Origin of the sequence: Bradyrhizobium sp. BR 10261 (assembly GCF_019455395.1) — a bacterium.
GTDB lineage: Bacteria > Pseudomonadota > Alphaproteobacteria > Rhizobiales > Xanthobacteraceae > Bradyrhizobium > Bradyrhizobium manausense.
In genome coordinates this window covers 1-56,393 of the sequence record NZ_JACOFQ010000009.1, presented here as the reverse complement: position 1 = coordinate 56,393, position 56,393 = coordinate 1, and the positions used below count along the sequence as shown (strand labels likewise).

Below are 56,393 nucleotides of genomic sequence, written 5' to 3'. Positions count from 1 at the left end.
GTCCGGCCAGCTGGCGCGCCGGACGATCGCGACCGGGCAGTCCGCGCCGTAATGCGGGGTGAGCTCGGCAACGACCTTGTCGAGCAGATGGATCGACAGATGGATGGCGAGCACGGCGCCGGTGGCGGCGAAGGCCGCGAGATTTTCGCTCTCGGGCATCGCGCTGGCGCGGCCCGGCGTGCGCGTCAGCACGACCGACTGGGCGAGACCGGGCAGCGTCAGCTCGGCTTCCAACGCGGCAGCGGCTGCGGAGAAGGACGGAACGCCCGGCGTGACAGTAAAGGGAATGCCGAGCGCGCGCAGGCGGCGCAGCTGCTCGCCCATCGCCGACCAGATCGAGAGATCGCCGGAATGCAGCCGCGCGACATCCTTGCCTGCGGCATGGGCCGCGGCAATCTCGGCGATGATCTCGTCGAGCGACAGCGGCGCCGTGTTGACGATCCGCGCGCCTGGAGGGCAATGCGCCAGCACCCCCTCTGGCACCAGCGAGCCCGCATAGAGGCAAACCGGACAGGCCGCGATCAAATCGCGCCCGCGCAGGGTGAGCAGATCGGGCGCGCCCGGCCCGGCGCCGATGAAGTGCACCGTCATGGGCCGTCTCCCTCGGCGATTGCAGCGGTCGCCGTGCGATCCTGCGAGACCGCGCGCGCTGCGATCAGCCGCGCGCGAGGGCCGGCGGCCGCAAGGGCAGCGGCTTCGGCGACCGAGCCCGTGCCGAACCTTTCGGTGATCCGCTGCGACTGCGTCGGCGTCGCGATGCCCGCCAGCGTCTCGGCGGGTACCGATTTGATCGGAACGCCACACTCGCGCGCGAGCTGCTTCAGCGGCTCCGCATCCGCCTTGTCGCTCACGGTCGCGACCGCAGCCAGCCCTGCGGACCCGCCGGCTGCCAGCAGCGCCTCGCGCAAAGAGGCCAGCGTCACATCCTGTTTGAATCCAAGCCCGGCGACCTTCATCGGACCGTACTCCATTGCACCACCGGCCGCGTCGCCTCCCACGCGTGGTAACGGCCGAGGGGAGCGGCATGCGCGATCTCGACCCGCATCAACTCTCCGCCATGCTGTTGATGCAGCTGGCCGAGCAGCGCTTCCGTCTCCAACGTCACGGCATGGGCGACGAACCGCGTGCCGGGCGCAATCCGCGACCAGACAGCTTCGAACATCGAGATGTCGAAGCCGCCCCCGACGAATACAGCATCCGGCCCGTCCAGCGCGGCGAGCGCGTCGGGCGCGGTGCCCGCAACAACGGTGATCTTATGTTCCACCCCGAACGCTTCCGCATTGCTGCGGATGTTGGCGGCACGATCCTCGCGCGTTTCGACGGCAATCGCTGACCCACCCCCCAATGCCCATTCTACCGAGATCGACCCCGAACCCGCACCGATGTCCCACAACCTCCTGCCAGGGCATGGACCGAGTGCCGAGAGCGCCAAGGCGCGCATCGGCCGCTTGGTGATCTGACCATCGTGAGCAAAGAGAACATCCGGGAGTCCCGAACTGCGAGAGAGACCGTACGCCCCTCTTGCCTCCAGCGCCACAGCAACCAGGCGTCCGGCGGAAACGCGCGTATAGGTCTCCGCGTGATACTTGCCGACCTTTTCATGGGGTCCGCCAAGCGCGGCGAGCGTCCAGAATGGCGAGACACCCCATCCGCGCTCCGTCAGCCATCTCGCGAGATCAACGGCGGCCTTGCCGTCTCGCACGAGACAGATGATCCGCGCGCCATCCGCCAGATGGGGTACAAGCCGTTCAAACGGCGCGGCATGAAGGCCGAGGCAAACGGTGGATTCGAGCCGCCAGCCCAACCGCGCCGCGGCGAGCGAGAAGGTCGATGGCACGGGATGCGCGATCCACTCATTGGCATTGAGCTTCTCGGCGAGGCCAGCGCCAGCGCCGTACCAGAAGGGATCGCCGGATGCCAGCACTGCCGTCGGCCGGCCACGGCAGCTCAGCACGATGTCAGCATCGAACGGTACCGGCCAGGCACGGCCGCGGCTGCCGACGTCGGCAAGCGCAAGATGGCGCTCGCCGCCGAACACGGTTTCGGCCTTGGCCAACGCCTTTCGGCTTGCTTCCGACAGCCCGGCAAGGCCATCTTCGCCGATACCGATGATGGTCAGCCAGGGACTCGCCAAAGGATCAACCATGATGCGCGCCCTTATTCTGGGCGGAATTGCCGATGCGAGCCTGCTCGCCGCCGAGATCGCGCGCGCAGGGATCGATGCGCTGTATTCCTATGGTGGGCGCACCAGAACCCCGGCCGATCAACCGCTGCCGACCCGCATCGGCGGCTTTGGCGGCGTGAGCGGTCTTGCTGATTACATCAGCCGCGAACGTATCACGCATGTGATCGACGCGACGCATCCCTTCGCGGCCGAGATGAGCCGCCATGCCATCGCCGCGTGCGCGGCGACCGGCACGCCGCTGATCGCGCTGGAGCGTGCCCCCTGGGCGAAAGCGCCTGATGATATTTGGATTGAAGTGGTTGACGTCAACGCAGCAGTCGCTGCGCTGCCCGAAGCACGGGCCAACGTGTTCCTGGCCATCGGCCGCCAGCACATCGCGCCGTTCGCGGCGAAGCCGCAGCATGCCTACACGCTGCGGTTCGTCGATCCGCCCGACGTGCCCCTGCCCTTCGCCGCCGATGTGATCGTCTCGCGCGGACCCTTCACGATTGACGGCGAGGCGGAGATGATGCGCACGCGCGGCATCGCCTCGATCGTCGCCCGCAATTCCGGCGGCGCCGGCGCCCGTGCCAAGATCGACGCGGCCCGCATGCTCGGCCTGCCCGTGATCATGATCTCGCGGCCAAACTTGCCCGAGCGCAAGCGGGTCGAGAGCGTCGCGGAAGTGATGCAGTGGCTTGGTCATCGGACTTGCCTCGGCGCATAGACCCAGCGGCCAACGCGGCGCGTCTGCGAGTTGCCGACGATCACCAGCGTGCGCATGTCGGCCATCTCAGGCGTCGCATCATTCAGCGGCACGGTCACGATCGTCTCGTCAGGAGCGCTGATCGCGCGCGCGAAGATCACAAGGCGCTGCCCGCAGCCCGCTTCCTTCAGCACCGCGAGCGCTCGGCCAAACCCGTCCGGCCGGCTTGCGGAGCGCGGATTATACATCGCAATTGAAAAATCCGCCTCTGCTGCGAGCCGCAGCCGTTTCTCGATCATCGCCCATGGCTTGAGATTGTCGGAGAGATTGATCGCACAGAAGTCGTGACCAAGCGGCGCACCGGCGCGTGCGCTAGCTGCCAGCATCGCGGTGATGCCAGGCAGTACGCGGATCGGCAGGTCCTGATATTGCGGCGCCATTTCGAGCGCCTCGAACACGGCCGAGGCCATGGCGAAGACGCCAGGGTCGCCGGAGGAGACGACGACGACCTGCCCGCCTTCAGCCGCCAGCCGCAGCGCCTCGCTCGCGCGCCGGAGCTCTTCACGATTGTCGGATGGATGCACGGTGAGCCCAGGACGCGGGACGACGCGCGCGACATAGGGCGCGTATCCCAAAATATCGGTCGCGGCGGCAAGCGCGGCGGAAACCTCCGGCGTCACCAGCGCTTCACTGCCCGGGCCAAGGCCCGCGATGGTCAGCGTGCCCGTCATTCGGCGGCGTCCGGAAGCCGGCCCTTGCCGTGCACCAGCACGATCGCGAAGTAAGGACACTCGGTGGCGTCGATCTCAACGAGTCGCGCGACGCGCTCCCCCGGCATGGTGCCGCGCTCGACCAGCCAGGCATCATCCAGCCGCCCGGCGGCCGCGAGCGCGCGCCGCACTTTTGCAAGATTGCGGCCGGTCTTCATGATCACAAGTGCATCGGAATCGCGCATACGGCGTTCAAGCTCGCCTTCCGGAAGCGTGCCCATCAGCACCGTCGTCACGTCGTCGCCGAGGGCGATCGGCTGGCCGACGCCGTTCCAGCAGCCGACCATGCCGGGAATGCCGGCGATCACCTCGATCTCGACGCGGCCTTGCAGGCGCGTGTGCAAATGCATGAACGAGCCGTAGAAGTAGGGATCGCCCTCGCAGAGCACGACGACGTCGACGGCACGCGAAAGCCGTGCCAGGCGTTCGGCCCATTCATCGTAGAAGCCGGAGAGCTGCTGCACGTAATCCGGGCTGTCGAAGGCGATCTCGGTGGTGACAGGATATTCCATGGGATATTCGGTGACGTCGGCAGCGAGCATGCCCTCGACGATGCGCCGCGCCTGGCCGGGCCGCCCCTTCTTGCGGAAATAGGCGACATGCTTCGCCGCCCGCACCATGCGGTCGGCGCGCACGCTCATCAGATCAGGATCGCCGGGGCCGAGACCGCAGCAGATGATGCGTCCCATCGCTACTCGCTCCGGCTTGCCAGCGCATTCACGGCGGCGACCGTGATCGCGGAGCCGCCGAGGCGGCCTTCAACCGTAAGCGCCGGCACCGGCGGATCGGCCATCAACGCGGCCTTCGACTCGGCCGCGCCGACGAAGCCGACGGGACAGCCGATGATCGCCGCGGGACGCGGACAGTCGGGATCCTCGAGCATGTTGAGCAGATGGAACAGCGCCGTCGGCGCATTGCCGATCGCGACAATGGCGCCGTTCAGATGCGGCCGCCACAGCTCCAGCGCCGCAGCCGAGCGCGTGTTGTTCATCGACTTGGCCAATGCTGCGACGGTCTCGTCGCCAAGCGTACAGATCACGGCATTTGCCGCAGGCAATCGCGCACGGGTGATGCCCTCGGACACCATGCGCGCATCGCACAGGATCGGCGCGCCCTTCTGCAGGGCCGCGCGCGCAGCCGTCGCCATGTCAGGCGTGAAGCGGATATGCGCCTCTAGTCCCACCATGCCGGCGGCATGGATCATCCGCACCACGACCTGCTCCTCCTCAGGCGTGAAGCGCGCCAGATCGGCCTCGGCCCGGATGGTCGCAAAGGATTGCCGGTAGATCGCCGCGCCGTCGGTCTCGTAGGTGTGCGGCATCAGTGCCCTCCCATCAGGATGGAGGGATCACGAACGATATCGTCACGATCGAGCCCGCGCAGGACGGGCTCGTCGCGGGTCGAGCCGCCGCGCACGAGATCGAATCCCTTTGCCGTCGCGACCAGCGTGATCGCGGCCGCGCCGGAATGGGCGCAGCCCTTGGTGCAGCCAGAGACGTGAAGCTGCGCGGCCCCGCCGATGTTTGGCGCAAGCGCCGCCGCCAGCCCCCGCGTATCGGCATGGGCCTCGCGGCAGCGCGGCGCGCCGCTGCACGCGATGACGCGCAACGCCGGATCATAGGCTTCGGTGATCAGGCCGGACGCGGTCGGCATGGTCCGCTTGCCTTCGCTCAGGACCATCCGCCACGGTGTCATCCGCAACGCATGCCCGCAAGCAGCGAGCTGATTGAGCGTCGTATGCGGCATCTGCCCGAAGGCGATGCCGACCATGGCGCCTTGCGGATAGAGGCCAGGACGCACTGCTGCCATGATCGGCGCAGGCTCGGCCTCGCCGCGGAGCGCCTCAGGCAATTTTGCGCCGGCCGCAAGGTGCGCTGCCATGCGCCCGCGCCCATCCCTGACGCCTGAGGCGACGAACCAGCGCGCAACAGCAATCGCGGTGCTCACAACCTCCCCACGCGCGACGCTGCGGCCGAGCCGGGCGCCGTCCGCGCGTACCACGAGACCACCTGAAACGTCGCGCTCGATTCGTACGTCGGCGGAATCGCCGGCGAGCACGCGCGAGGTGCCGTCGTCGATGGCGAAGCCGAATTTCGTCGGCAGTTCGAGCATCGAGTCCGCCAGCGCCTCTTCGAACTCGGCGGCGAGCGCCTGGGTCTCGTCGCCGTCGCGCCAGAACGGCGTGACCAGGATGTTGCGCCGGGATTCGGTGCCGGCATCGGGGTCGAGCAACGTCAGTTGCGCAAGACCGTCGAGCAGCGACCGATGGCTGCTCTCGCTGACGCCCCTGATCTGGAGATTGGCGCGGCTGGTGACGTCGATCAGCCCATTGCCGTGGCGCTCGGCGAGATGCGCGAGCCCGGCCGTCTGTGCCGCATCGAGCCGGCCGCCGAACGGGCGCACGCGGACCACGAGCCCGTCGCCCGATTGCATCGGCCGCAGCGCGCCGGGACACCAGCCCTTCACTGACGCCGCGCTCATGACGCCTCCTTCAGCGCCGCCGCGATCGAGTTGCGGCGCGTCCGCCACAGCGAGGCCTCGTGCAGGCGCGTGAAGCAGGTCTCCATCGCGGCAAGCGCCGCCGGATTTTCGCGCGCCATGAAGGCGCGGACATCGGCATCGCCCAGCGTCGCGTCGTAATAGAGATCGAACAGGTGCGGCGGCACCGCGCCGGCCAGATGGGCGAAGGCCGCCATGTGCTCCAACGTCGCCGATATCTCGGCTGCCCCGCGAAACCCGTGGCGCATCATGCCGGCGATCCAGGCCGGATTGGCGGCGCGGGCGCGGACGACGCGGGAGATTTCTTCGGTCAGCGTGCGCGCATGCGGCTCGTCGGGCCGCGTCGTGTCGAGGTGATAGAGCGATGGCCCTGATGCGCCGAGATGCGCGGCAGCAGCGGCGATGCCGGCTTCATGCGCGGCATAATCGGCGGCGAGCAGGAGGTCGGTCTCGGGCAGATCCTGGGCATGCACGAACGCATCGGCCGAGGCGAGCCGCTGCTCGATGCCGGCGCGATCGGGCTTGATTGCACCATCGGCAGAGAACGCCCAGGACGAAGCGGACAGCCAGGCCTCGCCGGCGGCATCGCGCGTCTCAGGCGTGAAGGCATCGGGGATGGCCGAGAGGCCGACGCCGTATTGTCCGGGCCGCGGCGCGAACACACGCGAGGCGCGGTGGCGGTAGGGATTTTCGTCGCCCTCCTCGTCGCGGCTGGCGAGCGCCTCGGAGGCCGCCTCGAACAATTGCGCAAGGCCGGCGAAGACATCGCGGAACAGGCCGGACACGCGCAGCGTCACGTCGATGCGAGGACGGCCGAGTTCGGCCGGCGTGATGATGTCGTAGCCGGTGACGCGGCCGGAGGCGTGATCCCAGCGCGGCGCGAGGCCGGCCAGATGCAGCGCCATCGCGAACTCCTCGCCCGCGGTGCGCATCGTCGCCGAGCCCCAGAGATCGACGACGAGGCCCTTCGGCCAGTCGCCGTGATCCTGCAAATGACGACGCAGCAGCTCTTCGGCGAGCTTGATCCCCTGTGCATGCGCCGCCGGCGTCGGCACCGCGCGGGGATCGACAGCGAACAGATTGCGGCCGGTCGGCAGCACGTCCTGACGCCCGCGATAGGGCGAGCCCGACGGACCCGGCGCCACGCGTCGTCCTGCGAGCGCGGCGCGGAGCGCGTCCCGCTCGGCCTCGCCACAGGCGCCACGGCCGAACACATGCAGGCCGTCGCCGAACTGGCTTTCCTTGAGGTCGCAGACGAAACGATCGATGCGCGGAATGGCTTCTGCCGGCGCGGCCGAGGCATTGATCCCGAGATCGTCTTCGAGGCCGGCCGCACGCGCCTCGTCGCGGATCGCGGCGATCAGGCGCTGGCGTCGGGCGGGGTCGAGACCGTCGGCGGTCGAATATTCGTCGAGCAGGCGTTCGAGTCGGCGCAGCCCTTCCGGCACCGCGGATTGCTCGAGCGGCGGCGGCAGATGGCCGATGGTGACGGCGCCAATGCGCCGCTTGGCCTGCGCGGCCTCGCCGGGATCGTTGACGATGAAGGGATAGATGACGGGCAGATCACCGGTCAGCGCTTCCGGCCAGCACGCCGACGACAGCGCCACCGACTTTCCCGGCAACCATTCCAGCGTGCCATGCGCGCCCATGTGCACGACGGCGTCGATCCCTTGCGCGCGAAGCCAGAGATAGAACGCGACATAGCCATGGCGCGGCGTGCGGGCGAGATCGTGGTAGTCGGCATCGCGCGTGGTCGCGTCGCCACGCTCTGGCTGGACCGCGATGACCGATCGGCCGCATGGGATCGCAGCGAAGTGGAACGCGCCGTCGCGGCAGCTCGGGTCGTTTTCCGGCGCGCCCCAGGCCTGCGCGAGATCGTCCTGCAGGATCTGCGGCAGGCGCGCGAGCGCGGCGCGGTAATCGGCGACGCTCCACGTCAATTTCTGCTTCAGCAACGTCTCGCCGAGTGCATGCACCGACGCAACATCGAAGCCGGCCTGCGCGAGATCGGTCACCAGCGCTTCGACCGAAGCGAGTGCATCGAGACCGACCGCATGCGCGATCTGGTGCGGACGGCCGGGATAGTTCGACAGCACGATGGCCAGCCGCTTCTCGGCGACCGGCGTCTCGGCAAGCGTCCGCCACGCCGCGACGCGGGCGATGACCGCATTCACACGCTCCTCATCCGGCTTGTGAGCCAGATGCGAGAATTGCAGATCGGGATCGCGATGCGCAGCCGATTTGAAACTCACCACGCCGGCGAACAGGCGGCCGTCGACCTCGGGCAACACCACATGCATGGCGAGGTCGCCGGGCGACAGCCCGCGCAGCGATTCCGCCCAGTCCTCGCGGCGCGCCGAGGAGAGCGCGACCTGGAAGACCGGACATGGCGCGGCATCGAACGGCGTGGTGCCGTCGTCGCCCATCGCCGAGAACGCGGTCGCATTGACGATGGCCGCCGGCGGATTTTGCGCGAGATGCGCGCGCAGCCAATCCGCGACGCCCGCCGCCTTCAGCGACGCGACGAAAGCCCCATAAGCATCAAAACCCTTTTCGCGCAGTGCTGCGATCAGCGCATCGACAGGCCCGGTGTCCGCAGCGGTGAGATAGGAGCGGTAGAATATCACGAGTGCGAAGGGCTTCCCCTCGCCCGGCGGCTGCGCAATGACGCCGCGCACGGGATCATAAAAGCCCATCTCGGGCACGTTCATCTCGCCGGTAACAGGCCCGGCATAGAGGCCCGAGGCAAGCGCGAGCTGCGCGATCGCGGCTTGCGCCGCGACGGGACCGCCCGTGTCGCACAGCACCTTGAGCCGGCGCAGCGTCGAGACTGGCAGCGTCGAATAGGCATCCAGCCTGATGTCATCACGGCCATCGGCCGGCAGCACCGCGAGCACGATGCCCCGATCCTTTGCCAGTTGCTGAAGCGCCGCAAGCCCGTACGACCAATAGGACTCACCACCGATCAGCCGCACCAGAATGCCGCGCGCCTGCGACAGCGTGCGCTCGATATAGGTGTCGACCGAGAGCGGATGACGGAGCTCCGCAAGGTTCGCCAGCCGCAGCGGCGGCAGGCGGTCGCGGCCACGCCGCCAGCCCGCCGCAAACGCTGCCAGGTCCGAATCCGAGAACGAGAGCACCACGAGATCGGCCGGGTCCTGGCCGATGTCCCTTGGCGTCGCGGTCTCCTCGAGACCACGGCTCTCGCGGAAGACGACGTGCATCAGACTCCCAATCCCGCCCTGATCGCGGCTTCATCAATATCGCCGTGCTCGCCGATCACGACGAGCTTTGACTGCCTGTGGCCCGCGCCCCAGGGCTTGTCGAACTGGTGGCGCACGCGTTCGCCGACCGCCTGCAGCAGCAGCCGCATCGGCTTGCCCGCAACCGCGATATAGCCCTTGGCGCGCAGCACGTTCTGTTCACGCGCCAGCCTCTGCACGGACGCGACCAGCGCATCGACATCGGCGACCTCAGGAAGATCGATCACGACGGAGGCGAAATCATCGTGCTCGTGCTCCTCCTCGCCGTCATGATGCGAGGGGCGCGCGGCAAGATCGTTCTCGGCGGCAGCGCCGAGGCCGAGGATGACGCGCGCATCGATGGCGCCGTCGGTGATCGGCAGCATCGGCACGCGACGCGGCATCTCCGCGGTGATCGCGGCCTTGGCGGCTTCGATGCCGGCAGCGCCCGCAAGATCGGCCTTGGTCAGCAGCACGATATCGGCGCAGGCGATCTGGTCCTCGAACACTTCGGACAGCGGCGTCTCGTGGTCGAGATTTTCGTCCGCCGCGCGCTGCGCCTCGACCGCATCCGGATCCGGCGCGAACCGGCCGGCCGCGACGGCCTCGGCATCGGCGAGCGCAATCACGCCGTCGACCGTGATGCGCGAGCGGATCTCCGGCCAGTCGAACGCCTTCAAGAGCGGCTTTGGCAGCGCCAGCCCCGAGGTCTCGATCAGGATGTGATCGGGCCGTACGGGGCGCGCCAGCAGCTGCTCCATGGTCGGAATGAAATCGTCAGCGACGGTGCAGCAGATGCAGCCATTGGCGAGCTCGACGATGTTCTCTTCCGGGCAATTCGCATCGGCACAGGATTTCAGGATCTCGCCATCCACGCCCTCGCTGCCGAACTCGTTGACGAGCACGGCGAGCTTCTTGCCGCCCGCATTGCTGAGCAAATGCTGGATCAGGGTGGTCTTGCCGGAGCCGAGAAAACCCGTGACCACGGTCACAGGGACTTTTGCAAGCGAGTTCATTCGGCAGCCTCCGGCAACACGGCGATAGGGGGAATGCGGGCAAGCGACTGCTTGCGGAAGATTTCAGGCCGGCTGCGCCAGGGCACGAGACCATCGGGCGCGGCGGCATAGGCCGCGGCGCCGGCGACGACGTCCTGCGCGTTGGCATCCGTCAGGCGGCCATAGACATAGGACCAGCGCCCGGGCGCGCTGAGTGCGACCGAGCAGCCCTGGCTGCATGCCGACAGGCATTCGACGGGAACCACGGTCACACCCTCGGGCACGCCGGCTTCGAGGATCGCGCCATGCAGGCGCTTGCCGGGCGTGACCTCGCCCTCGCGCAGCGTCTGGCCGGCGCGGCAGGTGATGCAGACATGCAGTGTGACAGTCATCGCCTCTTCCAGAAGTATCAGCGGGAGGCGAAGAGGCCCACGGACCATCCTTGCGAAGGCCCGTTTCCCCGTCGCGGAACACCCCGTCCGCCGGTCCACAAATCGTCCGCGCTGGCAGGTCTCCCGGCTTGCGGAGCAGGGTTTCCCCTTCGATCCCCGCCTTCCCGATCCCTTCAGGGGATCAGTGGCTTTGGGCATCTCTCCGGTCACGGTCGCGGGGGCGGCTGCATTTTGGACCCAAATCTTGCCGATTCGGACCCTATCGCATTCCCTCTTCGCCTGTCATAGGACAGGAACCAACGCCGGAGCACCATTTGCCCCCGGCCGCCTCTTGTCAAGCCGAAGGACCGATCCGATGACGAGCGAGCCGGAGACCGAAACGGCAGATGAAACCGACGCCAAGCACGCCGCCAAGATGGCGAAGATCAAGGTCGCCCGCGACAAGATCATGGCGACCAAGAGCGGCGAAAAGGGCCTCATCATCGTCCACACCGGCGCCGGCAAGGGCAAGTCGTCCTCCGCCTTCGGCATGATCGTGCGCTGTGTCGCCCATGGCCTGCCCTGCGCGGTGGTGCAGTTCATCAAGGGCGCCTGGGATACCGGCGAGCGGCGCCTGCTCACCGGCCATTTCGGCGAGCTCTGCCAGTTCCACGCCATGGGCGAAGGTTTCACCTGGGAGACGCAGGACCGCGCCCGCGACATCGCGGCGGCGCGTGCCGGCTGGGAGAAGGCGAAGCAGCTGATCCTCAATGAGAGCCTGCGCATGGTCGTGCTCGACGAGATCAACATCGCGCTGCGCTACGACTATCTCGACATCGCGGAGGTCGTCGATTTCCTCAAGACGTCGAAGCCGCCGATGACGCATGTCGTGCTCACGGGCCGCAATGCCAAGGACGAGCTGATCGAGATCGCCGATCTCGTCACCGAGATGACGCTGGTGAAGCATCCGTTCCGCTCCGGCATCAAGGCCCAGCCCGGCGTCGAGTTCTGAAGTCGATGGCACGCGCACTGATGATCCAGGGAGCCGGCTCGGACGTGGGCAAATCGCTCATCGTCGCCGGCCTCGCGCGCGCCTTCACGCGCCGCGGCTTGCGTGTGCTCCCCTTCAAGCCGCAGAACATGTCGAACAATGCCGCCGTCACCGTCGACGGCGGCGAGATCGGCCGCGCCCAGGCGCTGCAGGCGCTCGCAGCGGGCGTCGAGCCGCATACCGACATGAACCCGGTGCTGCTCAAGCCCGAGACCGATGTCGGTTCGCAGGTGATCGTGCAGGGAAAGCGCATCGCCACCGCACGCGCGCGCGAATATGCGGCGATGAAGCCCTCGCTGATGGGCGCCGTGCTGGAAAGCTTTGAGCGGGTGAAGGCGCGTTCTGATCTGGTGCTGGTTGAAGGTGCCGGCAGCCCGGCCGAAGTGAATTTGCGCAAGGCCGACATTGCCAATATGGGCTTTGCCCGCAAGGCCGACGTGCCGGTGGTTCTGGTCGGCGACATCGACCGCGGCGGCGTCATCGCACAACTCGTCGGCATCAAGGCGGTGATCGACCCTGATGATGCCGCGATGATCCAGGGGTTTGTCATCAACAAGTTCCGCGGCGATCCCACGCTGTTCGACGACGGCTACGGGCTGATCGCGCAAAAGACCGCATGGCGCGGCCTTGGCGTGCTGCCCTGGTTTTCGCGCGCCGGCGAGCTGCCGGCCGAGGATGCGCTGGGCCTGAGCGATGCGCGCAAGCCCGGCCAGACCAAGATCGCCTGCCTCGCCTTGTCGCGGATCGCCAATTTCGACGATCTCGATCCGCTCAAGCTCGAGCCGGGTGTTGATCTCGTGATGGTGCGCCCAGGCGAAGCGATCCCGGGCGACGTGCGCCTCGTCATTATCCCCGGCTCGAAATCCACCCGCGGCGATCTCGCCTTTTTGCGCGCACAGGGCTGGGACATCGATCTGCTCGCGCATCTTCGGCGCGGCGGCCATGTGCTCGGCCTCTGCGGCGGCTATCAGATGCTGGGCCGCAGCGTCGCGGACCCCGAAGGTATCGAAGGCTCCGCGGGCGATACGCCGGGCCTGGGACTGCTGGATGTCGAGACGGTGATGAGCCCGCAAAAGACGCTGACGCGTGTTGCGGCCGTGCATGCGGCCACGGACCAACCGATCGAGGCTTACGAAATCCACATCGGGCGCACCGACGGGCCGGATCGCGTGCGGCCGTTCGCCAAACTCAACGGCGAGCCGGAGGGCGCGATGTCGCGCGATGGCCGTGTCCAAGGCAGCTATCTGCACGGCCTGTTCACGTCGGATGATTTCCGCAAGGCGTATCTGGCAAAGCTCGACATTCCCGCGGGCGACGAGCCGTATCACGCCAGGGTCGAGAGCGCGCTCGAGGCCCTCGCCGATCACATCGAGAAACATCTCGATGTCGAAGGCCTGCTCACGCTAGCGCGCTAGCATCTCGGCGAGGCGCGTCCACTCGGCCTCAGCGCCCGGAAGGCCGAGTCGCAGCCAAGTCGGCTGTTTCGCGAACACCCGCGACCAGATCTGGCCGCGCGCCAGCCTCTCCTGCGCGGCAAGCGCATCCGGCGTCTCGTAGAGACGGAACAATGATGCGCCACCGACGAGCCGCCAGCCCTGCGCCTGCGCCATCGCGTCGAGGCGCGCACAATCCCGCACAAGCCGCGCTGACGTCGCCTTCGCCCAGGCCTCATCGCGCAACGCGCGGCAGCCGATCGCGATCGCGGCGCCCGAGACCGGCCATGGCCCCGATGCCGCCGCGAGCCTGGCGATGTCGGCCGTATGGCCGATTGCAAAGCCGAGCCGCAGACCGGCGAGGCCGTAAAACTTGCCGAACGAGCGCAGGATCAGCAAGCCCGGCCGGCCGGCTTCCGAGGCAAGCGAGAGCTCGGGAACGGCATCGGCAAAGCTCTCGTCGATGACGAGGCGACCGGCGCGCGGCGACAGCGCAAGCAGATCCTTCGGCGCATGACGGCGGCCATCGGGATTGTTGGGATTGACGACGATGGCAAGATCCGCACCCGCCAGCGCATCGAGCTTCCCCACCTGCTCGACCTGCCATCCCGCGGCCGAGAGAACGGGCGCATATTCGTTATAGGTCGGCGCGAGGATGCGGGCCAGGCCATGCGGCGCGAGCTGTGGCAGCAGTTGAATGGCGGCTTGTACGCCGCCCATCGCAACGACAGGCGCTGATGTGCCATAGGCGTGTTGGGCGGCCTGATGCAGCGCCTCGATCTCGGAGCGCGAGGGCAAGGCTTGCCAGTGATGCGCAGATATCTCGCCGACGGGATAAGGCCGCCGGTTGATGCCGGTCGACAGATCGATCCAGTCCTCCGCGCGCCCGCCAAACCGCTGCTGGGCCAGATCGAGATTTCCACCGTGCTCGCGCATGGCCCGTTGTTTCACGCGTACGCCAGGATCGCAAGCACGCCTGCGAACAGCAGCATGGCGCGGCGGTAGATCGCCAGCCCCACATTAATGTCCGCTGCAAGCGGATCGCGCGCGCCTCCGTTGAGCCAGGGCTCGTCGGTGGTTTTGCCGTGATAGATGCGGGGGCCGCTGAGCCGCACGCCCAGGGCGCCCGCCATCGCGGCCTCCGGCCAGCCCGCATTGGGCGAGCGATGGCGGCGCGCATCGCGCGTCATGCAGGACAGCGCCTCCGAGCGCCGCGGTGCGAGCAACACGAACAGGAAACCGGTCAGGCGCGCCGGAATGAAATTGGCGACATCGTCGATACGCGCGGCCGCCCAGCCGAAAGCTTCATGCCGTTCGCTGCGATGGCCGATCATGGAATCCAGCGTGTTGATCGCCTTGTAGCCGAGGATTCCCGGCAAGCCGAGCAGCGCCCCCCAGAACACCGGCGCGACGATGCCGTCAGAGGCATTCTCGGCGAGACTCTCGATCGCAGCGCGGGCGATCCCGGCTTCATCGAGCGCGGCTGGATCACGGCCGACGATGCGCGAGACTGCGTCGCGCGCAGCGGCGATGTCGCCGGTCAGCAAAGGCTTGGCGACGGCGGCGACATGATCATGCAACGAGCGCAGCGCCACCAGCGGCCACGCGAGGATGCCAACCAGCGCGAATCCGATCCAGCCTGAGGGAAGCAAGGACTGCAGCACCCAGCCGAGCACCAGCGCGAGCACGATCACCGCAAGCGCGCCGCCGACGCCAACAGCGCGACGCAGCGCCGGCGGGTCAAACTCGCGATTCCAGCCGGCGTCGACGGCTGCGATTAACCGGCCCAGCCAGGTCACGGGGTGGCCGATCCGCGCAAACAGCCATGACGGCCAGCCCAGGAGGGCATCCACCGCAATCGCCACCACCATCGCACCTGCAAAACCCAAACCCGCCTCCTGTCCCGCCCCTGTTGCGCAAAGCGAGGGGCGAGCGCAAGCCCCTGCCGGGCTGATTTCGGCTTTGTCTTTGGCCGCGTTTGGTGATTAGTCAGGCCCACAGGAGTGCTTTATGGCCGTCATCTTGATCACGGGCGGAGCGCGATCGGGCAAGAGCGCCCGCGCGGAAGCGCTTGCGCGCAGCTTTCCGGACCAGCCGCCGATCTATATTGCTACGGCCGAGGCGCTCGATGCCGAGATGGAGGCGCGCATCGCTGGGCATCGCACGCGACGCGGACCCGGCTGGATCGAGCACGAGGTGCCGCTCGATCTCGTGCCTGCGCTGATCGCAAGCGATGGCAGCGGTGCGAGGCTGGTGGACTGCCTGACGCTGTGGCTCTCGAATCTCATGCATGCGGAGCGCGACTGGGAACGCGAGGTGAGCAAGCTTGCCGCCGCCCTGCCCCGACTTAAGAGCCCCGTCATCTTCGTCACCAATGAGGTCGGACTTGGCATCGTGCCCGACAACGCATTGGCGCGAAGCTATCGCGATGCCGCCGGCATCATGAACCAGATCATTGCGGATGTCGCCGACAAGGTCGAGTTCATGGTCGCCGGCCTGCCGATGAAGCTGAAATGACGCCGCGCGCCGACATTCTGAAAGACGTCGCCGCCGATCTCAGGATCGCCGCGTCCTTCGTCACGATCCTGCCCGTGGCCTCGTCGAAGCCATCAGGCGAAGGCGCTGTCGCGCGCGCGACATGGGCCCTCCCAGTGGCCGGGCTGCTGGTCGGCCTTGCCGGCGCGCTCGTCTACAGGATCGCCATTCGCGTCGGACTGTCGCCTGATATCGCCGCCCTGCTCGCGCTCGCGACGACCACGCTCATCACCGGCGCGCTGCACGAGGACGGGCTTGCCGACACCGCTGACGGCCTCGGCGGCGGGCGGACGCGCGAGCGCAAGCTCGAGATCATGCGCGACAGCCGGATCGGCAGCTATGGTGTCTGCGCGCTCATCCTGTCATTCGGCCTGCGCTGGAGCGCGCTTGCGGCAATCGCTAACCCCTGGACCGTGATGCTCGCGCTGTGCGCAGCTCATGTCGCGGCCCGCGCGGGCTTGCCGGCCTTCATGTCGTTGGTCGCCCCGGCCCGTCCCGATGGTCTTTCAGCGAACGCAGGAGCGCCGCCGGGCCGCAGCGTGGCCACGTCCTTCGCCATAGGAACGCTCGCGCTCGCTCTGGCGTTGGGGCCGGGCAAGGCGCTGGTCGGCCTGGTGCTGCTCTCCCTCGCCGGGCTGATGCTGGCGCGGCTTGCCATCCGCCAGATCGGCGGGCAGACCGGCGACATCCTGGGCGCATTCGAGCAGGTCGGCGAAATCCTGATCCTGCTGGTCGCGGCCGCCTTCCTCCACGGGGGAGGATGAAATCATGGTCGAGTTTGACGACACCTTCCGCCGGCAATTGCGCGAGTTGTTCGTTTGGCGCCGCGACGTGCGCCGCTTTCGCACCACAGCACTGCCCGACGGCGCGATGGAGCGGCTGATCGAGACGGCTTGCCTGTCGCCCTCTGTCGGCCTGAGCCAGCCCTGGCGCTTCGTCATCGTCGATGATCCCGAGCGGCGCCGCGCCGTGATCGACGATTTCAAGACGTGTAACGCCGATGCACTCAACTGCTATTCCGGCGAGCGCGCCGCGCGCTATGCCACGCTCAAGCTCTCGGGCCTCGAACAGGCTCCTTGCCACCTTGCAATCTTCGCCGACAAGGCCAGCGACACCGGCCACGGCCTCGGCCGCGCCACCATGCCGGAAACGACAGAATATTCCGTGGTGGCGGCCATCACCGCGATGTGGCTCGCCGCGCGCGCCGAAGGTATCGGGCTCGGCTGGGTCTCCATCCTCAGCCCGCAGCGTATCCACGGCCTGCTCGACGTGCCCGCTTCCTGGAAGTTCATCGCCTATCTCTGTATCGGCTATCCCGAGGCGGAATGCGACCAGCCCGAGCTCGAGCAGGCGAAGTGGGAGCACCGGCGGGACGCGAGCGAGTTCACGCTGCGGCGGTAGCAGCCCGCTCTATTCACCGGGACCGCTGCGAACGAACATTCACAAGCGCGTTTTTTCATCAATTGTGGTTGCCGCCCTTTCGCGTTATGCAATTCCCCGGGGACAACTCTGGCGAAACATTTCATGAGCGAGCGGCCTGCTCCTGCCCGCGTCATGCCGGCGGTCGCCCGCCGCGATGTCATTCGGCTTGCGGGAGCAACTATCGCAGGTTTGTTTGCGCTCGACGCAACGTCGGATCGCATGCGAATCGTCGCCTCGATCACCGCTCTGGCGCTCGATGACGAGCTGACCCGACGCAACATGAGCGAGAGTTCGAACTCTCGCCTCGGTGCGCTGATCGCGGGCTTGCGACAACGCGGCTGGGTCGAAGGGGTCAATTATCGTCTCGAGGTCCGCTCGACATTCGGCGGGCCCGACAAGTTGCAGACGGCGATCGCGGAGCTCATCGATCTCAAGCCGGATGTCATCCTGACCGGCTCGACTGTCGAGACCGCGGCCGTCCTGGCGGCCACCAAGACGGTCCCGATCGTTTTCGCGACCTCCAACGATCCCGTCGGCAATGGCTTCGTCGAAAGCCTTGCCCATCCCGGCGGCAATGTCACCGGCTTCACCAGCAGCACCCCCGAGATGGGCGGCAAATGGCTTCAGCTGATCAAGGAGGCCGTACCTGACGTCCAGCGCATCGGCGCCCTGTTCAACCCGGCCAGCACCCCTCGCGCCGGCCGCTATTACCTTGATTCGTTCGAGCAGGAAGCCGCGACATCAGGCGTCGCGGTGGAGCTTGCACCCATCGGCGCAGTCGCCGAGATCGATGGCGCGATCGGCCGCTTCGCTGATCCTCCGAAGGCGGCCATGATCTCCCTTGTCGACAGCTTTCTCGTGGTCAACCGGAAAGCGGTGGTCGAGACGGCCGCGAGATATCGCGTGCCGATGATCTATCCGTTCCACTACTTCATGGATTCGGGCGGGCTGATGAGCTACGGGCCGACGCTGGAGGTGCGCTCGGCCGATTATGTCGATCTCATCCTCCGCGGCACCAAGGCCGGCGACCTGCCGGTTCAATCGCCGCGCAAATACGAGCTGCTGATCAACCGCACCGTCGCCAGCGCGCTCGGATTGAAGATTCCCTACACGCTGCTGGCGCGCGCCGACGAGATTCGCGAGTGAATGAACATGTCGACCAGGGACCTTTGCGGACGCCTCCCGGACGGCTGTTCCGCAAATACCTCTACTCGATCGTCGCGCTTGCCTTTGCCGCGCTCGCCATCAACACCAGCTTCGACGTCTGGTTCTCCTATCACGAGCAGAAGCAGCTGCTCGCGGCAACCCAGCGCGAGCAGGCTGCGAGCGCGGCAATCCAGATCGGCCAGTTCATCAGCCAGATCGAGACCCAGGTCAGATGGCTGTCGCACCTGCCCCCGGAGCTTTCGACCAATGAAGACGTGCGTCTGAATGCCATCAGGCTGCTGCGCCTCTCGCCCGCGATTGCGGAATTGACCGAGCTCGATTCGAGCGGCCGCGAACAGGTGCGCGTGTCGCGCCGCATCGCGGACCGGATTGGCAGCAACATCGACCAGTCCTCCTCTGCCGCCTTCCGCGGCGCCAATGAAGGCCGGGCCTATTACGGGCCGGTCTATTTCTTCGGCGACACCGAGCCCTTCATGACGCTCGCCACGCGCGGCAGCGGCGGCTCACCCAACGTGGTCATCGCCGAGGTCAATCTGCGCTTCATTTGGGACCTCGTCGCCGGGATCAGGGTGGGCAACACCGGCAAGGCCTATGTCGTCGATCGGCTGGGTGTGCTGATCGCGCATCCCGATCTGTGGCCGGCGCTTCGCCGCAGCGATCTCTCCAGCCATCCTGACGTGCGCGCCGGGCTCGACGGCGTCGGGCCACCCTCGGGCGGGCTGATCAAGGAGGATTTTGCCGGTCAGCGCGTGCTTTCGACCTATGCGACGGTCCCTTCGCTCGGCTGGCTGGTGTTCGTCGAACTCCCGCTCAGCGAAGCCTACGCGCCGATCTACGCCTCGGTCGGACGGTCGACGTTCCTGCTGATCGTCCTGCTGGCCTCCGCCGCCCTGGTGTCGCTCTGGCTCAGCCGGCGCATGGCGGTGCCGATCCAGATGCTGACCCAGGGGGCACGGCGGATCGGCAGCGGCGATCTCGGACAGCGGCTCGCCATCAAGACCGGCGACGAGCTCGAGGCGCTGGGCGACCAGTTCAACCGCATGGCCGCGCATTTGCGCGAATCCTACGCCACGCTCGAGCACAAGGTGATCGAACGCACCTCCGAGCTCGAGAAAGCGCGCGATCACGCGCTGGCCGAGCACGACGCGGCCGAGCGGGCGCGCAGCATCGCGGTTGCGGCCAACGAAACCAAATCGCGCTTCCTCGCCGTTGTCAGCCACGAGCTGCGCACGCCGCTCAACGGGGTCATGGGCGTGCTGCAGCTGCTCGACGACGGCAGGCTCAGCGAGGTTCAGCGCCGCCACCTCGCGACCGCGGCCGCGTCGGGCGAAACACTGATCGCGCTGGTGGACGCCATTCTGGAATATGCCCGCCTGGAGGCCAGCACCGAGGCCCTGGAGACGCGCGACTTCCGCCTCGACCAGCTGATCGAGACGGCGGCTGATCTGATGCGTCCGCAGGCATTCGGCAAGGGCCTCTTCTTCGACCTCGCCTGCGATCCATCAATCAGCACGTCAGTCCACGGCGATCCCGTGCGTCTCAACCGAATCCTGCTCAATCTGATCGGCAACGCCATCAAGTTCACCCCGAGAGGCGGGGTATCCGTGCATGCGACGATCGAGCGGCGTGACGACCATGCGCTGCTGCGCGCCGTCGTTCGTGACACCGGCATCGGCATTGCGCCCGACATGCACGAACGGATTTTCGAGGACTTCGTGCAGGCCGACGACAGCATCGCACGGCGGTTCGGCGGGACCGGCCTCGGGCTCGCCATCGCCCGCCGACTGACCCGGCTGATGCGCGGCGATCTGACGGTGGAGAGCACGCCGGGTCACGGCAGCGTGTTTACGCTTGTCGTCCCGCTCGGCAAGGCCGCCAGCGGCATTGCGCAAGGCACGCTGCCGCCGCAATCGCGACCGCTCCGCGTGCTGCTGGTCGACGACGACCCCATCAATTGCGAGGTCGGCGAAGCGATTTTGATCAGGCTCGGCCACCGCGCCGCGATCGCAAGCAGTGGCACGGCCGCAGTCGCACTCGCCGGAGGCCAGCCGTTCGACGTCGTCCTGATGGACCTGCACATGCCCGACATGGACGGCGTGGAGACGGCCACGCGCATCCGGCAGCTCCCCTTGCGGCCGATGCCGCGGATCATCGTCGTGACCGCCGACGCCTCGCGCAGCACCCGCGAGCGGCTCGCAAGCGCCGGGATCAGCAAGGTCGTCAGCAAGCCGATCCTGATCGGCGCGCTCCGCGAAGCGATCGAGGACGAGCCCGCGCGCGGCGCGACCGGCGCGCCGCTCGCATCAGGCGCCTTGATCGACCGGCACTTTCTCGAGGACCAGAAGGAGCTGCTCGGCAGCAGCCAGATCGCAAAGCTGCATCATCTGCTGAGAGAGACCAGCGAAAAGCTGATCGCCGACATCACCGCGGCGGTCGCGTCCGGCGATGCCAGGCAGCTGGCCCGATCCGCGCACCAGCTCGGCAGCGCCGCAAGCGCGCTCGGCCTTATCAGCCTGTTCGAGCACTGCCGCGAGATCGAGGAGGCAGCGCCCTTGATGTCACCAGAGGCGTGCCGGGATGCGGCGCGCGAGCTCGCCGCCCTTCGCGACGCGTCGATCAGCGCGCTGGACAATATGCTCACGCCCCAAACCGCTCCACCAGAAAATCAATGAACAGCCGCACCTTCACCGACAGATGCCGCGTCGGCGGATAGACCGCATAGAGCGCGAGCGGCGGCGCGGAATAGTCTGTTAGCACCGTTCGCAGCTCGCCCTTCCGCAGCGCCTCCGCGGCGATGAACTCGGGCAGCAGCGCGAGGCCCCTGCCCTTGATCGCGGCGTCGCGCAGCACCTCGGCGTTGTTGACGCAGAGCGACCAGTCCGGCTGGATCCAGTGGTCGCCATCGGCGCCTGACAGCTTCCATTGATTGCCGGTCAGCAGGAAGCCGTAGGTGAGCGAGGCATGCGCGCGCAGGTCCTGCGGATGTTTTGGCGTGCCGTGTTGCGCGAGATATTCAGGCGAAGCGCAGATCATGCGCGGCACCGGCATGATCTTTCGCGCGATCAGGCTCGACGATTCCAGGTCGGCGATCCGCAGTGTCACGTCAAAGCCGTCCTGGACGGGATCGAGCAGATCGTCGCTGAGCACGATCTGGAGCTGAAGCTCCGGGAACGCTTGCATGAAATCCGCGAGCACAGGCCCGAGCCGCATCGTTCCGAACGACATCGGCGCGTTGACGCGGAGCAGGCCCCGTGGCGCCGACTGGGCCTGCGTCACCGCCTGGTCGGCCGCTTCGATCTCGGAGAGGATGACGACGGCGCGCTCGAAATAGCGCTGGCCGTTCTCGGTCGGGCTGGCGTGCCGCGTGGTTCGGTTCAGGAGTTGGACGCCGAGGCTCTCCTCGAGGTCGGCGATGTATTTGCTGATCGCCGAGCGCGACAGCCGCAGCTGCCGGCCCGCCTCGGCAAAGCTGCCGCTTTCGACCACCTTCACGAAGGCGCGGAGGCTGGCGACCTTATCCAAGGGCCCGCCATTGTTTCCAAATCGTAGACATAGCCGTCATATTTGCATGGATTGTCTCCAATCCAAAGCGGAATGATATTTCCGCCCAGAGCAAGAGTGCTCCCTACTAGAGGAGGACGACAATGTCTGGACTGCACCACGTCACCGCGATTGCCGGCGACCCCATCCGCAATTTCGGCTTTTACACCCGGGATCTTGGCCTGCGCTTCGTCAAGAAGACGGTAAATTTCGACGACCCCGGCACCTATCATTTCTACTATGGCGACGAGACCGGCCGCCCCGGCACCATCCTGACCTTCTTCCCCTGGGCCGGCGTGTCGCAGGGCCGCCGCGGCGTCGGGGAGACCCATCAGACCGCCTTCCGCGTGCCGCAGCGCTCGCTCGGCTACTGGACGCAGCGCTTCATCGAGAAGGGCATCGCCTATGAGGCGCTGGAAAAGCGCTTTGGCGAATCCGTGCTGCCGTTCACCGATCCTGACGGCATGGCGCTTGCCCTGGTCGGCGTCCCCGGCGCCGAGAACGAGCCCGGCTGGAGCAATGGCGACGTGCCGGCCGAACACGCGATCCGCGGCTTCCACGGCGTGACCCTGCTGCTCGACAGCGCGGCGAAGACGGCTGCGGTGCTCACCGACGTGTTCGGCTTCAAGGAAACGGGGCGCGAAGGCTCGGTGATCCGCTTCAAGGCGCCTGGCGATGCCGAGGGCAGCGTCGTCGACATCTATGAGGCCAAGGGCTTTCTGCGCGGCCATCAGGGCGGCGGCTCGGTCCACCACATCGCCTTTCGCGCGGCAGATGATGCCGAGCAGGGCAGGATGGCGCAAAAGCTCGTGAGCAATCACGGCCTGCATCCGACCGAGCAGCGCGATCGCAACTACTTCCGCTCGATCTATTTCCGCGAGCCCGGCGGCGTGCTGTTCGAGATCGCAACCGATATCCCGGGCTTCGCCGTGGACGAGCCGGTGGCGAGCCTCGGACGCGACCTGAAGCTGCCTAGCTTCCTCGAACGGCATCGCAAGCAGATCGAGGGCGTGCTGCCCAGCCTGGAAGCGACCGCATCATGACCGAGTTCATCCATCGCTTCGAGCCCGCGGCCAGCGCGCACCTCCCACCCCTGCTGCTGCTGCACGGCACCGGCGGCGACGAGAACGACCTGCTCGGGCTCGGCCAGATGATCTCGCCAGGCTCGGCCCTGCTCTCGCCGCGCGGCCGCGTGCTCGAGCACGGCATGCCGCGCTTCTTCCGCCGCCTTGCCGAAGGCGTGTTCGACGAGGACGATGTGCGTCGTCGCGCGCTCGAGCTCGGTGATTTCGTCGCGAAGGCGCGGAAGCAGTATGGCATCGCCGCGCCCGTCGCGGTCGGCTTCTCCAACGGCGCCAACATCGCCGCCGCGCTGTTGCTGCTGAAGCCGGACGTGCTGGCAGGCGCAGTGCTGCTGCGCGCGATGGTGCCGCTGTCGGATCCGCCTGAAGCCGAGCTCAACGGCAAGCCGGTGCTACTGCTATCGGGTCAGGCTGACCCGATCGTACCGTCGAGCAATTCGGTCAGGCTTGCGGCACTGCTGTCGGACGCAGGCGCGCGTGTCGACCACAAGGTTTTGCCGGCGGGCCATCAACTGTCGCAAGCCGACGTGACCCTCGCCCGCAACTGGGTCGGCAGCCTCGAGGCGAAGGTGGCATAAACGAAACAAGCGGCGCATCGCCTTCGGACGCTGCGCCGCTTCACCTCTCGTCGCGAACGAAGCGCAGGCGTCGGTTGGCATCGGCGCGGCCGCCATAGAGCCGGAAATCGACAAAATCGACAGCGCCAAGGTCAGGCTGCGCTTAAAGGAAAGCGCTCAACCTTGCGGCCCTGGCGCAATTCGATTTCAGCGCCTCGGCAGAGCGGATAGTCCGTCAGAACCGGGCGGATCGCCTCAAAGAGTGCGCGGGCGTTTGCGCCATAAAGGAACAGCTGCACATTTTCCGGACCGTGCTCGTGACCGTCGAGCTCGCCCGCATCGGTCTCGTCGAGCCGGCGTTCGAGCCTGATCTCAAGGGTGTGCAGATCGCATTGTGCATAGACCTCGGCGGGAAGGCCGATGCCGTCCAGCGTGACGAGCACGGTGCCGTTGGTCTTGCGCTTGGCCGGTTTCGGGGCCGCGCGCGGCGTCGGCGGCGCCTTGGTCTGGAGCAAGGCAGCGGCGCGTGCGCGCAGCGCGTCGGCCTCGGCGGCGCGGTCCAAGGCCGCGAGCGCGTCGGCCTCGTTGCTCAGCTTTTCGGCAAGCTTCTCTCTGTTGACGTTTGGAAGCGCCTCCATGACGGCGCGGGCGCGGCCGAACCATTCCAGCGCGGCCTCCTTCTCGCCCCCATCGCGGCGGATTTCACCCTGGGTGCCAAGGGCGTGGGCGAGAAACTCGCCGCCGACCGGGGTCAGGATGTCGACCGCGCGGTCGGCCTCAGTCCGGGCGCGCAGGAAATCGCGTTGGCGGCGATAGACGTTGGCGATGTTGTTGTGCAGGTTGCCCCGCTGCGTCGTCGTCGTTTGCGGGTCGCACTCGCGCGCCTCGCGCACTTTTTCATACCATGCGAGCGCCTCTTCGAGCCGGTTCGCCCGGCTCGCCAGCACGCCGAGGTTGAGCCATGCGGTCGCGGCCTGGTTGCTGTGATCTTTCGCAGCGAAGATGTCGGCGGCCTCGCGGAACGCCTGCGATGCGTCGTCTGGGTGGGACCTGATTGTGGCGTTGCCGAGATCGAGCAAAGCGTGAGCGAGCAGCAGGTCCGGGCCCGAGCCGCGGATCAGGTCAATCGCCTCGCGCAGCACGACCGCCGCGTCGGCCGAGAAGCCGAGACGCACGAGGCAGCGACCGGCGCGCCAAAGCCGACCCCGCACCGCCACGGGATCGCGACGGGTCAGAGTGACGGCTTGCTGGCAATAAGGCAGGGCTCGGCGATGTTCGTTACGGTCCATGAGCGCGTCTGCGATCACATCGACGCTCGCCAGCGTCCGGCTCGGTTCGCCGAGGCTCTTGAGGACCGCCATGGCCTTGGCGGCGCGCTTTCCCATCGCCCCGGTTTGGCCGCACGCGGCGTGGCATGTTGCCGCCGCAAAATGCGCAGCGGCTTTCATTTCGCGGGCGTTGGCATCGTCGCGCGCATCGAGCTGGGTCAGGATGGCGTCGAAGACGTCGATCATCTTCGGATTGCCGGTGCGCGCTTCGCGGAGACCCAACTCCAGCGCGGCTGCGCAATCGTCGAACATGGCATCCAAGCCCATTCCGCGCGTGCTCCTGTTCCCGGGATGGATAAGCTAGGCAACACGAGTTAGTAAGAGTTTAGCGGCTTGGCGCGAATGAGGTTAATGCGGCTCCCTGTGACGTCGGCTCAGGGTCACTTCAAGTCATCGTCCGGGGGGTATAGATAGGACTATTGTCCACCCGGAGAACAGCAAGTGGGCCGAATAGCAAGCTTGGTATGGATCGTCACGACTTTCATTGCGGTTGCCACTCCACTCCGGGCTCTGGCAACACCAGAAACGTCTGCATGCGGATACCTCGCTGGTTTGCTCGACAAGGCATCGCCATCAGGGCCGTTGTTCCTGCCCAGCTATCCGACCGTTGAATCGGGGCCTCTCCATGGCGCCGCCTACCTCTATGACAATGCGGTAGCCGCCATCGCCTTGGTCGGTTGCGGCGAGCGAGACAAGGCGTCTCGAATTGGCTCGGCGATTCTTTGGGCCATCGACAACGACCGCACCTGGCATGATGGGCGGCTCCGGAACGCATACGCCGCGGGTGTGGTGGCCAGTGGCCCCGCCAAACTTCCGGGTTGGTGGGACAACACGCAGAACAAGTGGTTGGAAGATCGCTATCAGGTGGGCAGCGATATCGGCAACATGGCATGGGCCATGTTGGCGTTGCTGTCGATTGACGATGTGAACACCGGCTCTCGGTTCCGCGATGGTGCGGCACGGCTTGGCGGCTGGGTCGCGCAATGGGCCGACGCGCGAGGCACCGGCGGCTTTACGGGCGGTACGTTTGGTCACGAGCCGACGCCCGAGTTGCGGACATGGAAATCGACCGAGCACAATACCGACCTCGCCGCCGCGTTTGGCCTTCTTGCAACCCGCACCGGCGATTTGCGCTGGCGTGATATGGCAACATCTGCTGAGCGCTTTGTCGATACGATGTGGGATCCGGCATGCGCCTGTTTCGCCGCAGGCACCGCCGAAGACGGCGTCGCGCGCAATCCGATGTTGGCCCTTGATGCTCAGGTCTGGCCGTTAACGGCGCTATCAGGAGCGGCCACGAAATTTGCATCGGCCATTACGACCGCCGAACGGCGAATGAGTGTCGACAAGGGCTTTTCCTACGGTGAGGACCGAGACGGTGTGTGGACCGAAGGGACCAGCCAAATGGCTCTCTTGCTGAAATTGCTCGGCAGGACTGCGGAGGCAAAATCGTTGGTCGCAGTCATCGAATCCCAGAGGTCGCCGGATGGCGGGTTCTACGCCACTGATGTCCGCGCACTACCGACAGGGTTCATGCTGGATACCGATCCGGCCAAGCCACGACTCTATTTCCGATTGCCTCATCTTGGCGCAGCTTCGTGGGCTGCCCTGGCGGAACGTGGATTCAATCCCTTTACGGCGACATCTGGACTTCCGTAGTTCAGACCGCGGCGCTTGTCGTCTCGGCCTTTGATTGGTTTTACGCCATTGCTCCACAAAAAAGGCCTCGCAGCGCGAGGCCTTTGTCTTGCCGACTCCGCAGGGCCTATCGCCGTGCACCCGCGCCGTACAGTTCGCGCTCCCGGCCGATGTCCTCCGGAGACAACGGCGGGCTTGCGGCATCGAAATCGCTCCAGCCGGCCTTCCGCCACGCGGAACTGCGCTCCTGAAGGTTGACGGACCTCTCATGGAGAAGGGCGTCGAGACGGACGCGGTCGTTGTCGGGCACCTTCGCTGTGACGAGCGTGCCACCACGGCGAACGCCTTCCGCATAGCGCGAAGCGTCTTCCTTCGAGACGCCCGCTTGGGTGAGTGCACCGACGATACCGCCTGTGGCGGCGCCAGCGGCCGCGCCGGCAGCGGTAGAGGCGAGCCATCCAGCAGCAACGACCGGCCCCAGACCCGGAATGGCCAATAGACCCAGGCCAGCAAGAAGGCCCGCCGCGCCGCCGATGCCGGCGCCGATACCGGCACCCGTGCCCGCCCCTTCGGCGCGATCGTCGACGCCGTCGCGGTCACGGTCGACTTTGCCGCGCTGTGCACCGAACCAATTGTCGGAATTGTTGGCGACGATGCTGATGTCGGAGTGCGGCACGCCGGCGCTCTCGAGCCGGGTGACGGCCCGCTCGGCATCGGAATAATTATCGTAGAGACGAGAGATGGTGGTGGTCATGCTATCTGCTCCTTATTTCGTGGGATTGACGTTGCCCTGGAAGTCGACGCTGACGTCGGTCTTGGTGCCGCCCTTGTCGGCCTTGCCGCGCCAGACGCCTTGGTCGTCCTTCTGCAGGGAGGAGACGTTGGAATATCCCGCGTCCTCGATCCGTGATTTCGCCTGGCCCTCGGTGAAGCTGTTGCGGCCCGCGACCGGCGCATTCGAATTGTTCTTATCGGAGCTGTTGACGGCGTTGTTGCCCGGCCCGCTCTGCGCCGGCTGCGACTGGGCGCCCACGGGCGCCGACGCCAGCAGCAACAAGGTTGCGGCCAGCAAAGTTGTACGTGACATGTTTTTGTCTCCTGCAAGTGATTGTGCCGGCGACAACACATGAGATTCGAATTGGTTGCTAATGCGCGGAGACGCGGAGTGCCGCAGTATGCTGCCGCTTTAGGTCAGCTTGAACTGATCTGGAACTTGTTGGCGAAAACCAATGGCCGCGTTCCGCCCGGTGTCGCCGATGATCGATGCGATGGCGCCGACGTTGTCGACCGCCTTGCGCGTCGCCGACTGAACCTCGGCGATTCGCCTTGGCCGCCTGAGCGGACCTTCGAACATGTGTTCACTTTTGGACAGTGCACGCTCTCGGCCATCTCGGTGTGAATGCGTTCACAGACCTCGCGAGGCGGCGGATGTATGTTGCTCAGGCACATCTGGGGGTTGCCGCATTGGCGGAGCTCCGCTCGGGCTGAGTGGGAGCGACTTATGTCCTCCCTTCGTCCCGCACAATGGCTCCGCGCACGCGGAGAGCTGCGCCTTCGGAAACAGGAGTGAACGCTCGATGCAAAGCAAATACCCTTGTTTCGTCCTCGGGATGCTCAGCCTGATGCTCGCGTGGCTGTCGCCCAATGCGGCTTCGGCATTCGAAGATGTCAATATGGGGACAACAATCACGGTCGAGGGCGGGCATATCGTGGCGCACTGGGGAACAACAGGCTTCGATCACTTCAACATCCGCTGGTCGGCGAACGGCGGGGGCGAAACGCAAGTCGAGCGCGATGGTGACAAGACCTTTGTTTACCTCACCCCTTACCAGCCTGGCGTCGTCTATTCGGTTTCCGTCCAAGGCTGCGACAATAACTTTGCCGGCAGCTCGACATGCACAAGCTGGGACGAAGCATCATGCGGCGACCCGCGCCATCCCTGCGCTGGCCCTATTCCCATGCCGATCAAAAGCGGCGGCGGACTCTGCCTCGACGTCGATGCGCCGAACCAGCACGTGAACGGTGGGCGCGTGCAGGTGTGGACTTGCAACGGCTCGGACCAGCAACTGTGGACGATCGATGGCGGGCGTATCGTCAGCCTTGCTGGAAAGTGCCTCGATGCAGATCTGGCGGAAATCCACAATAACGGCGGCAGAATACAGGTTTGGGATTGCAATCATAGCGCGCAGCAGAACTGGCGGCAGGAAGGGCCGGAACTGCGCAATGGCGGCGGCAAGTGTCTCGACGTCAATGCATCGATGCTGCATCGGGACGGCGGCATCGTGCAGCTTTGGGACTGCAACCACACAATCCAGCAAAGCTGGAGCCAACCGGCGTTGCTGTAGAGCCCTGTCCGCGCCCCGGGCCGATCAGAGCAAGTCTGCTTCAGTCAAAAGGCCAAGAGCAGGGCAACCGCATATGAGAGCGGCTTCCCTGCGGCACATCGTTCGAGACGCCCGCCGTTGGCGGGCCCTCAGGATGAGGGCGGAGTGTGTGGCAGCAGTATCAGCGGGCGCTGAAGCCATTTAGCCTCATCCTGAGGAGACCGCTGGAAGCGGTCGTCTCGAAGGACCGGGCGCGCACAGGTCGCTCAACAGCCAGATGAGATCGCTCTGCCTCCGAAGATGTTCGCAGACGCCGCTCGAACCGGACTCCAACGCCCGCCTACGCCGCCACGTTCGACAGGAAGCGATCCACCGACGAACGCAGCTGCGTGGCCTGGCTGGAGAGGTCCTGCGCCGTGGCAAGAACAACCTCGGCGGTGCGATTGGCGTTGTCGGTCGCCTCGGCCGTGCCGGCGATGCTGCGCGCGACCTGCACCGTGCCGGAGGCGGCCTGCCCGATATTCCGGGAGATCTCGCCGGCCGCCGCGTTTTGCTGGCTGACCGCGGCCGCGATCCGCCCTGTAAAGCCGTCGATATCGCCGATGATCGACGCGATGGCGCCGACATTGTCGACCGCCTGGCGCGTCGCCGACTGCACCTCGGCGATCTGGCTCGAAATCTCCTCGGTCGCCTTGGCCGTCTGCGTCGCCAGCGCCTTCACTTCCGAGGCAACCACTGCAAAGCCCCTGCCCGCTTCGCCAGCGCGCGCCGCTTCGATCGTGGCATTGAGCGCGAGCAGGTTGGTCTGGCCGGCAATGGTCCTGATGAAGCCGACCACCTCGTCGATCTGCTGGGCGGCACTGGCGAGCCTGCCGATGGTCTGGTTGGCCGCCTCCGCCATACCGGATGCGCGCTGTACGATGGCGGTCGCATCGGCCAGTTGCGACGTGATCGCCTGGACGGACTGGCCGAGCTGGCTTGCGGCTGATGCCACGGTCTGGACGTTCGCCGACGTCTCCTTCGCCGTCGAGGCCGCCTCGTTCGATTGCGAGCCCGCATTGCGTGCGGCGGAGGCGAGGCCCTGTGCCGTGTCCGTCAGCTCGCCGGTCATGCGCGCGGTGTTGCTCATGACCTCGCTGAAGGCGGACCGGAAGGCATCGATCTCGGCTTCCAGGCGCTGGCGGTGAACGGCCTGCTCTGCACTGCTCTGGTCCTTGGCCGCGATCAGCGCGTGATCGTCATCGGCGCGGGTCTTCAGGCTCGCCTGCATGAGCGCGAGCGACTTCAACAGGCGACCGAGCTCATCGCTGCGACGCACCGCGATGTCGTCGGTGAAATTACCGGCGGCGACGCGTTCGGCAACCCGCACCGCCGCGGAGATCGGCCGGCTCATCGAGTACGAGAATGCAAGCGCGATCAGCAGCCCGATCGCGACAGTTCCGACTGCGACCGTCAGCATCGTGGTGCGGGCCGCCTCCACATCCTTCTCTGCCGCCATGCGATATTCATATCCGTACGCCGCAACGAGCTCGACGAGATCGTCGATCGACGCCATCAGCCGGTCGCCTTGCTGGGCGAGCAGGAAGCTGGTCGGGATCTCCGTCGCGCCACCGGGCGACGGCTTCAGGATCCTGAGCGCGGCGGTCGACCACTCCTTGAGCTCTTTTTCGGCCTTCTCGCGCGCGGTCGCAACGCTCGGCGTTGCGGCACGCTCACGCACCACCTTCAGGTCCTCGGCACTGTCGTGGATCAGCGACTCGAACTTTGCGACGATTTCGCTGGAGCTGCCGGCGACAAGGGCGCGCTGGAGCAGCAGGCGCGCCTCGTGCAGCGCCGCGTGAGCGGAGCGCGCGTGGTTGATCCCCATCAATGGACCGTCATAGAGACGGACCACCAGGTCCCCGGAGTTTCCGATGGCGCGAATGCCGTAGAAGGCGATGCCGCAGGCCAGGAGAAGCACGACACTGAAGGCACCGAAAATCTTGTAGCGTATGGACATCGTCAAATCTCCGGCGCTTCGATTAGAGCATTTTCGCGCGAAGTGGGTCGCGGTTTGCGCGAAGATGAAATCCTAGTCTGTCACCTTGACCATCATCTTCATGCGCGGATGAATGGCGCAGATCACCTGCACATCGCCCGGCTCCTTGAAGGACACGTCCGTCGAGGTGCCCGGCGCCTGCGATCCCAGATTGAACTCGTTGCCCTTGCTGGCAGACATGATGTTGTGCGGCACCGTGTCGTCATTCAGGAAAGTGACGGCCGCACCCTTCTTGATCGTGATGCTCTCGGCGGAGAAGGCGCGGCCTTGCTGATGGACGATTTCGGTCGCGGCATAGGCGCCGACCGAAAAGCCGGCAACGATGACGCAGGTGAAGAGAGCGATGGTGCGCATGTGAGGAACCTTCGTGGGTTAGCGTGGGAGAACCGGCACGGCGGTCGGGCCGAGCTCGCTGGTCAAGGTCTTGAGGAATGCGACGAGGTCGGCCTTGTCCTGCGCGGACAGGTCGAGCGGACGCATGAGATCGGACCGGCTGGGCCGATCGACGCCGGCATGGTCGTAATGGTCGATGACCGCTTCCAGCGTGGGGAGCGAGCCGTCATGCATATAGGGGCTGCGACGGGTGATCTCGCGCAGGCCCGGCGTCTTGAACGCGTGCTGCATCTTGATGACGCCAGGCAGGTATTCACCGCGACCGATATCCTTGCTCGGCAGGCCGATGTCCTGAAAGCCCTCGTTGGTGAAGTTCCAACCCTCGTGGCAGGCCGCGCATTGCGCCTTGCCGTTGAATACGACGAAGCCGCGCTTGGCTTCCTCGGAGATCGCCTTCTCGTTGCCGTCGATCCAGGCGTCGAACGGTGCCCGTTCCGAAACGACCGTACGCTCATAGGTCGCGATGGCCTGCGCCAGCGTCTTCGGCTTCATGCCCTCGCCCGGAAAGGCTGCGTCGAACATGGGCTTGTATTCGGGAATCGTTGCGAGCCGCGTCATGAGCTGGTCGAGCTTCATGTTCATCTCGCCGGGCGACTGGATCGGGCCGAGCGCCTGGTCTTCAAGCGTCGGCAGACGGCCATCCCACATGTAGATCGCGCTCCAGGCCGCGTTGACAACCGTCGGCGAACGACGGCCGAGCTTGGCCATGCCGTGACCGACACCGACCGCAAGCCCGTCACCCCAGCCGAAACCCGGGCTATGGCAGCTCGCGCAGGACTGCGCTGACGTTACCGAGAGACGCGTGTCGAAATAGAGCTTCTTGCCGAGAGCCGCCTTCTCAGGCGTGAACGGATTGTCCTTGGGGAACGGGATCGTCGCCGGCCTGCGATACAGCGCCTTGAGCGCATCGACACCGCCAGGTCCATTTTGCGTGATCTCGACCTTCCGGCTTTCGCCGACCACGGCGGCGCCAAAACCGATCGTCGCGGAACCGAGAACGCCGAGTGCGGCGGATGCGATCGTCGCAACGAGCAGTCGCGAGCGATGAGAGCCCTGCGTCGGCATGCGAATGTTTCCCCCAGCCGGATGTCATTTGCGACACCGAAAAAATTTTATGCAACGCACGATGAGTACGTGATGAAAATAGCGGCAAATCGTTAAGCAGATCGTACTGAGCAACTTGTTCCGCTATCGATTTTCGAAATTTCAGCAATCGTGAAGTGCGGGAAGAATCGGCAATCAACGAAGAGTTGCGGCGCCACCAACAAATGTTAGTGGCGAGCTGAACGCGACCAACATTTGTTGAGTCGATCCGCAGTTCTGAATTTCCGATTATCGCATTATGCTGGTGTTTTGCCCGACGGAGCAAGCGATTTCGTCAAGTCAGAAATTTTTGCCAGGCCGTTCAAGCCCATCGCTACGGTGCATGGGGTTGTTTTCAGATCATGGTTTGGGGAGGCCAAACGAAAGCCTCTTCCCGGTGGGGAAGAGGCCTTTGCAGACGGCGACAGTTTCGACTGATGACGCGGTCCCTACTCCCAGGACCAGGCCGAGAAGTCGTTCTCGAACTGCGGAACTTCCTTCCAGACGCCTTTCAGCTTCTTGTTGATGACCGTCGGCCATTGCGGCTGGAACAGGAAGCCGGCCACGGCGTCGGTCGCCAGCATCTTCTGGGCATCGCCCAGCAGCTTGGCGCGGCCGGCTTCGTCAGGCGTCGAGACGATCTGCTTGTAGAGCGCGTTGAAGGCTTCGTTGTTGTAGCCGAGATAGTAGTCCGGCTCGGTGAGCTTGACGAGGTCGAACGGCTCGACATGGCTGACGATGGTGAGGTCGTAATTGTGCGGACCGTTGGGTGCGAACACCTGCGACAGCCACTGCGCCCATTCGACGTTCTCGATCTTGGCGGTGATGCCGACCTTGGCGAGCTGGGCCGCCAGGATCTCGCCGCCCTGCCGCGCGTAAGGCGGCGGCGGCAGCTTCAGACTGATCTCGAGCGGCGTGGTGACGCCGGCCTCGGCCAGCAGCTTCTTGGCCTTCTCGGGGTCGTAGGGGTTGATGCCTGTCGTGTCGACATAGCCGAGCGAACCCGGCGTGTAGAAGCTGCCGATCGGCGTACCGAAACCTTCGACGGCGCCGTCGATCAATGCCTTGCGGTCGATGGCGGCGAGGATGGCCCGGCGCACCCTGACATCGTCGAGCGGCTTCTTCTTTTCGTTGATGGCGACAATGGTCTTGGCCTTGGAGCCGCCGACCAGCACGGTGAAGCGCGGGTCGTTCTTGAACTGCGCGACGCCGCGGGTGGTGACGCGCGGAAACGCATCGACGTCGCCGGACAGCAGCGCCGCGATCTGCGCCGCGGGATCGCCGATGAAGCGGATCGTCACCTTGGACAGCTTGATCGCGGAGGCGTTGCGATAGTCGGGCCATTTATTCAGCGTGAGCGAGGAGCCCTTGACCCAGGCGCCCAGCTGATACGGCCCGGTGCCGACCGGCTGCGTCACGTTGGTCGGCGCGCTCTTCGGCTCGACGATGGAGCCGCTCGCCTGGCCCAGCAGGAACGGCAGGTTCGGCTCGGGATATTTCAGCGTGAGCACGATCGTGTCGGCGTCGGGCGCATCGACCTTCTCGAACGCCTGGAACAGGCTCTTGTCCTTGTTGGTGCTGTTCGCGGCCGCGTTGCGCTCGTAGGAGAATTTCACCGCGGCGGAATCGAAGGCTTCGCCGTTCTGGAATTTGACGCCCTTGCGCAGCTTGAACGTGTAGGTCTTCAGGTCAGGCGATGCGGTCCAGCTCTCGGCGAGCAGCGGCGAGACCGAGCCGTCCTCGTTGATCTTGGTCAGGGTCTCGTAGATGTTGTAGAGCGTGACCTCCGCGATCGCGGCGGCGGCCGCGTTGGTCGGGTCTAGCCCCGGCGGTTCCAGCGTCATGCCCATGACGACGCTGTCCTTCTTGCTCTGCGCCAGCACCGGCAGCGGCGCCGCGGCCAATGCGGCGGCAAAAGCGATGATCGTTAGCTTCTTCAACATGCCCAACTCCCCGGCCTTCTTCTGTCCTTCCGAGACTACGCCAATTCCGCAGCCGACACTAACCTTCCCGGGCGGCCTGCGGCAATGCCATCACGGCCTCCGCCTTGTGGCAGGCGGCGAGATGTCCCTCGCCCACCCTGCGTAGCAAGGGCGGAACCTCGCGGCAATGCTGGTCGGCGAGCGGACAGCGCGCCGCGTAGGGGCATCCGGTCGCCGCCGCCGATTGCGATGCGATCGCCTGGGCCCCGCGCCGGCGCCGGCCGCCCCCGGCCCGCGCCCGCGGCACGGCGTCCAGCAGCGCCCGCGTGTAGGGATGGGCGCAGCGCTCGAACAGATCTTCGGGGCGCCCCTGCTCGACCACCCGACCGAGATACATCACCGCGACCTCGTCGCAGAGATAATCGACGACCGCGAGGTCGTGGCTGATCAGGATGTAGCTGAGGCCGAACTGCTCCTGCAGGTCCTGCATCAGGTTGAGGACCTGGGCCTGCACCGAGACGTCGAGCGCGGAGACCGGCTCGTCCGCAACGATCAGCTTTGGCTGGGTGATCAGCGCACGCGCAATCGCGATGCGCTGGCGCTGACCGCCGGAGAATTCGTGCGGATATTTGTCCATGTCCGCTTCGCGCAATCCGACCTGCTTCAGCACCGTCGCGACGCGGGCACGGAAGGCGGTCCGGTCGGCATCGTCAAGCACGGTGAGCGGCTCGGCGACGATGCGGGCAATGGTTTGGCGTGGGTCGAGCGAACCGTACGGGTCCTGAAATACCATCTGGAAATCGCGCCGCGCACGGCGCAGCTCATCAGGAGAGATGCGGTTGAGATCGCGGCCGAGCAGCCTGACCTGCCCTGCCGCCGGCCGCTCCAGCGCCATCACGACGCGCGCAAACGTGGATTTGCCCGAGCCGGATTCGCCGACGATGCCGAGGCTTTTGCCGCCCTGGACCTGCAGGCTGACGCCGTTGAGCGCGCGCACCTCGCCGGGCGGACGGAACAGGCTTTCGCGCGGCAGCGTGTAACGCTGCTCGAGATCCTTGACGTCGAGAAGCGGCGCTGCGGTCATGCGGACAGCGCCCCGACATTCGCGGCCATCGAAACGTCGGTTCTGATGCAGCGGACATTGTGGCCGGCCCCGACCTCCACCATCGGCGGCAGCGCAGAGCGACATCGTTCGATCACCAGCGGACATCGATCGGCAAAAGTGCAGCCGGAGGGCAGATCGGCGAGCTCCGGCACCGTGCCCGAGATCGTCGTCAGCCGCGTCCCCTTACGCGCGCCGAGTTTTGGGCGGGCGCGGAACAGGCCCTGCGTATAGGGATGCCCCATCCGGCGGAACACCTCGTCGGTCGGCCCGCTCTCGACGACCGTGCCGCCATACATCACCATCATGCGCTGCACGTTCTCGGCGATGACGCCGAGATCGTGCGAGATCAGGATCATCGACATGCCGCGCTCCTCGACAAGATCGGCGATGAGGTCGAGGATCTGGCCCTGGATGGTGACGTCGAGCGCCGTGGTCGGCTCATCCGCGATCAACAGGTCCGGCTCGCAGGCGAGCGCCATCGCAATGGTGACGCGCTGGCGCTGGCCGCCGGAGAATTGGTGCGGATAGGCATCGATACGCTTGGCGGGATCGGGCAGCCCGACACGGTCGAGCAATGCGATCGCTTCCTTGCGCGCCTGTGCAGCGGAGTATCTCTTGTGGCGCTGCAGGGGTTCTGCGACCTGGTGCCCGATCGTGTGCATCGGGTTCAGCGCCGTCATCGGCTCCTGGAAGATCATGCTGATGCGATTGCCGCGCAGCTTGCAGTAGTCCGCGTCAGGCAGCCGCGCGAGCTCGGCACCATCAAGCTTGATGCTGCCGGTGACGACGGCACTATCAGGCAGCAATCCCATCAGCGACAGCGCCGTGACCGACTTGCCGCAACCGGATTCGCCGACGAGCCCGAGCGTCTCGCCGCGCTTCAACGCTAAACTGACGCCGCGCACGGCCTGCGCCGGGCCGCGGCTGGTGTTGAGGCGCACGCCGAGATTGTCGACCTCGATCAGGATTGCGGAATCAGCCATCGTCATCGCTCCCGCGCCAGACGGGGATCGAGCAGATCGCGCAAGCCGTCACCGAGCAAATTGAGGCCGAGCACCGCGATTGCGATCGCCGCGCCCGGATAGACCGCGAGCATCGGTGACTGGAACAGCATGGTCTGTGCATCGTTCAGCATGCGGCCCCAGGACGGCTGCGGCGGCTGCGTGCCGAGGCCAAGATAGGACAGCGCGGCTTCAGCGAGGATCGCCAGCGCGAACTGGATGGTGGCCTGCACGATCAGGATCGACAGGATGTTCGGCAGCACGTGCTCGATCGTGATACGGAACGCGCCTTTGCCCGAGGCACGCGCGGCCAGCACGAATTCTCGCGCCCAGATCGCATTGGCCGAGCCGCGTGTCAGCCGGGTCAAGGTCGGGATCTGGAAGATGCCGATCGCGATGATCGAGGTCACCATGCCCGGTCCTGCCACCGCGGCTAGCATGATCGCCGACAGCACGGCCGGAAAGGCAAAGGTGAAATCGGAGAAGCGCATGATGATCTCTTCGGTCCAGCCGCGCTTGGCCGAAGCGATCAGGCCGAGGCAGACGCCGAAGGAAAGACCGATGCTGACCGCGATAACGCCGACCAGGATGGTCGAGCGCGCGCCAGCGAGCAGCAGCGAGACGATGTCGCGGCCGAAGGAATCGGTGCCGAGCCAGTGCGCCGCCGACGGCGGCCGGAGTTTCGCGGCGATATCGATCTCGTACGGAGACCACGGCGTCCACACCAGCGAGAGCAGCGCCGAGGCGACCACCAGCAGGCTGAGCAGGCCACCCAGCACAAAACTGCGATGGCGGACAGCGCGGCCCCAGAATGTGCGCGCCGGCAAGGGGCGCCTTGCGACCGGCGCGTCAGCCGGCGTGGAAAGCTGCGCGCTCACAGGTCGTGCACCTTGATACGGGGATCGATGAAGGCATAGAGCACATCGACCACGAAATTGACGATGACCACCATGGCCGCCAGCAGCATCACGCAATTGCGCACCACGATGAGGTCGCGGTTGGCGATCGACTGGAAGATCAGCCGGCCGAGGCCGGGCAGATAGAACACGTTCTCAATCACGATGGTGCCGGCCAGCAGGTTGGCAAATTGCAGGCCCATCACCGTCATCACCGGGATCATGGCATTACGCAGCACGTGGCTCCACAGCACCTCGCGCTTGCCGAGCCCCTTCGCGCGCGCCGTGCGGACAAAATCTTCGCGCAGCACTTCGAGCACGGCTGACCGTGTCACGCGGGCGAGGATCGCGGCCTGCACGACAGCGAGCGAGATCGACGGCAGCAGCAACGATTTGACGCCCAGCCAGATGCCGTCATCCCAGCCGGCGAAGCCGCCTGCGGAAAGCCATTGCAGCCGCACCGCGAACAGCAGAACCAGGAGAATGGCAAACCAGAAGTTCGGCAACGCGATGCCCACTTGCGTCAGCGACATCACGCCGACGTCGCCGAGCTTGTTGTGGTTGGCCGCGGTGTAGATGCCGGCCGAGAGCGCCAGCACCACCGTGATCAGCATCGAGATAATCGCAAGCGGGATGGTCAGCACCAGCCGCTCTGCGATCAGGCTCGCAACTGGCGTGCCATAGACATAGGAATTGCCGAGATCGCCGACGACGAGCCCCTTGATCCATTGCAGGTAGCGGATCGCCAGCGGCTGGTCGAGCCCGAGCTTGATCGTGAGCGCGCGGACCGCGTCAGGCGAGGCGTCAGCCCCCATCAGCATCTGCGCGGCATTGCCCGGCAGCGCGTCCAGCACCAGGAAAATGATCACGGATGCGCCGACCAGCGTCGCCAGCAATGTCAGGACACGTCGGAGGACAAATACGCTCATGCGCGGTCGGGCTCAGGCCTCATCAGCGGCACGATCAACATGTCCGGACGCCGGACGCAAGCCCTTTGCTGGCCTATCCATGCCGTCGTTCCGGCCGGCGGGCGAGAAGATCGGACGAGGCCTCGAACAGCGCACTGACCCGCAGCAATTCCGCGTCAAGCCGGAAGCGGCCGACGAGTTGGAGCCCGATCGGCAGGCCGTCGCGGCCGAAGCCGCAGGGCAGACTGATCGCGGGGTGGCCGGTCATGTTGAACGGCATGGTCCAGGGGAACCAGTGCGGCCGGACGCTATCAAACTGCACCCCGTCGATTTCGATCTTGCCGAACAGGTCCTGGTCGATCGGCAGTGCGGTGCGGGTGATGGTCGGCATCGCCAGCAAATGCCCATGCGCAAGCAGGGATTGCACCCGACGGAACAACGCCGTGCGCGCGAACATCGCCTCCTGATAGTCGACGCCGCTGACATTGGTCGCGAGTGCAACCTGCTTGATGAAGGCGTCGCTAAGAACCTCGCGATGCTCGGCCACCAGCTTCGAGAAGCGGGAGCGCCAGACGGTGTGGTTGATGGCGCGCCAGATCGGCTCGACATCGTAGCCCTCGCCGGAGAACTCCTCGAGCTCGGCACCGAGGCTAGCGAGCCGGTCGAGGCTCGCCTTGAAGGCGGCGGCGACATCGGCCGACACGGGCCGGCCAGGCGGCGAAGCACAGAACAGGATTTTTTGCCCGCGCAGATCGCCGCGCGGCGCGGCGGTGCCGATGAAGTCAGGCACGGGCACACCGATCGACCAAGGATCGCAGGAATCCTCGCCCGCCATCGCCTGCATCATCAGCGCCGTGTCGGCGACCGTGCGCGTGGTCGGCGTGACATAGGTCTGGTTGCCGAATGCATCAAGCGCCTGGCTGTGCGCGATCACGCCGTTGCTCTGCTTCAAGCCAACGACTCCGTTGCAGGCGGCGGGAATTCGCGTCGAGCCGCCGCCATCGGTCGCGATCGCCAGCGGCGCGATGCCGCTCGCCACCGCCACGGCCGCGCCGCCGCTGGAGCCGCCGGAGGAGCGCTCCGCGCTCCAGGCGTTGCGGGTGCGGCCGAACAGCGGCGAGTCGGTCAGGCACTTGCTGCCGAATTCGGGCGTCGTCGTCTTGCCAATCAGGATCGCGCCTTCCGCGCGCAGCTTCCCGACCGCGACCGCATCTTCGGTCGGCACATTGTCCTTGTAGGGAACTGCGCCGAAGGTGGTCCTCACGCCCTTGGTGTTGACGATGTCCTTGACCGTCATGGGAAGCCCGTGCACCAGGCCAAGCCGCTCGCCGGCCATCACCTTGCGCTCGGCCTCGCGCGCCGCTGCCATCGCCTCATCGCCGCAGATCGTGATGAAGCAGTTCAGCTTGGGCTGAAGCGCTTCGGCGCGCGCGAGCGCAGCGCGGGTGATTTCGACGGGGGAAATCTGCTTGTTCGCAATCAGCGAACGCAATTCGGTTGCGGACAGCAGGCAGGGATCGCCGTTCATCGTCAAATCATGCTCCGAAGCGGGCCGCCGTTGGCCTCATGCATTGACATCGAGAATGACAGTTTTGTTAACTCGGCGTCCAATACGATTTTGGTGGTCAACCCATACGGTTTGGGTATGCCTATGGATCTTCGCCGTCTCCGCTATTTCGTCGCCGTGGCCGAGGCCCGCAGCGTAGGCAAGGCCGCCGAGCAGTTGCGGATGGCGCAGCCGCCGCTCTCTGTCCAGATCCGCAAGCTCGAGGCAGAGGTCGGCGCGCCGCTATTTCACCGCGGCACACGCGGCATGGACCTGACGGAGGCGGGCCAAGCCCTGCTGGCGCGCGCCGGCGAGGCCCTGGCGCTGGCGGCCGACGGCATCGAAGCCGCTCGCGCAGTCGCGGCTGGCAGGCGCGGGCGGCTCTCGGTCGGCTACATGTTCGTGCTGGCGAACGCCGTGCTGCCGCGGCTGATCCCGGAGCTGCGGCGATCCATTCCTGGCGTCGATCTCGACTTCGTCGACCTCAGCGCATCAACGCGCGAGGCGCGGCTGCTCGACCGCAGCGTCACGGTTGCGCTGTGCATGCCGGCGATCCACCATCCTGAAATCCAGGTGACGCGGATCGGCGCGCAACCCTTCATGCTGGCGATGGCGAACAGCTCGCCGCTGGCACGTCTCGGCGCCGTACCGATCGCGCGCTTGCAGGGCCGCCCGCTAATCGCACTACCACCGCCGGAGCGGGACCCCGCCTCCTCCGCGGTCGCGGCCCTGCTACGGCGGCATCAAATCGTGATGCCGATCGCCAGCCGGGTGGAGACGGTGAATTCGGCGATGAGCCTGGTTCTTGCCGGTGAGGGGCTTGCGATCCTGCCGGCCTGTGCCAAGCTCGGTGCGCCGCGCGGCATCGTGTTCCGGCCGCTGGGCGATGTCGCCGATTCCATCGACATCGCGGTGTGCTGGCGGCGAGATTCGCAGAGCCCGCTCATCCCAAAATTTCTGAAATGCGCCGAAAAGGCTGTCGCGCGCCTGTAACGCGGCCTACCAGCTCCAGCTGATCTCGTGGCTCCAGGGCGGATCGGCGCCCGGGCGGGTGCAGGTGAGGCCGGCGCAGTTTGCGGCAAAAGACAATGCGCGACGAAGCCCATCGGCGCTGATGTCCTTGAGTTGCTGTCTGGCGAGACGGCCCTGCTTGTGCAGTGCGAACAGCAATGCGGCCTGAAAGCTGTCACCGGCGCCGATGGTATCGGCGACCGCGACCTTCGGCGCCTCGACCTCGATCTGGCCCGTCTTCGCATGCCAGGCAATGGCGCCGTTGTTGCCGCGGGTGATGACGACAAGGCTCGGGCCCTGCCCCAGCATGGCGTCCGCGCGCTGCTGATACGGCTCCTCGCCAAAGAGATAAGCGAAGTCGACGTCCGACATCTTGATGAGATCGGCTTGGGTCGCGAACTCCACCATGCGGGCAAGATAGCCCGGCTTGTCCTTGACCAGATTGGGCCGGCAGTTCGGATCGAAGGAGATCGTCGACGTCGCCTTGGCATCTGCGATCAACGCTTTCGTCTCGGCGGCGCCTTGATCGTTGACCAGCGTGGTCGAGCCGACATGAACAGCTTCGATCGTATCGAACGGGAGGGTGCCGCGCCGAAACGTCCAATTCCGGGTCGCGGTCTCGGCGTCATAGAACGCATAATGCGACTCGCCGCCGACGATGCGGACGAAGGCGAGCGTGGTCTGGTGGTCGCTGCGCGTGGCGAAACCAAGCTCGACATTCGATGCGGCGGCATGCTCCGCGATCATGCTTCCGAACATGTCGTTCGAGATGCCGCCGACAAAACCGGTGGAGGCGCCGAGCCGCGCGATGCCGATCGCGACGTTGAGACAGGAGCCGCCGACCGCCGGCATCACCGCTTCGCGGCCGTCGGCGTTTTTCGTCGGCACGAAATCAATCAGTGCATCGCCGCAAGAAATCAGCATGTCTCTCAACAGGTCCTTCTAACTCTTGGCGATGTCGCGCATCGCCGCGCGACTGTCGCGATCAACCTCGCGCAGCAGCTTGTACACCTCGCGCTTCCTGGTGTGAAATGCGGCCATGTCGGGCGCGGTCGGTTCGCTCTTGCGCCCGAGCGCCGACATCTTTGCCATGGTCTCGCCGATCGAGGCATAGGCGCCGCCGGCGACCGCACCGAGCATCGCGGCGCCCAAGAGCACCGGCTCCCTGGTCTGCGGCAACGCGACGGTGAGGCCGGTGGTATCGGCCATGATCTGCCGCACCAACGGGCTGCGGCTGGCGCCGCCGCCCATGATCATGATGCCGGCATGAACGCCATGCGCCGCAAAGGCTTCGATCACCTCGGCGAGTCCATAAGCGAGCCCGCACAAGCCTGCAACGAAGAGCCGCTCCATCGAACCGACATCGGTGTCGAGATCGAGGCCGGCGATCACAGCGCGCGTATCGGGGTCGGCGTAAGGCGAGCGGTTGCCGATGAACTCGGGGAGCACATGGACGTTGCGGGCGAGCAGTGCCGCGCGGCTGGCATCGCCGGCGCGCGCAATGATGCGGCGCTCGAGAAACTCGATGAGCTCAACACCCTCATCCTTCGCCGCCGCACTCGCCTCGGCATGGCCCGGATGCGATTTGAGCAGATGATCGATCGCCGCGCCCGCAGCCGATTGGCCGCCCTCGTTGAGCCAAAAGTTCGGCACCATACCGGAGTAGTAGGGACCCCAGACTCCTGGCACGAAGCACGGATCCTTCGTCGTCGCCATGATGCAGGCGGACGTTCCCATGATGTAGGCCAGGCGATCGGTGACGTCAGTCGTTCCGCCCGACCCGTCGCGTCCGCCGATCGCGCCGATGCCGCCGGCGTGAGCATCGATCAGGGAGGCGCCGACCGGGGTGCCCGCGGACAGGCCGAGATCGACGGCGGCGGCGCGGGTAAGGCCGGCGCCGAGCCGCGTGCCAGGGGCAACGATCTCGGTACCGATGCGGGCGTATTTTTCACTCACGAAGTCGGACAGGCCGATGCGCTTGAAGAACGGCGCGCTCCAGCCGCCGCCGTCATGGGCAAGATAATTCCATTTGCAGGTGACGGTGCAGGTCGAGCGCTGCAGCGATCCGGTCGCGCGCCAGGTCAGATAGTCTGCCAGATCGAAGAAATGCCCGGCGGAATCAAAGCTCGCGCGCAGATGACGCTTGAGCCACAATAGCTTCGGCATTTCCATCTCGGGTGAGATCGAGCCGCCGACATAGCGCAGCACGTCGTCTGCGGTCTCGTTGATCAGCCGCGCCTCGGCGATGGCGCGATGGTCCATCCAGACGATGACGTTGCGTTGCTTCTCGCCCGAGGCGCTGACCGTGACCGGCTCGCCCTCGCGGTCGAGCACAACCAGGGAACAGGTCGCGTCGAAACCGATGCCGCCGACACTGTCGGGCGCGATGGCCGCCTCCGCCGTCGCCGCCCGCACCGATTTGACACAGGCCTCCCAGATGTCCTGCGAGGACTGCTCGACGATGTCGCCGGCCTCGTGCCAGACCCGGATCGGATGCTTGGCGGTCGCAAGCAGCGTTCCCGCCTCGTCAAACACCCCTGCCCGCGTGCTCGTGGTCCCTACATCGACGCCGATATACGCTCGCGGCATTGTCGCTCCCGGTGGCTTCCGTCAGTTTTGACGGCAAGCCTACCAGCAAGTGTAGCCGCCATCCACCAGCACGATGCTGCCGGTCATCAGGCTCGCGGCCTCAGAGGCCAGGAACAGCACGACCGAGGCGATCTCCTCGACCTGCCCCATCCGCCCCATCGGAGTTCCACCGATCCAGGCGTCGTACATTTTCGGGGTGCTCTTCACGAAGGCGTTGAGCGGCGTGTCGATATAGGTCGGCGCCACCGCATTGACGCGGATGCCGCGCGCGCCCCATTCGGCAGCCAGCGACTTGGTCAGATGGTGCACGCCGGCCTTGGAGGCATTGTAGAAGCACTGCTCCTGCGGCTTGTTGACAATGAAGCCGGACATCGAGCCGACATTGACGATCGCGCCGCTTTTGGCCTTGAGCATATGCTTGCCGAACTCGCGGCAGCACCAGAAGGTGCCGTTGAGATTGACATCGATGACGTTGAGCCAGTGCTCATCGGTCACGGTCTCGGCCGGGGTTTCGCTGCGCGCAATGCCGGCGTTGTTGACGAGGATGTCAACCTTGCCGTGCCGGGCGACGAGATCGTTCGCCACCTCCGCCACCCGTTTGGTGTCGGTAACGTCCATGATCGCGGTCTCGATGTCATAACCCTTCGCCTTCAGGCTGGCCTTGGCGTCGCCGGCGACTTTGTTGTCGCGGTCACCAATAGTGACCTTAGCACCGGCTTCGGCCAGCGCTTCGGCGCAGGCGAGCCCAATGCCCTGCCCGCCGCCGGTGATGAACGCAGTCTTGCCGCTCAGCTTGAATTTTTCCAGGTACATGGTCGTAGTCCCGTTTCTTGTTAGTTCCTGATCGCATTGCCGCTCGCGTCGAAGCGGTGGATGCGCGTGGGGTCCGGCAGCAGCGACACGCGGTCGCCGGCATGCAGGCTCAATTCGCCGATGTAGCGCGCGGTCAGCATCCCGAGCGGCCCGGCGTCGACATAAAGAAAGGTGTCGCTGCCGAGGTGCTCGGCGACCGCGATCGTCCCCTGCCAGCCTCCAGCGCCTTCGCGCTCGATCTTGAGATGCTCCGGACGCACGCCGATTGTGGCCGCGCCCTGCTGCGCAGCGCTGTCGCCGGTGACGAAATTCATCTTGGGCGAGCCGATGAAGCCGGCGACAAAGAGATTGGCGGGCCGCTCGTAGAGCTCCAGCGGCGAGCCGTATTGCTCGATCTTGCCGGCGTTCAGCACGACGATCTTGTCGGCCATGGTCATGGCCTCGACCTGGTCGTGGGTGACATAGATCGCGGTGGTGCCGAGCTGCTTCTGGAGCCGCGTCACCTCGATGCGCATCTGCACGCGCAGCGCGGCGTCGAGATTGGACAGCGGTTCGTCGAACAGGAACCCCTTGGGCTCGCGGACGATGGCGCGCCCGATCGCGACGCGCTGGCGCTGGCCGCCGGAGAGCTCTCGCGGCTTGCGGTCAAGATAAGGCGTGAGGTTCAGCGTCGCCGCGGCCGCCTCGACCTTGCGATTGATCTCGTCCTTGGGCAATCCCGCCATCTTCAGGCCAAAGCCGATGTTGCCGCGCACGCTCATATGTGGATAGAGCGCATAGGACTGGAACACCATCGACAGGCCGCGCTTGGCCGGCGGCGTGTCGACGACGTTCTTGCCGTCGATCAGGATGGCGCCGCCGGTAACGTCCTCGAGGCCTGCGATCAGCCGAAGCAGCGTGGTCTTGCCGCAGCCGGAAGGACCGACAAAGACGACGAAGGAGCCGTCAGCGATGTCGAGATCGGCGCCCTTGATGATGTGCACGGGGCCGAAGGATTTCTGCACGCCTTGAAGTGTGATCTGACCCATGATCCGGCAGCCCCTTTATTTCACCGCGCCGAAGGTGAGCCCGCGCACGAGCTGCTTCTGGCTGAACCAACCGAGGACGAGAATAGGCGCGATCGCGAGCGTCGAGGCCGCCGACAGCTTGGCCCAGAACAGTCCTTCGGGACTTGAATATGAGGCAATAAAAACCGTCAGCGGTGCGGCCGCCGAAGTGGACAGGTTGAGCGTCCAGAATGCCTCGTTCCAGGCCAGGATCAAATTAAGCAGCATGGTCGAAGCAAGCCCCGGGATCGCCATCGGCGTCAGCACGTAGATAAGCTCGCGGCCGATGGTGGCGCCGTCCATGCGCGCGGCTTCGAGGATGTCGCGCGGGATCTCCTTGAAATAGGTGAACAGCATCCAGATCACGATCGGCAGATTGCCGAGGCAGAGGATGAAGACCAGGCCAATGCGGGAATCGAGCAGGCCGAAGGACTTGTAGATCAGGTAGATTGGCACCAGCACGCCGACCGGCGGCATCATCTTGGTCGAAAGCATCCAGAGCAGGACGTCCTTGGTACGCTTGGTCGGCGAAAACGCCATCGACCAGGCCGCGGGGACTGCGATCAGGAGCGCAATCAACGTCGAGCCGCCAGCGATGATGATCGAGTTCATCGCATGGTGGAAATAATCGCTGCGTTCCTGCACCGTCGCATAGTTTTCCAGGGTCCAGCGGAAGAACAGGAAGGACGGCGGGATCGCAAAAGCCTCGAGCTCCGTCTTGAAACTCGCCAGCACCATCCACAGGATCGGAAAGAAGATCAGGAAGCCGAAGAACCACGCCCCGATCGTCGAGACCACCACCCGCTGCGTTGTTGACTTGCGCGCCATCTTTCTAGGCTTCCAGGTTACGGCCGACGATGCGGACCAGGAAGAACGCGACGACGTTGGCGATGACCACCGCGACAAGGCCGCCCGCCGAGGCGCTGCCGACGTCGAACTGAATCAGCGCCTGCGAATAGATCAGGAAGGCGATATTGGTGGTTTGCAGGCCCGGCCCGCCGCCGGTGGTGACGAAGATCTCGGCGAACACCGTCAGCAGGAAGATGGTCTCGATCAAGATCACCACGGTGATCGGGCGCGCCAGATGCGGCAGCGTGATGTAGATGAAGGTCGAGATCGCGCTGGCACCATCCATCTCGGCCGCTTCCTTCTGCTCTTCGTCGAGCGATTGCAGCGCGGTCAGCAGGATCAGCGTCGCAAACGGCAGCCATTGCCAGGCCACGATCAGGATCACCGAGAACAGCGGCACGTCGTTGAACCAGTCGACCGGCGTGAGCCCGACCAGCTTGGCGAGCCAGGCGAACAGGCCCGAGACAGGGTGCATCAGCAGGTTCTTCCAGACCAGCGCGCTCACAGTCGGCATCACGAAGAACGGCGCGATCACCATCAGGCGGACGAAGTTGCGACCGACCACGGGCTGGTCGAGCAGCAGCGCCAGCGGAATCCCGAGCACGATCGTCAGCGCCAGCACGGAGCCGACCAGCACCAGCGTGTTCTGGAGCGAGGCGAGAAAGGCCGGATCGGTGAGGAAGTAGCGGAAGTTTTCCAGTCCAACGAAGGATTCCGAACCGGGATCGAGCAGGCTGTAATGCAGGGTCGAGAAATAGATCGTCAGCGCGAGCGGAACGATCATCCAGATGAACAGCAATCCGACGGCTGGCGCCAGGAGCGACCGCGCAAGAAACTGCGTCTGCCGGGTTGCCATCCTCGGGATCTCCCTCAGAGCGTTTTCGAGCGAAGTGGAGGCCTCGCGGGAAGAAAACGCGTCAGAATAAAACCTTGGGAAGAAGGCGGCCATCCATCGCGCAAGGAGTGGACGGCCGCGAGTTGAGCTCAGGGAGAGCTCGGGTTTACTTGATGTAGCCGGCGCGCTTCATCTCGCGCTCGGTGGCAGATTGCGCCGCAGCCAGCGCCGCGTCCACCGTCATCGATCCCGCAAGCGCGGCCGAGAACTGCTGCCCGACTTGCGTGCCGATGCCCTGGAATTCGGGGATCGCGGCATATTGCACGCCGACATAAGGCACCGGCTTCACGGTCGGCTTGTTCGGGTCGGCTGCGTCGATCGATGCCAGCGTCATCTTGGCGAAGGGCGCGGCTTTCACATACTCAGGATTCTGGTAGAGCGAGGTGCGCGTACCCGGCGGCACGTTGGCCCAGCCCTCCTTCGCGGCCACGAGCTTGGTGTAGTCCTTGCTCGTTGCCCAGGCGATGAACTTCTCGGCCGCATCGGCCTTCTTGGAGCCTGCGGGAATCGCCAGACTCCAGGCCCACAGCCAGTTGGCGTTCTTGCCGAGCCCTGTGTTGGGCGCCAGCGCAAAGCCGACCTTGTCCGCAACATTCGAGTCCTTCGGGTTGGTGACGAAGGACGCCGCGACCGTCGCGTCGATCCACATCGCGCATTTGCCGGCATTGAACAGTGCGAGGTTCTCGTTAAATCCGTTCGAGCTCGCGCCGGGAGGGCCGGCGTCCTTCATCAGATTGACGTAGGTCGTGAGCGTCGTCTTCCATTCCGGCGTGTTGAACTGCGGCTCCCACTTCTCGTCGAACCAGCGCGCGCCGTATGAATTGGCCATCGCCGAGAGGAACGCCATGTTCTCGCCCCAGCCGGCCTTGCCGCGCAGGCAGATGCCGTAGACGCCGGCGTTCTTGTCGGTGAGCTTCTTGGCGGCATCGATGACGAAATCCCAGGTCGGCTTTTCCGGCATCTTCAGGCCGGCCTTGTCGAACAGATCGGTGCGGTACATCACCATCGAGCTCTCGCCGTAGAATGGCGCGGCATAAAGCTTGCCGTCGACGGAGACGGCGTCCTTGATCTTCGGCAGAAGGTCGGCAACGTCGTAGTCGGCGCCGAGATTGGCGAGCGGCACCAGCCAGCCCTTCTTGGCCCAGATCGGCACCTCGTAGGTGCCGATGGTCAGCACGTCGAACTGACCGCCCTTGGTGGCAATATCGGTGGTGACGCGCTGGCGCAGCACGTTCTCCTCCAGCGTCACCCATTTGACCGAGATGTCCGGGTTTGCCTTGGTGAATTCGCCGGTCAGCCCCTGCATGCGGATCATGTCGCCATTGTTGACAGTGGCGATCGTCAGGGTCGTTTCGGCGATCGCGGGGACGGCAAGCAGTACGGACGCGCCGCAGACGGCGCCCAGGATGTGTTTCACGGGTGTCCTCCCTCAACTCGCGTTTTGAGCATATGCCCACGCGTTGGGCGTATGTTCGGCTGAGGTGCCGCAGATGTCAAGCAGGCGCGCAGGCGTTTTGGCAACTTATGAGTGCTGCGGTGCGGGAGGATGGGAGCTGATCCTCATTGAAGGTCGTCACGCCCGGGCTTGTCCCGCCTGCGCGGCCGTAGCCGCTTCGGCGCGGCGAAGGCCCGGGCATCCACGTTCTCAGGGCTGCAAGAAAGCGTCGATGGCCGGGTCAAGCCCGGCCATCACGACGCAGAGACCTTCGCGGAACCAAGCGCCTACCGGTCCAGGATCGCCCTTGCGGTGGCCTCGTCCGTGATCAGGCCGTTGATCAGGCGCCCGTTTAGGGCTGCTGCGATCGCGGACACCTTGGCCGCACCGACCGCGGCGCCGATAGTCGTGGCCTTCGCGGGCACCTCTGGCGGAATACTGGTGAGGCGCTTGTTGGTGCCGGCCTTGAGCAAACGGCCCTTGGAATCATAGGCCCAGCCGGTGATCTCGCCGATCGCGCCCTGCCGCATCATCTCGAACAATTCATCGCGGGTGACGAAGCCGTCGATATGGACCTGCGCTCTCTGATCCATTTGGCCGATGCCGACAAGACGCAGATCGGCCTTGGCGGCGACCGCCTTGACCTTCGCGATCGGCTCGATGCGAACCATCCTGTTGCGCTCGTCCTCGGACGACATCAGGAATGGCAGCGGCATCGGATAGTGCCGTGCGCCGGTGCGGTCGGCGAGCCGGCCGACGGTGTCGTAGAAGCTCGCCGAACCGTCCGCGGAGATGTTGCCGACCAGCGATACGATCTGGTGGTTGGGCCGGTCGATCGGGGTGACGCGCTCGACCGCGGCGCGCACGGCCCGCCCCGTGCCGAGCGCCACGATCACGGGTGTCTCAGAGCGCAGCGTCGCATCGAGCAGATTGGCGCAACGCTCGGCAATTCCGGCGTTGGACTGCGGCGAGGCTGGATCGGCAGGCACGACCTCGCAATGGCGGAGATCAAAGCGCTCCTTCAGGCACGCCGCCAGCTCCATGCAGGCTGCGATCGGATGTTCAAGCCGGAACGTGATCAGCCGCTCGGCGAGGCACAGCGACACCAGCCGCTGCGCCGAGGCGCGCGACACCTGGAGCATCTTTGCGATCTCGTCCTGGGTGTGGCCGGCAATGAAATAGAGCCAGCCGGCGCGCGCGGCGTCGTCGAGCCTGGATTTTTCGTTCTCGGCGGCCATGCGGCCTCACGCCCCCCAGAAATCGCTCATCTGTGCGAAGACCCGATCGGCCCCGACGGCGGACAATATAGCGCGGCCGTCGCGTCTCCGATAATGGCCGCCGCCGACAAATCCCCAGACCCTCATCCCGGCCGCCTTGGCAGCCTGGACGCCGCTGACACTGTCCTCGATCACCAGGGTGCGAGAAGGGCTGGCCTGCATCTTTCCGGCGGCATGGAGAAAGAGATCCGGAGCCGGCTTGCCGTACCTGACCATCTGCGCGGTGTAGAGCCGATCGCCGAAATGCGGGGCGAGACCGGTGACCTCAAGCGACAGCGAGACGCGGTCAAGGTCGCTCGACGATGCGACACAGCATGGCGTCTTCAATCTGGACAGCACGGTGCCGACGCCGGGAATCGGCTGGAGCGAGCCGGCAAACGTCTCGAGCACGCGCGCCTTCAGTCGCGAAAGGAATTCGCTCGGCAGAACCTGGCCGAGTTCGCGGTAATGCTGCTCGATTGCCCCCGTGCTGCGTCCGAGAAAGAGCTCGAGCGCCTGCTCCACGCTGAGCTGAAGGCCGAACTGCGCCAGCACCTCGGACAGGCAGCGACAGCTGAGCAGTTCGCTGTCGACGAGCACGCCGTCGCAATCGAAGATGATCAGATCGGGTTTTGGCCGGTCCAGGTCCATCCAGTCATTCGATCATATACCCAGATGATGAGCAATAGTTCAAAGCTCGGTACGCCGCGCCGGGGCAACCCGCGGCAGGACGAGCTGAAATTGCGTTCCGCCGCCCGGCTTGCTTTCAAGCCGGAGCTGCCCGCCCAACCGATCGACGACGATGCTGTGGACGACGTGCAGGCCAAGACCGCTCGCGCCATCGTGCCGGCGCGTCGTAAAGAAAGGATCAAACGCCCGCCGCTCCACGTCCGGCGCCATGCCGCAGCCGTCATCCGCAAACGAGAGCGCGATATGCTCCTGGCCGGAGGGGCCGATCGAGACGTTGATGGTCCCACGCTGGCCGCCGGGGAATGCGTGCGTCATCGCATTGACGGTGAGATTGGTCAGAGCCTGGCCAAACGGCCCGGGATAGCTGTCCATCGCAAGATCCGGCATGCAGTTGACGCTGAGCGCGATGCCACGCTGTCGAAGCTGCCGCGCGAATTGCGCGAGCACCTGGCCGGTCAGTTCGCCCGCGTCAAAGCTTCGTCGATAGGACTCGGTCTGATCGGCTGCAACCTGCTTGAACGATTGGACGCGCTCGGCGGCTCGTCCGAGATTGGTGACCAGTTGCGCCGACGCATCGTTCACCAATTCCAGAAACCCGATCAATGTCGAACGCCTGAGGTTACCGCGCGCGACTTCCGCCGCGAACTGTTCGGCCTTGCGCTGGAGCGTCGAAGCCACCGTCAGGCTGCTGCCGAGCGGAGTATTGATCTCGTGCGCGACGCCTGCGACCATACGTCCGAGCGCGGCGAGCTTTTCCGCCTCGATCAGGGAGTCCTGGATATCGCGCAAGTGCCGAAGCGCCGTTTCGGCAGCATCTCTGGCCCCGCGGATTTCGCGTTCGGCCCGCTTTCGTTCGGTGATCTCCTCAGCCGCCACATTGACTGCAACGATCTCGCCATTTGGCATCCGCAGCGGATGCCAATAGGTGACCCAGGAACGCTCATCGAGCTGATCAGCCCGCTGCCCCGCCACTTCGATGCCGATCACTGGCTCGCCCGTTACCATGATCGAACGCACGATCTGTTCGACTGACTCCGCCAACGCGGGCACGCAATCCCGCACGGTATGCCCGAGATGTCCCTCGACGGAGATACCGCAGATTTCGGTCAGGCGCTGGTTGATCAGCAGATACCGGCAGTCCGGCGACAGACAGGCGAGCCCGATCGGGGCGGTATCGTAGATCAGCTGCAACGCCGGCAATGTCGAGACCAGCATCACCTCCGATGCGGGCGATGACCTCACTGTGCTCGTCACTCGAATTCCCCGTGACCCTTGCGCCAACTGCATGAAATTCGCGCGGGATTGGTCGTCGGTTGATCTAGATCAACAGGCCAAGCGGCGTCACAGCCACCGGCCTTCGACGCAGCGTAGCCTTCATCGCGATTTTGAAGAAGCGGCCGGCCGCGGTCGAGAGATCGCGGCCCGGTGGCGTGATCACTCCGGTCAAAACAGAACAAAGGCGCCGATCAGCAAACCCGCCGCGAAGGACAGCAGTCCCAGGGTGCAGACGGAAACGATGCGCACGAGGATGCGAAGCCGCACCTCATACTCGTCGTCCGTCATTTCGTTGATACGTGCCGCCACTGGTGCTGCCCTGCCCGTGCGCTGTTCGGCAACCTGTGGATCTTAGCCCAAATCATGGTCAAGGCGAGGCATCGGTCTCGGTCGCGATGCCAATGCCGTGATGGGATTGAGGAAAATTGGACCGTATCAGGGCGGAGCCGGAGCCCCGCCCCGAGGGTAATCTATTCCTATCGCCGCTGGTTATAGACGTCGATGCACACAGCTCCGAGCAGCACCAGGCCCTTGATGACCTGCTGGTAGTCGATGCCGATGCCGAGGATGGACATGCCGTTGTTCATCACGCCCATGATCATGGCGCCGACCACGGCACCGCCGACGCGGCCGACGCCGCCATAGGCCGAAGCGCCACCAATGAAGCAAGCGGCGATGACGTCGAGCTCGAAGCCGAGACCGGCTTTCGGCGTCGCGGTGTTGAGGCGCGCGGCGAAGACGAGACCGGCGAGCGCGGCGAGCACGCCCATGTTGACGAAGGTGAAGAAAGTCAGCCGTTCGGTCTTGATGCCCGACAGGCCTGCCGCCTTGGCGTTGCCACCAACGGCATAGATCTGGCGGCCGATCACGGTGCGGCGGGTGACGAAACCATAGAGCGCGATCAGGACGCTCATGATCACGAGCACGTTAGGCAGGCCGCGATAGGTCGCGATCAAATAGGTGAAATAGAGCACGGCAAAGGCGAGCACGACACTCTTGCCAAGGAAGAACGCGTAGGGTTCAACCTCGATGCCGTGCGACACCTCGCGTGCGCGGCTCTTGGCGCTGGCGTAGACCAGACCGAGCGCCAGCACCGCTCCGATCAGCATCGAAGTGGGATGCAGCGTGCCGGCCTCTGGCAGCAGCTCCGGAATGAAGCCCGACGACAGCTTCTGGAAGGTCGGCGGGAACGGCCCGAGCGACTGGCCCTGCAACACGGCAAGCGCAAGGCCCTTGAACACCAGCATGCCCGCCAGCGTCACGATGAACGACGGGATCTTGAAATAAGCGACCCAATAGCCCTGCGCCGCGCCGATAGCCGCCCCGACCGCAAGACAGATCAGGAAGGCGAGCGTGTAGTCGACCTTGTATGTCACCATCAGAAGCGCGGCGACCGCACCGACGAAGCCCGCGACCGATCCGACCGACAGGTCGATATGGCCGGTGACGATCACCAGCAGCATGCCCAGCGCCATGATGACGATGTAGCTGTTCTGTAGCACCAGGTTCGTCAGGTTCAACGGCTGCAACAGCGTGCCGCTGGTCATGACCTGGAAGAACAGCATGATCGCAATCAGCGACATCAGCATGCCGTAGTTGCGCAAATTGTTCTTGATGAAGCTGCCGTGCCGGCGCTCCTCAGGCAGCGACACCGTCTTGTCGGTCATGGCTGCGATCCTCCCATCTCCGCGGCCCTGGCCGCGCCGTTTCCGTTGCTTCGTTCGTTGCGCATGATAGCGCGCATGATGTTTTCCTGTGTCGCCTCAGCGCCCGGGAACTCGCCGACGAAGGCCCCGTCGTTCATGACACAGATGCGGTCGCAGATGCCGAGCAGCTCCGGCATCTCCGAAGAGATCACCACGACGCCGCGGCCGGCCTCCGCCAGTTCGTTGATAATACAGTAAATCTCGTATTTGGCACCGACGTCGATGCCCCTTGTCGGCTCATCCAGGATCAGCACCTTGGGGTCGGTCATCAGCCATTTCGACAACACGACCTTCTGCTGGTTGCCGCCGGACAGCTGGCCGGTCTCCTGGTAGACGTCGGAGCAGCGGATCCGCATCCGGTTGCGGTAATCGCTGGCGACCTTCAGCTCGGCGATGTCGTCGATCACCCGCCCCGGCGCGACCTGGTCGAGGCTCGCCAGTGTAATGTTCTTGCGCACGTCGTCGGCCAGGATCAGGCCGAGCTGCTTGCGGTCCTCGGTGACATAGGCAAGGCCGGCGTCGATGGCGGCCGCGACGGTCGGCAGCACGATCTCGTGACCCTCGAGGGCGATGCGGCCGCTGATATTGGTCCCCCAGGAGCGGCCGAACAGGCTCATGGCGAACTCGGTGCGACCGGCCCCCATCAGCCCGGCAATGCCGACGACCTCGCCGCGCTTGACGCCGAAATTGACATTCTTGATCACCTGCCGATCGGGATGGATGGGGTGATAGACCGACCAGTTCGAAACCTCGAGCACCGGTTCGCCGATCTTGGCGTTGCGCTCGGGAAAACGATGGGCAAGGTCGCGATTGACCATGCTGCGGATGATGCGGTCTTCCTGGATCGGCTCGGCGCGGCAGTCGATACCGTCGACGGTGCGTCCGTCGCGCAGCACGGTGATGTGATCGGCGACGCGGGCGACCTCATTGAGCTTGTGCGAGATCAGGATCGAGCCGATGCCCTGCTCGCGGAACTTCATCAGGCGTTCGAGCAGTGCAGCGCTATCGGCCTCGTTCAGGCTCGCGGTCGGCTCGTCCAGGATCAGCATCCGGACACGTTTGGACAGCGCCTTCGCAATTTCGACCAGCTGCTGCTTGCCGACGCCGAGATCGGTGATCAGCGTATCCGGCGATTCCTTCAGACCGACCTGCGCGAGCAGCTCGCGCGTGCGCCGGTACACCTGGTCGCGATCGATCACGCCGAATTTTGACGGTGGATGCGAGAGAAAAATATTCTCCGCAATCGACATCAGCGGAATCAGCGCCAACTCCTGATGGATGATGATGATACCGAGTGCCTCGGAATCGTTGATGTCGCGGAACCGGCGCTCCTGGCCCTCGAAGATAATGGTGCCTTCATAGCTGCCCGCCGGATAGACCCCGCTCAGCACCTTCATCAAGGTTGATTTTCCGGCGCCGTTCTCGCCGACGAGGGCGTGGATCTGCCCGGCTTCAACCGAGAAATTGACGTCACGCAGCGCCTGCACACCGGCAAAGCTCTTGCTGACGTTGCGCATCTCCAGCATGGCGGTCATTGCGTTACGTCCCATCCGTTACGTCCCTCTCCCCGCGAACGGGGAGAGGGAAACTTGAGTGTCTTACTGGAACTGCGACTTCTTGTAGTAGCCGCTGTCAACCAGAACCTTCTCCCAATTGTCCTTGTACACCACGACGGGCTTCAGGAGATAGGATGGCACGGTCTTGACGCCGTTCTCGTAGGTCTTGGTGTCGTTGACGGTCACCTGCTTGCCGGCGAGCGCGGCGTCGACCATGTCGGCGGTCACCTTGGCGAGATCGCGGGTGTCCTTGAAGATGGTCGAATACTGATCGCCCCGCAGCATCGCCTTGATCGACGGCACTTCGGCGTCCTGTCCCGAGATGATCGGCATCGGCTGGTCGGCACTACCATAGCCTACGCCTTTCAGCGAGGAGATGATGCCGATCGAGAGGCCGTCATAGGGCGACAGCACGGCGTGGACCTTCTTGTTGCCGTAGTAGGCGCTGAGCAGATTGTCCATGCGGGCCTGCGCAGTGGCACCGTCCCAGCGCAGGGTCGCGACCTTGTCCATGCCCATCTGGCCCGAGGCGACCACGAGCTTGCCGCTGTCGATATACGGCTTCAGCACGCTCATCGCGCCGTTGTAGAAGAAGTAGGCATTGTTGTCGTCGGGCGAGCCGCCGAACAGCTCGATGTTGAACGGACCCTTGCCCTCCTTGAGGCCAAGCCCCTTCTCGATCGACTCCGCCTGCAGCACGCCGACCTGGAAATTGTCGAAGGTTGCGTAATAGTCGACGTTCGGCGTGCCGCGGATCAGGCGGTCATAGGCGATCACGGTGATGCCTTTCGCTTTCGCCTGCTTGAGCACGTCTGACAGCGTGGTGCCGTCGATCGCGGCGATCACGAGCGCCTTGGCGCCCTTGGTCACCATGTTCTCGACCTGCGAGAGCTGGTTCGGGATGTCATCCTCGGCATATTGCAGGTCGGTGTTGTAGCCGCGCTCCTTCAGCACCTTCACCATGTTGTTGCCATCGTCGATCCAGCGCGCCGAGGACTTGGTCGGCATGGAGATGCCGACGGTTGCCTTGTCCTGCGCGGAGGCGGTGAGACCTGTAGCCATCGTTGCGGCGCCCGCCAGCGCCATCGCCAGAAATGTCGTCTTCAATTTCAACATGCTTCACTCCCTCTGGGTGTCAGACTGTTTGTTAGTGTCGTGCAGTACATCGGTAAAGGTCGGTTTCGGGTCTCCTATGCGAGCTTGACGTCGGGCTCCGCGCGACCGCGCGCGGAGGCTTGTAACACAAAAGTGCAGCCGGCCTGTGGGTCGGCGGCGCGCGCCTCCGCGTCCATGTCCTGCCAGGCCGAAGTGACCAGCAGGCGCGATAGATCAGGACCGACGAAAGCAGGGCAGCTTGCCTGCTTGGCCGGCACATGCAGCGAGCGCAGGCACTCGCCTTGCGGAGAATAGACATCGACGCGGCTGGCGCCCCAACAGGCATTCCAGATCTGGCCATCGGCATCGCACACCGAGCCGTCAAGCCCGCCGACGCCGGCGTGACGCAGCAACACTTCAGGCTCGCCGCGCGGCAGGCCCGTGTCAGGATCGAGCGGCAC

Annotated in this window: 54 protein-coding genes and 1 riboswitch (1 of these 55 running past the window's edge); of the genes, 14 read left to right on the top strand and 40 right to left on the bottom strand. The window is 65.3% G+C overall.

The genetic code is table 11. The annotated features are described in order from the left end of the window. The 3 genes in view from cobM to cbiE are tightly spaced (each overlapping or abutting the next) and all read right to left on the bottom strand, a layout consistent with a single transcriptional unit that may run on beyond the window. Positions 1-591, bottom strand: partial view of a precorrin-4 C(11)-methyltransferase gene (gene cobM / locus HYH07_RS12495; protein ID WP_220002773.1) — the 5' portion only. It extends 192 nt beyond the left edge of the window; the window shows 591 of its 783 coding nt (coding positions 1-591); the start codon lies at positions 589-591; the stop codon falls past the left edge of the window. Beyond that, positions 588-956, bottom strand: coding sequence for a cobalamin biosynthesis protein (locus tag HYH07_RS12490; RefSeq protein ID WP_220002772.1), 369 nt, complete (start codon positions 954-956; stop codon positions 588-590). Before HYH07_RS12490 ends, cobM begins: the two co-directional genes overlap by 4 nt. Continuing rightward, complete coding sequence (gene cbiE, locus HYH07_RS12485; protein WP_220002940.1) at positions 953-2,134, bottom strand: precorrin-6y C5,15-methyltransferase (decarboxylating) subunit CbiE; 1,182 nt, start codon at positions 2,132-2,134, stop codon at positions 953-955. Before cbiE ends, HYH07_RS12490 begins: the two co-directional genes overlap by 4 nt. Before the next feature lie 10 nt (positions 2,135-2,144). On the opposite strand from cbiE, the gene HYH07_RS12480 reads away from it, so the two are divergent. After that, positions 2,145-2,891 carry a cobalt-precorrin-6A reductase gene (locus HYH07_RS12480; RefSeq protein WP_220002771.1) on the top strand — a complete coding sequence of 249 codons (747 nt, stop codon included), beginning with the start codon at positions 2,145-2,147 and terminating at the stop codon, positions 2,889-2,891. Here HYH07_RS12480 and cobJ read toward each other — a convergent pair. Genes cobJ through HYH07_RS12445 form a run of 7 tightly spaced genes read right to left on the bottom strand, consistent with a single transcriptional unit; the run spans position 2,867 to position 10,768 of the window. Continuing rightward, positions 2,867-3,601: a precorrin-3B C(17)-methyltransferase gene (cobJ, locus tag HYH07_RS12475; RefSeq protein ID WP_220002770.1), complete on the bottom strand. Its 735-nt coding sequence runs from the start codon at positions 3,599-3,601 to the stop codon at positions 2,867-2,869. The two genes, HYH07_RS12480 and cobJ, sit on opposite strands and share 25 nt — an antisense overlap. Further along, positions 3,598-4,329, bottom strand: a complete 732-nt coding sequence (locus tag HYH07_RS12470; protein ID WP_220002769.1) for a precorrin-2 C(20)-methyltransferase — start codon at positions 4,327-4,329, stop codon at positions 3,598-3,600. Before HYH07_RS12470 ends, cobJ begins: the two co-directional genes overlap by 4 nt. Before the next feature lie 2 nt (positions 4,330-4,331). Continuing rightward, positions 4,332-4,961: a precorrin-8X methylmutase gene (locus HYH07_RS12465; RefSeq protein ID WP_220002768.1), complete on the bottom strand. Its 630-nt coding sequence runs from the start codon at positions 4,959-4,961 to the stop codon at positions 4,332-4,334. Further along, positions 4,961-6,121 carry a precorrin-3B synthase gene (gene cobG / locus HYH07_RS12460; protein ID WP_220002767.1) on the bottom strand — a complete coding sequence of 387 codons (1,161 nt, stop codon included), beginning with the start codon at positions 6,119-6,121 and terminating at the stop codon, positions 4,961-4,963. Before cobG ends, HYH07_RS12465 begins: the two co-directional genes overlap by 1 nt. Further along, a complete protein-coding gene (gene cobN, locus HYH07_RS12455; RefSeq protein ID WP_220002766.1) occupies positions 6,118-9,363 on the bottom strand; it encodes a cobaltochelatase subunit CobN in 3,246 nt (1,081 codons plus the stop codon). Before cobN ends, cobG begins: the two co-directional genes overlap by 4 nt. Then, a complete protein-coding gene (gene cobW, locus HYH07_RS12450) occupies positions 9,363-10,397 on the bottom strand; it encodes a cobalamin biosynthesis protein CobW (protein ID WP_220002765.1) in 1,035 nt (344 codons plus the stop codon). The genes cobN and cobW overlap by 1 nt, the downstream gene beginning before the upstream one ends. Next, positions 10,394-10,768 carry a DUF1636 domain-containing protein gene (locus HYH07_RS12445; RefSeq protein ID WP_220002764.1) on the bottom strand — a complete coding sequence of 125 codons (375 nt, stop codon included), beginning with the start codon at positions 10,766-10,768 and terminating at the stop codon, positions 10,394-10,396. Before HYH07_RS12445 ends, cobW begins: the two co-directional genes overlap by 4 nt. 95 nt (positions 10,769-10,863) lie before the next feature. Beyond that, positions 10,864-11,084: riboswitch (cobalamin riboswitch) on the bottom strand. A gap of 39 nt (positions 11,085-11,123) precedes the next feature. On the opposite strand from HYH07_RS12445, the gene cobO reads away from it, so the two are divergent. Next, positions 11,124-11,759 carry a cob(I)yrinic acid a,c-diamide adenosyltransferase gene (gene cobO, locus HYH07_RS12440; protein ID WP_220002763.1) on the top strand — a complete coding sequence of 212 codons (636 nt, stop codon included), beginning with the start codon at positions 11,124-11,126 and terminating at the stop codon, positions 11,757-11,759. A 5-nt stretch (positions 11,760-11,764) separates the two neighbouring features. Then, a complete protein-coding gene (locus HYH07_RS12435; RefSeq protein ID WP_220002762.1) occupies positions 11,765-13,213 on the top strand; it encodes a cobyric acid synthase in 1,449 nt (482 codons plus the stop codon). On the opposite strand, the gene cobD is transcribed toward HYH07_RS12435, so the two are convergent. Together cobD and cbiB are read right to left on the bottom strand one after the other, a co-directional pair. After that, positions 13,202-14,167 carry a threonine-phosphate decarboxylase CobD gene (gene cobD, locus HYH07_RS12430; RefSeq protein ID WP_220002939.1) on the bottom strand — a complete coding sequence of 322 codons (966 nt, stop codon included), beginning with the start codon at positions 14,165-14,167 and terminating at the stop codon, positions 13,202-13,204. The genes HYH07_RS12435 and cobD overlap by 12 nt on opposite strands. Before the next feature lie 11 nt (positions 14,168-14,178). Continuing rightward, a complete protein-coding gene (gene cbiB, locus HYH07_RS12425) occupies positions 14,179-15,120 on the bottom strand; it encodes an adenosylcobinamide-phosphate synthase CbiB (RefSeq protein ID WP_228749464.1) in 942 nt (313 codons plus the stop codon). Between the two features lie 121 nt (positions 15,121-15,241). Between cbiB and cobU the strand changes: the two genes are divergently transcribed. The 5 genes from cobU to HYH07_RS12400 all read left to right on the top strand — a co-directional run bounded on the left by cobU (position 15,242) and on the right by HYH07_RS12400 (position 21,027). Then, positions 15,242-15,748 carry a bifunctional adenosylcobinamide kinase/adenosylcobinamide-phosphate guanylyltransferase gene (gene cobU / locus HYH07_RS12420; protein WP_220002761.1) on the top strand — a complete coding sequence of 169 codons (507 nt, stop codon included), beginning with the start codon at positions 15,242-15,244 and terminating at the stop codon, positions 15,746-15,748. After that, positions 15,745-16,530 carry an adenosylcobinamide-GDP ribazoletransferase gene (gene cobS, locus HYH07_RS12415; protein ID WP_220002760.1) on the top strand — a complete coding sequence of 262 codons (786 nt, stop codon included), beginning with the start codon at positions 15,745-15,747 and terminating at the stop codon, positions 16,528-16,530. The genes cobU and cobS overlap by 4 nt, the downstream gene beginning before the upstream one ends. Before the next feature lie 4 nt (positions 16,531-16,534). Next, on the top strand, positions 16,535-17,167 hold the full coding sequence (gene bluB, locus HYH07_RS12410) for a 5,6-dimethylbenzimidazole synthase (protein WP_220002759.1): 633 nt from the start codon (positions 16,535-16,537) through the stop codon (positions 17,165-17,167). 123 nt (positions 17,168-17,290) lie between these two features. Beyond that, the gene (locus tag HYH07_RS12405) at positions 17,291-18,334 is read left to right on the top strand and encodes an ABC transporter substrate-binding protein (protein WP_220002758.1); all 1,044 of its coding nucleotides are present in this window, start codon (positions 17,291-17,293) and stop codon (positions 18,332-18,334) included. Next, complete coding sequence (locus tag HYH07_RS12400) at positions 18,331-21,027, top strand: hybrid sensor histidine kinase/response regulator (protein ID WP_220002757.1); 2,697 nt, start codon at positions 18,331-18,333, stop codon at positions 21,025-21,027. The genes HYH07_RS12405 and HYH07_RS12400 overlap by 4 nt, the downstream gene beginning before the upstream one ends. Here HYH07_RS12400 and HYH07_RS12395 read toward each other — a convergent pair. Further along, positions 20,993-21,877, bottom strand: coding sequence for a LysR family transcriptional regulator (locus HYH07_RS12395; protein WP_220002756.1), 885 nt, complete (start codon positions 21,875-21,877; stop codon positions 20,993-20,995). The genes HYH07_RS12400 and HYH07_RS12395 overlap by 35 nt on opposite strands. A gap of 122 nt (positions 21,878-21,999) precedes the next feature. On the opposite strand from HYH07_RS12395, the gene HYH07_RS12390 reads away from it, so the two are divergent. Both HYH07_RS12390 and HYH07_RS12385 read left to right on the top strand, forming a co-directional pair. Further along, positions 22,000-22,938, top strand: coding sequence for a ring-cleaving dioxygenase (locus tag HYH07_RS12390; RefSeq protein WP_220002755.1), 939 nt, complete (start codon positions 22,000-22,002; stop codon positions 22,936-22,938). Continuing rightward, positions 22,935-23,555, top strand: coding sequence for an alpha/beta hydrolase (locus HYH07_RS12385; RefSeq protein WP_220002754.1), 621 nt, complete (start codon positions 22,935-22,937; stop codon positions 23,553-23,555). Before HYH07_RS12390 ends, HYH07_RS12385 begins: the two co-directional genes overlap by 4 nt. A gap of 131 nt (positions 23,556-23,686) precedes the next feature. Here HYH07_RS12385 and HYH07_RS12380 read toward each other — a convergent pair whose 3' ends face one another. Further along, positions 23,687-25,129 carry a tetratricopeptide repeat protein gene (locus tag HYH07_RS12380; RefSeq protein ID WP_220002753.1) on the bottom strand — a complete coding sequence of 481 codons (1,443 nt, stop codon included), beginning with the start codon at positions 25,127-25,129 and terminating at the stop codon, positions 23,687-23,689. A 192-nt stretch (positions 25,130-25,321) separates the two neighbouring features. On the opposite strand from HYH07_RS12380, the gene HYH07_RS12375 reads away from it, so the two are divergent. Beyond that, positions 25,322-26,521, top strand: coding sequence for a hypothetical protein (locus tag HYH07_RS12375; RefSeq protein WP_228749462.1), 1,200 nt, complete (start codon positions 25,322-25,324; stop codon positions 26,519-26,521). A gap of 106 nt (positions 26,522-26,627) precedes the next feature. On the opposite strand, the gene HYH07_RS12370 is transcribed toward HYH07_RS12375, so the two are convergent. Next, on the bottom strand, positions 26,628-27,254 hold the full coding sequence (locus tag HYH07_RS12370) for a hypothetical protein (RefSeq protein ID WP_220002752.1): 627 nt from the start codon (positions 27,252-27,254) through the stop codon (positions 26,628-26,630). Positions 27,255-27,266: 12 nt separating this feature from the next. After that, complete coding sequence (locus HYH07_RS12365) at positions 27,267-27,587, bottom strand: hypothetical protein (protein ID WP_220002751.1); 321 nt, start codon at positions 27,585-27,587, stop codon at positions 27,267-27,269. 78 nt (positions 27,588-27,665) lie between these two features. On the opposite strand from HYH07_RS12365, the gene HYH07_RS12360 reads away from it, so the two are divergent. Together HYH07_RS12360 and HYH07_RS12355 are read left to right on the top strand one after the other, a co-directional pair. Next, positions 27,666-27,899, top strand: coding sequence for a hypothetical protein (locus HYH07_RS12360; protein WP_220002750.1), 234 nt, complete (start codon positions 27,666-27,668; stop codon positions 27,897-27,899). 178 nt (positions 27,900-28,077) lie between these two features. After that, positions 28,078-28,845, top strand: coding sequence for an RICIN domain-containing protein (locus HYH07_RS12355; protein WP_220002749.1), 768 nt, complete (start codon positions 28,078-28,080; stop codon positions 28,843-28,845). Between the two features lie 319 nt (positions 28,846-29,164). Here HYH07_RS12355 and HYH07_RS12350 read toward each other — a convergent pair whose 3' ends face one another. The 9 genes from HYH07_RS12350 to HYH07_RS12310 form a co-directional block, all read right to left on the bottom strand. Then, on the bottom strand, positions 29,165-30,823 hold the full coding sequence (locus HYH07_RS12350) for a methyl-accepting chemotaxis protein (protein WP_220002748.1): 1,659 nt from the start codon (positions 30,821-30,823) through the stop codon (positions 29,165-29,167). A gap of 72 nt (positions 30,824-30,895) precedes the next feature. After that, positions 30,896-31,216: a plastocyanin/azurin family copper-binding protein gene (locus HYH07_RS12345; protein ID WP_057758913.1), complete on the bottom strand. Its 321-nt coding sequence runs from the start codon at positions 31,214-31,216 to the stop codon at positions 30,896-30,898. Between the two features lie 18 nt (positions 31,217-31,234). Then, positions 31,235-32,320 carry a cytochrome-c peroxidase gene (locus HYH07_RS12340; protein WP_220002747.1) on the bottom strand — a complete coding sequence of 362 codons (1,086 nt, stop codon included), beginning with the start codon at positions 32,318-32,320 and terminating at the stop codon, positions 31,235-31,237. A 467-nt stretch (positions 32,321-32,787) separates the two neighbouring features. Then, positions 32,788-34,281, bottom strand: a complete 1,494-nt coding sequence (locus tag HYH07_RS12335) for an ABC transporter substrate-binding protein (RefSeq protein WP_220002746.1) — start codon at positions 34,279-34,281, stop codon at positions 32,788-32,790. A 58-nt stretch (positions 34,282-34,339) separates the two neighbouring features. Further along, entirely contained in the window at positions 34,340-35,344 is a 1,005-nt protein-coding gene (locus tag HYH07_RS12330) for an ABC transporter ATP-binding protein (RefSeq protein WP_220002745.1), read from the bottom strand. Then, positions 35,341-36,348, bottom strand: a complete 1,008-nt coding sequence (locus HYH07_RS12325) for an ABC transporter ATP-binding protein (RefSeq protein WP_409363891.1) — start codon at positions 36,346-36,348, stop codon at positions 35,341-35,343. The genes HYH07_RS12330 and HYH07_RS12325 overlap by 4 nt, the downstream gene beginning before the upstream one ends. Positions 36,349-36,350: 2 nt before the next feature. After that, positions 36,351-37,244 (bottom strand): ABC transporter permease, encoded by an 894-nt coding sequence (locus tag HYH07_RS12320; protein WP_220002743.1) that lies wholly within the window; start codon positions 37,242-37,244, stop codon positions 36,351-36,353. After that, on the bottom strand, positions 37,241-38,191 hold the full coding sequence (locus HYH07_RS12315; protein ID WP_220002742.1) for an ABC transporter permease: 951 nt from the start codon (positions 38,189-38,191) through the stop codon (positions 37,241-37,243). The genes HYH07_RS12320 and HYH07_RS12315 overlap by 4 nt, the downstream gene beginning before the upstream one ends. 73 nt (positions 38,192-38,264) lie before the next feature. Continuing rightward, positions 38,265-39,698 (bottom strand): amidase, encoded by a 1,434-nt coding sequence (locus tag HYH07_RS12310; RefSeq protein WP_220002741.1) that lies wholly within the window; start codon positions 39,696-39,698, stop codon positions 38,265-38,267. Positions 39,699-39,821: 123 nt separating this feature from the next. Here HYH07_RS12310 and HYH07_RS12305 point away from each other — a divergent pair, with 123 nt between their 5' ends. Continuing rightward, complete coding sequence (locus HYH07_RS12305; protein WP_220002740.1) at positions 39,822-40,709, top strand: LysR family transcriptional regulator; 888 nt, start codon at positions 39,822-39,824, stop codon at positions 40,707-40,709. Positions 40,710-40,715: 6 nt separating this feature from the next. Here HYH07_RS12305 and HYH07_RS12300 read toward each other — a convergent pair whose 3' ends face one another. The 15 genes from HYH07_RS12300 to HYH07_RS12230 form a co-directional block, all read right to left on the bottom strand. Continuing rightward, positions 40,716-41,651: a carbohydrate kinase gene (locus HYH07_RS12300; protein ID WP_220002739.1), complete on the bottom strand. Its 936-nt coding sequence runs from the start codon at positions 41,649-41,651 to the stop codon at positions 40,716-40,718. A gap of 18 nt (positions 41,652-41,669) precedes the next feature. Then, complete coding sequence (locus HYH07_RS12295) at positions 41,670-43,316, bottom strand: FGGY-family carbohydrate kinase (RefSeq protein WP_220002738.1); 1,647 nt, start codon at positions 43,314-43,316, stop codon at positions 41,670-41,672. A gap of 39 nt (positions 43,317-43,355) precedes the next feature. Beyond that, entirely contained in the window at positions 43,356-44,129 is a 774-nt protein-coding gene (locus tag HYH07_RS12290) for an SDR family NAD(P)-dependent oxidoreductase (protein WP_220002737.1), read from the bottom strand. Positions 44,130-44,149: 20 nt separating this feature from the next. Continuing rightward, on the bottom strand, positions 44,150-45,157 hold the full coding sequence (locus HYH07_RS12285) for an ABC transporter ATP-binding protein (protein WP_220002736.1): 1,008 nt from the start codon (positions 45,155-45,157) through the stop codon (positions 44,150-44,152). Positions 45,158-45,172: 15 nt separating this feature from the next. Then, positions 45,173-46,003 (bottom strand): carbohydrate ABC transporter permease, encoded by an 831-nt coding sequence (locus tag HYH07_RS12280; RefSeq protein ID WP_220002735.1) that lies wholly within the window; start codon positions 46,001-46,003, stop codon positions 45,173-45,175. Positions 46,004-46,007: 4 nt separating this feature from the next. Continuing rightward, a complete protein-coding gene (locus HYH07_RS12275; protein ID WP_220002734.1) occupies positions 46,008-46,880 on the bottom strand; it encodes a carbohydrate ABC transporter permease in 873 nt (290 codons plus the stop codon). A 145-nt stretch (positions 46,881-47,025) separates the two neighbouring features. Next, positions 47,026-48,336 carry a sugar ABC transporter substrate-binding protein gene (locus HYH07_RS12270; RefSeq protein WP_220002733.1) on the bottom strand — a complete coding sequence of 437 codons (1,311 nt, stop codon included), beginning with the start codon at positions 48,334-48,336 and terminating at the stop codon, positions 47,026-47,028. Positions 48,337-48,641: 305 nt separating this feature from the next. Beyond that, on the bottom strand, positions 48,642-49,592 hold the full coding sequence (locus tag HYH07_RS12265) for a sugar-binding transcriptional regulator (protein ID WP_220002732.1): 951 nt from the start codon (positions 49,590-49,592) through the stop codon (positions 48,642-48,644). 6 nt (positions 49,593-49,598) lie between these two features. Continuing rightward, positions 49,599-50,261 carry an HAD family hydrolase gene (locus tag HYH07_RS12260; protein WP_220002731.1) on the bottom strand — a complete coding sequence of 221 codons (663 nt, stop codon included), beginning with the start codon at positions 50,259-50,261 and terminating at the stop codon, positions 49,599-49,601. 39 nt (positions 50,262-50,300) lie between these two features. Further along, positions 50,301-51,515 (bottom strand): sensor histidine kinase, encoded by a 1,215-nt coding sequence (locus HYH07_RS12255; RefSeq protein ID WP_220002936.1) that lies wholly within the window; start codon positions 51,513-51,515, stop codon positions 50,301-50,303. Between the two features lie 228 nt (positions 51,516-51,743). After that, entirely contained in the window at positions 51,744-51,884 is a 141-nt protein-coding gene (locus HYH07_RS12250) for a hypothetical protein (protein WP_220002730.1), read from the bottom strand. Between the two features lie 167 nt (positions 51,885-52,051). Further along, on the bottom strand, positions 52,052-53,242 hold the full coding sequence (mmsB, locus tag HYH07_RS12245; protein WP_057758942.1) for a multiple monosaccharide ABC transporter permease: 1,191 nt from the start codon (positions 53,240-53,242) through the stop codon (positions 52,052-52,054). Next, positions 53,239-54,816 carry a multiple monosaccharide ABC transporter ATP-binding protein gene (mmsA, locus tag HYH07_RS12240; RefSeq protein WP_220002935.1) on the bottom strand — a complete coding sequence of 526 codons (1,578 nt, stop codon included), beginning with the start codon at positions 54,814-54,816 and terminating at the stop codon, positions 53,239-53,241. Before mmsA ends, mmsB begins: the two co-directional genes overlap by 4 nt. A gap of 63 nt (positions 54,817-54,879) precedes the next feature. Continuing rightward, positions 54,880-55,953, bottom strand: coding sequence for a multiple monosaccharide ABC transporter substrate-binding protein (gene chvE, locus HYH07_RS12235; RefSeq protein WP_057758946.1), 1,074 nt, complete (start codon positions 55,951-55,953; stop codon positions 54,880-54,882). A 74-nt stretch (positions 55,954-56,027) separates the two neighbouring features. After that, positions 56,028-56,393, bottom strand: a 366-nt coding sequence (locus tag HYH07_RS12230; protein ID WP_220002729.1) for an SMP-30/gluconolactonase/LRE family protein, incomplete at its 5' end; no start/stop codon positions are given.

Bases quoted from the DNA above. Each gene is read 5' to 3' on its own strand.
- HYH07_RS12370 (WP_220002752.1), bottom strand. From the start codon at position 27,254: ATGACCACCACCATCTCTCGTCTCTACGATAATTATTCCGATGCCGAG.
- HYH07_RS12470 (WP_220002769.1), bottom strand. From the start codon at position 4,329: ATGGGACGCATCATCTGCTGCGGTCTCGGCCCCGGCGATCCTGATCTG.
- cobG (WP_220002767.1), bottom strand. From the start codon at position 6,121: ATGAGCGCGGCGTCAGTGAAGGGCTGGTGTCCCGGCGCGCTGCGGCCG.
- HYH07_RS12305 (WP_220002740.1), top strand. From the start codon at position 39,822: ATGGATCTTCGCCGTCTCCGCTATTTCGTCGCCGTGGCCGAGGCCCGC.
- cobO (WP_220002763.1), top strand. From the start codon at position 11,124: ATGACGAGCGAGCCGGAGACCGAAACGGCAGATGAAACCGACGCCAAG.
- HYH07_RS12285 (WP_220002736.1), bottom strand. From the start codon at position 45,157: ATGGGTCAGATCACACTTCAAGGCGTGCAGAAATCCTTCGGCCCCGTG.
- cobW (WP_220002765.1), bottom strand. From the start codon at position 10,397: ATGAACTCGCTTGCAAAAGTCCCTGTGACCGTGGTCACGGGTTTTCTC.
- HYH07_RS12435 (WP_220002762.1), top strand. From the start codon at position 11,765: ATGGCACGCGCACTGATGATCCAGGGAGCCGGCTCGGACGTGGGCAAA.
- HYH07_RS12480 (WP_220002771.1), top strand. From the start codon at position 2,145: ATGATGCGCGCCCTTATTCTGGGCGGAATTGCCGATGCGAGCCTGCTC.
- HYH07_RS12300 (WP_220002739.1), bottom strand. From the start codon at position 41,651: ATGCTGATTTCTTGCGGCGATGCACTGATTGATTTCGTGCCGACGAAA.
- HYH07_RS12345 (WP_057758913.1), bottom strand. From the start codon at position 31,216: ATGCGCACCATCGCTCTCTTCACCTGCGTCATCGTTGCCGGCTTTTCG.
- HYH07_RS12295 (WP_220002738.1), bottom strand. From the start codon at position 43,316: ATGCCGCGAGCGTATATCGGCGTCGATGTAGGGACCACGAGCACGCGG.
- bluB (WP_220002759.1), top strand. From the start codon at position 16,535: ATGGTCGAGTTTGACGACACCTTCCGCCGGCAATTGCGCGAGTTGTTC.
- cobU (WP_220002761.1), top strand. From the start codon at position 15,242: ATGGCCGTCATCTTGATCACGGGCGGAGCGCGATCGGGCAAGAGCGCC.
- HYH07_RS12490 (WP_220002772.1), bottom strand. From the start codon at position 956: ATGAAGGTCGCCGGGCTTGGATTCAAACAGGATGTGACGCTGGCCTCT.
- cobS (WP_220002760.1), top strand. From the start codon at position 15,745: ATGACGCCGCGCGCCGACATTCTGAAAGACGTCGCCGCCGATCTCAGG.
- HYH07_RS12385 (WP_220002754.1), top strand. From the start codon at position 22,935: ATGACCGAGTTCATCCATCGCTTCGAGCCCGCGGCCAGCGCGCACCTC.
- HYH07_RS12315 (WP_220002742.1), bottom strand. From the start codon at position 38,191: ATGAGCGTATTTGTCCTCCGACGTGTCCTGACATTGCTGGCGACGCTG.
- HYH07_RS12355 (WP_220002749.1), top strand. From the start codon at position 28,078: ATGCAAAGCAAATACCCTTGTTTCGTCCTCGGGATGCTCAGCCTGATG.
- HYH07_RS12290 (WP_220002737.1), bottom strand. From the start codon at position 44,129: ATGTACCTGGAAAAATTCAAGCTGAGCGGCAAGACTGCGTTCATCACC.
- HYH07_RS12390 (WP_220002755.1), top strand. From the start codon at position 22,000: ATGTCTGGACTGCACCACGTCACCGCGATTGCCGGCGACCCCATCCGC.
- HYH07_RS12380 (WP_220002753.1), bottom strand. From the start codon at position 25,129: ATGGGCTTGGATGCCATGTTCGACGATTGCGCAGCCGCGCTGGAGTTG.
- HYH07_RS12275 (WP_220002734.1), bottom strand. From the start codon at position 46,880: ATGGCAACCCGGCAGACGCAGTTTCTTGCGCGGTCGCTCCTGGCGCCA.
- cobD (WP_220002939.1), bottom strand. From the start codon at position 14,167: ATGCGCGAGCACGGTGGAAATCTCGATCTGGCCCAGCAGCGGTTTGGC.
- HYH07_RS12405 (WP_220002758.1), top strand. From the start codon at position 17,291: ATGAGCGAGCGGCCTGCTCCTGCCCGCGTCATGCCGGCGGTCGCCCGC.
- HYH07_RS12340 (WP_220002747.1), bottom strand. From the start codon at position 32,320: ATGCCGACGCAGGGCTCTCATCGCTCGCGACTGCTCGTTGCGACGATC.
- HYH07_RS12265 (WP_220002732.1), bottom strand. From the start codon at position 49,592: ATGGCCGCCGAGAACGAAAAATCCAGGCTCGACGACGCCGCGCGCGCC.
- HYH07_RS12260 (WP_220002731.1), bottom strand. From the start codon at position 50,261: ATGGACCTGGACCGGCCAAAACCCGATCTGATCATCTTCGATTGCGAC.
- HYH07_RS12310 (WP_220002741.1), bottom strand. From the start codon at position 39,698: ATGAACGGCGATCCCTGCCTGCTGTCCGCAACCGAATTGCGTTCGCTG.
- HYH07_RS12365 (WP_220002751.1), bottom strand. From the start codon at position 27,587: ATGTCACGTACAACTTTGCTGGCCGCAACCTTGTTGCTGCTGGCGTCG.
- HYH07_RS12350 (WP_220002748.1), bottom strand. From the start codon at position 30,823: ATGTCCATACGCTACAAGATTTTCGGTGCCTTCAGTGTCGTGCTTCTC.
- cobJ (WP_220002770.1), bottom strand. From the start codon at position 3,601: ATGACGGGCACGCTGACCATCGCGGGCCTTGGCCCGGGCAGTGAAGCG.
- chvE (WP_057758946.1), bottom strand. From the start codon at position 55,953: ATGTTGAAATTGAAGACGACATTTCTGGCGATGGCGCTGGCGGGCGCC.
- cobN (WP_220002766.1), bottom strand. From the start codon at position 9,363: ATGCACGTCGTCTTCCGCGAGAGCCGTGGTCTCGAGGAGACCGCGACG.
- mmsB (WP_057758942.1), bottom strand. From the start codon at position 53,242: ATGACCGACAAGACGGTGTCGCTGCCTGAGGAGCGCCGGCACGGCAGC.
- HYH07_RS12255 (WP_220002936.1), bottom strand. From the start codon at position 51,515: ATGCTGGTCTCGACATTGCCGGCGTTGCAGCTGATCTACGATACCGCC.
- HYH07_RS12325 (WP_409363891.1), bottom strand. From the start codon at position 36,348: ATGGCTGATTCCGCAATCCTGATCGAGGTCGACAATCTCGGCGTGCGC.
- HYH07_RS12465 (WP_220002768.1), bottom strand. From the start codon at position 4,961: ATGCCGCACACCTACGAGACCGACGGCGCGGCGATCTACCGGCAATCC.
- HYH07_RS12280 (WP_220002735.1), bottom strand. From the start codon at position 46,003: ATGGCGCGCAAGTCAACAACGCAGCGGGTGGTGGTCTCGACGATCGGG.
- mmsA (WP_220002935.1), bottom strand. From the start codon at position 54,816: ATGACCGCCATGCTGGAGATGCGCAACGTCAGCAAGAGCTTTGCCGGT.
- HYH07_RS12335 (WP_220002746.1), bottom strand. From the start codon at position 34,281: ATGTTGAAGAAGCTAACGATCATCGCTTTTGCCGCCGCATTGGCCGCG.
- HYH07_RS12445 (WP_220002764.1), bottom strand. From the start codon at position 10,768: ATGACTGTCACACTGCATGTCTGCATCACCTGCCGCGCCGGCCAGACG.
- HYH07_RS12330 (WP_220002745.1), bottom strand. From the start codon at position 35,344: ATGACCGCAGCGCCGCTTCTCGACGTCAAGGATCTCGAGCAGCGTTAC.